General features: G+C 65.9%; 50 protein-coding genes and 3 pseudogenes (1 of these 53 only partly in view). 43 read left to right on the forward strand and 10 right to left on the reverse strand.

The genetic code is table 11. From position 1 onward, the window contains the following. Window positions 1-248: the start of a type I methionyl aminopeptidase gene (gene map / locus LIN44_RS08860; RefSeq protein WP_111517873.1), read on the reverse strand. 571 nt of this gene lie to the left of the window's left edge; only the first 248 of its 819 coding nucleotides appear in the window; it begins with the start codon at window positions 246-248; its stop codon lies beyond the left edge, outside the window. Between the two features lie 343 nt (window positions 249-591). On the opposite strand from map, the gene rpsB reads away from it, so the two are divergent. The 16 genes from rpsB (at window position 592) to LIN44_RS08940 (ending at window position 16,926) form a co-directional block, all read left to right on the forward strand. Beyond that, window positions 592-1,335 carry a 30S ribosomal protein S2 gene (gene rpsB, locus LIN44_RS08865; RefSeq protein WP_012352954.1) on the forward strand — a complete coding sequence of 248 codons (744 nt, stop codon included), beginning with the start codon at window positions 592-594 and terminating at the stop codon, window positions 1,333-1,335. A gap of 283 nt (window positions 1,336-1,618) precedes the next feature. After that, window positions 1,619-2,497: a translation elongation factor Ts gene (tsf, locus tag LIN44_RS08870; protein WP_227311848.1), complete on the forward strand. Its 879-nt coding sequence runs from the start codon at window positions 1,619-1,621 to the stop codon at window positions 2,495-2,497. A 297-nt stretch (window positions 2,498-2,794) separates the two neighbouring features. Then, window positions 2,795-3,505, forward strand: a complete 711-nt coding sequence (gene pyrH / locus LIN44_RS08875; RefSeq protein ID WP_012352952.1) for a UMP kinase — start codon at window positions 2,795-2,797, stop codon at window positions 3,503-3,505. A gap of 141 nt (window positions 3,506-3,646) precedes the next feature. Further along, complete coding sequence (gene frr, locus LIN44_RS08880) at window positions 3,647-4,207, forward strand: ribosome recycling factor (protein WP_227311849.1); 561 nt, start codon at window positions 3,647-3,649, stop codon at window positions 4,205-4,207. Window positions 4,208-4,253: 46 nt separating this feature from the next. Next, window positions 4,254-5,024, forward strand: coding sequence for an isoprenyl transferase (locus LIN44_RS08885; protein ID WP_227311850.1), 771 nt, complete (start codon window positions 4,254-4,256; stop codon window positions 5,022-5,024). A gap of 36 nt (window positions 5,025-5,060) precedes the next feature. Then, the gene (locus LIN44_RS08890; protein WP_227311851.1) at window positions 5,061-5,882 is read left to right on the forward strand and encodes a phosphatidate cytidylyltransferase; all 822 of its coding nucleotides are present in this window, start codon (window positions 5,061-5,063) and stop codon (window positions 5,880-5,882) included. 11 nt (window positions 5,883-5,893) lie between these two features. Then, window positions 5,894-7,075: a 1-deoxy-D-xylulose-5-phosphate reductoisomerase gene (gene ispC / locus LIN44_RS08895; RefSeq protein ID WP_227311852.1), complete on the forward strand. Its 1,182-nt coding sequence runs from the start codon at window positions 5,894-5,896 to the stop codon at window positions 7,073-7,075. A 104-nt stretch (window positions 7,076-7,179) separates the two neighbouring features. Next, entirely contained in the window at window positions 7,180-8,583 is a 1,404-nt protein-coding gene (rseP, locus tag LIN44_RS08900) for an RIP metalloprotease RseP (protein WP_227311853.1), read from the forward strand. A 99-nt stretch (window positions 8,584-8,682) separates the two neighbouring features. Beyond that, a complete protein-coding gene (gene bamA, locus LIN44_RS08905; RefSeq protein ID WP_227311854.1) occupies window positions 8,683-11,016 on the forward strand; it encodes an outer membrane protein assembly factor BamA in 2,334 nt (777 codons plus the stop codon). Window positions 11,017-11,038: 22 nt separating this feature from the next. Then, a complete protein-coding gene (locus LIN44_RS08910; protein WP_227311855.1) occupies window positions 11,039-11,566 on the forward strand; it encodes an OmpH family outer membrane protein in 528 nt (175 codons plus the stop codon). Window positions 11,567-11,619: 53 nt separating this feature from the next. Further along, window positions 11,620-12,711, forward strand: coding sequence for a UDP-3-O-(3-hydroxymyristoyl)glucosamine N-acyltransferase (gene lpxD, locus LIN44_RS08915; protein WP_227311856.1), 1,092 nt, complete (start codon window positions 11,620-11,622; stop codon window positions 12,709-12,711). 12 nt (window positions 12,712-12,723) lie between these two features. After that, window positions 12,724-13,173: a 3-hydroxyacyl-ACP dehydratase FabZ gene (gene fabZ / locus LIN44_RS08920; protein WP_010809590.1), complete on the forward strand. Its 450-nt coding sequence runs from the start codon at window positions 12,724-12,726 to the stop codon at window positions 13,171-13,173. Window positions 13,174-13,307: 134 nt separating this feature from the next. Continuing rightward, on the forward strand, window positions 13,308-14,111 hold the full coding sequence (gene lpxA, locus LIN44_RS08925) for an acyl-ACP--UDP-N-acetylglucosamine O-acyltransferase (protein WP_062800116.1): 804 nt from the start codon (window positions 13,308-13,310) through the stop codon (window positions 14,109-14,111). Window positions 14,112-14,198: 87 nt separating this feature from the next. Next, on the forward strand, window positions 14,199-15,341 hold the full coding sequence (gene lpxB / locus LIN44_RS08930) for a lipid-A-disaccharide synthase (RefSeq protein WP_370641643.1): 1,143 nt from the start codon (window positions 14,199-14,201) through the stop codon (window positions 15,339-15,341). After that, complete coding sequence (gene rnhB / locus LIN44_RS08935; protein WP_227311858.1) at window positions 15,341-16,147, forward strand: ribonuclease HII; 807 nt, start codon at window positions 15,341-15,343, stop codon at window positions 16,145-16,147. The genes lpxB and rnhB overlap by 1 nt, the downstream gene beginning before the upstream one ends. Beyond that, window positions 16,144-16,926: an RNA methyltransferase gene (locus LIN44_RS08940; protein ID WP_227311859.1), complete on the forward strand. Its 783-nt coding sequence runs from the start codon at window positions 16,144-16,146 to the stop codon at window positions 16,924-16,926. Before rnhB ends, LIN44_RS08940 begins: the two co-directional genes overlap by 4 nt. 58 nt (window positions 16,927-16,984) lie before the next feature. Here LIN44_RS08940 and LIN44_RS08945 read toward each other — a convergent pair whose 3' ends face one another. Further along, entirely contained in the window at window positions 16,985-17,788 is an 804-nt protein-coding gene (locus LIN44_RS08945) for a pyruvate, water dikinase regulatory protein (protein WP_172583147.1), read from the reverse strand. Between the two features lie 417 nt (window positions 17,789-18,205). Here LIN44_RS08945 and ppsA point away from each other — a divergent pair, with 417 nt between their 5' ends. From ppsA to LIN44_RS08960, 3 genes are all read left to right on the forward strand, one after another. Beyond that, window positions 18,206-20,590, forward strand: a complete 2,385-nt coding sequence (gene ppsA / locus LIN44_RS08950) for a phosphoenolpyruvate synthase (RefSeq protein WP_227311860.1) — start codon at window positions 18,206-18,208, stop codon at window positions 20,588-20,590. A 151-nt stretch (window positions 20,591-20,741) separates the two neighbouring features. Next, the gene (locus tag LIN44_RS08955; protein WP_227311861.1) at window positions 20,742-21,176 is read left to right on the forward strand and encodes an NfeD family protein; all 435 of its coding nucleotides are present in this window, start codon (window positions 20,742-20,744) and stop codon (window positions 21,174-21,176) included. Window positions 21,177-21,284: 108 nt separating this feature from the next. After that, on the forward strand, window positions 21,285-22,217 hold the full coding sequence (locus tag LIN44_RS08960; RefSeq protein WP_227311862.1) for an SPFH domain-containing protein: 933 nt from the start codon (window positions 21,285-21,287) through the stop codon (window positions 22,215-22,217). A gap of 164 nt (window positions 22,218-22,381) precedes the next feature. Here the strand turns inward: LIN44_RS08960 and smpB are convergent, their stop codons facing one another. Next, window positions 22,382-22,834, reverse strand: coding sequence for an SsrA-binding protein SmpB (gene smpB, locus LIN44_RS08965; protein WP_018005677.1), 453 nt, complete (start codon window positions 22,832-22,834; stop codon window positions 22,382-22,384). Window positions 22,835-23,013: 179 nt separating this feature from the next. On the opposite strand from smpB, the gene LIN44_RS08970 reads away from it, so the two are divergent. Together LIN44_RS08970 and LIN44_RS08975 are read left to right on the forward strand one after the other, a co-directional pair. Further along, complete coding sequence (locus LIN44_RS08970) at window positions 23,014-23,451, forward strand: type II toxin-antitoxin system RatA family toxin (RefSeq protein ID WP_227311863.1); 438 nt, start codon at window positions 23,014-23,016, stop codon at window positions 23,449-23,451. Further along, window positions 23,438-23,785 (forward strand): RnfH family protein, encoded by a 348-nt coding sequence (locus tag LIN44_RS08975; RefSeq protein ID WP_227311864.1) that lies wholly within the window; start codon window positions 23,438-23,440, stop codon window positions 23,783-23,785. Before LIN44_RS08970 ends, LIN44_RS08975 begins: the two co-directional genes overlap by 14 nt. Window positions 23,786-23,839: 54 nt before the next feature. On the opposite strand, the gene LIN44_RS08980 is transcribed toward LIN44_RS08975, so the two are convergent. After that, window positions 23,840-24,361 carry a DUF4124 domain-containing protein gene (locus LIN44_RS08980; protein ID WP_227311865.1) on the reverse strand — a complete coding sequence of 174 codons (522 nt, stop codon included), beginning with the start codon at window positions 24,359-24,361 and terminating at the stop codon, window positions 23,840-23,842. 190 nt (window positions 24,362-24,551) lie between these two features. Then, entirely contained in the window at window positions 24,552-25,511 is a 960-nt protein-coding gene (locus LIN44_RS08985) for a DMT family transporter (protein ID WP_227311866.1), read from the reverse strand. 123 nt (window positions 25,512-25,634) lie between these two features. On the opposite strand from LIN44_RS08985, the gene guaB reads away from it, so the two are divergent. The 7 genes and pseudogenes from guaB to LIN44_RS09015 all read left to right on the forward strand — a co-directional run. Beyond that, a complete protein-coding gene (gene guaB, locus LIN44_RS08990) occupies window positions 25,635-27,098 on the forward strand; it encodes an IMP dehydrogenase (RefSeq protein WP_116330858.1) in 1,464 nt (487 codons plus the stop codon). Between the two features lie 178 nt (window positions 27,099-27,276). Next, window positions 27,277-27,888 carry a hypothetical protein gene (locus tag LIN44_RS08995; RefSeq protein ID WP_115662005.1) on the forward strand — a complete coding sequence of 204 codons (612 nt, stop codon included), beginning with the start codon at window positions 27,277-27,279 and terminating at the stop codon, window positions 27,886-27,888. After that, window positions 27,863-29,482 (forward strand): glutamine-hydrolyzing GMP synthase, encoded by a 1,620-nt coding sequence (guaA, locus tag LIN44_RS09000; RefSeq protein WP_227311867.1) that lies wholly within the window; start codon window positions 27,863-27,865, stop codon window positions 29,480-29,482. The genes LIN44_RS08995 and guaA overlap by 26 nt, the downstream gene beginning before the upstream one ends. A 185-nt stretch (window positions 29,483-29,667) precedes the next feature. Further along, window positions 29,668-29,933: pseudogene (locus LIN44_RS09005) on the forward strand (ATPase); the annotation flags it as partial. Beyond that, window positions 29,933-30,171: pseudogene (locus LIN44_RS09010) on the forward strand (chromosome partitioning protein ParB). The pseudogenes LIN44_RS09005 and LIN44_RS09010, both read left to right, overlap by 1 nt. Before the next feature lie 7 nt (window positions 30,172-30,178). Next, window positions 30,179-30,382: a hypothetical protein gene (locus tag LIN44_RS27630; RefSeq protein WP_370641554.1), complete on the forward strand. Its 204-nt coding sequence runs from the start codon at window positions 30,179-30,181 to the stop codon at window positions 30,380-30,382. A gap of 18 nt (window positions 30,383-30,400) precedes the next feature. Beyond that, window positions 30,401-30,803: pseudogene (locus LIN44_RS09015) on the forward strand (DUF3363 domain-containing protein); the annotation flags it as partial. Window positions 30,804-30,830: 27 nt separating this feature from the next. Here LIN44_RS09015 and LIN44_RS09020 read toward each other — a convergent pair. Further along, entirely contained in the window at window positions 30,831-31,679 is an 849-nt protein-coding gene (locus LIN44_RS09020) for a helix-turn-helix transcriptional regulator (RefSeq protein WP_227314368.1), read from the reverse strand. A gap of 154 nt (window positions 31,680-31,833) precedes the next feature. Here LIN44_RS09020 and hemA point away from each other — a divergent pair, with 154 nt between their 5' ends. The 5 genes from hemA to LIN44_RS09045 all read left to right on the forward strand — a co-directional run bounded on the left by hemA (window position 31,834) and on the right by LIN44_RS09045 (window position 37,798). Then, window positions 31,834-33,075: a 5-aminolevulinate synthase gene (gene hemA, locus LIN44_RS09025; RefSeq protein ID WP_227311868.1), complete on the forward strand. Its 1,242-nt coding sequence runs from the start codon at window positions 31,834-31,836 to the stop codon at window positions 33,073-33,075. Between the two features lies 1 nt (window position 33,076). Beyond that, entirely contained in the window at window positions 33,077-33,577 is a 501-nt protein-coding gene (locus LIN44_RS09030; RefSeq protein WP_227311869.1) for a GNAT family N-acetyltransferase, read from the forward strand. Further along, complete coding sequence (locus LIN44_RS09035; RefSeq protein WP_227311870.1) at window positions 33,574-34,647, forward strand: Gfo/Idh/MocA family oxidoreductase; 1,074 nt, start codon at window positions 33,574-33,576, stop codon at window positions 34,645-34,647. The genes LIN44_RS09030 and LIN44_RS09035 overlap by 4 nt, the downstream gene beginning before the upstream one ends. A 28-nt stretch (window positions 34,648-34,675) precedes the next feature. Further along, window positions 34,676-36,529 carry an asparagine synthase (glutamine-hydrolyzing) gene (gene asnB / locus LIN44_RS09040; RefSeq protein ID WP_370641644.1) on the forward strand — a complete coding sequence of 618 codons (1,854 nt, stop codon included), beginning with the start codon at window positions 34,676-34,678 and terminating at the stop codon, window positions 36,527-36,529. Window positions 36,530-36,688: 159 nt separating this feature from the next. Continuing rightward, window positions 36,689-37,798: an MFS transporter gene (locus tag LIN44_RS09045; protein WP_255637876.1), complete on the forward strand. Its 1,110-nt coding sequence runs from the start codon at window positions 36,689-36,691 to the stop codon at window positions 37,796-37,798. Window positions 37,799-37,866: 68 nt separating this feature from the next. On the opposite strand, the gene LIN44_RS09050 is transcribed toward LIN44_RS09045, so the two are convergent. After that, window positions 37,867-38,682 (reverse strand): undecaprenyl-diphosphate phosphatase, encoded by an 816-nt coding sequence (locus LIN44_RS09050; protein ID WP_227311873.1) that lies wholly within the window; start codon window positions 38,680-38,682, stop codon window positions 37,867-37,869. A 57-nt stretch (window positions 38,683-38,739) separates the two neighbouring features. Further along, a complete protein-coding gene (gene galU / locus LIN44_RS09055; protein WP_227311874.1) occupies window positions 38,740-39,636 on the reverse strand; it encodes a UTP--glucose-1-phosphate uridylyltransferase GalU in 897 nt (298 codons plus the stop codon). A gap of 495 nt (window positions 39,637-40,131) precedes the next feature. Here galU and LIN44_RS09060 point away from each other — a divergent pair, with 495 nt between their 5' ends. From LIN44_RS09060 to LIN44_RS09090, 7 genes are read left to right on the forward strand one after another with little or no spacing between them, the layout of a single operon-like run. Beyond that, the gene (locus LIN44_RS09060) at window positions 40,132-41,271 is read left to right on the forward strand and encodes a polysaccharide biosynthesis/export family protein (protein ID WP_227311875.1); all 1,140 of its coding nucleotides are present in this window, start codon (window positions 40,132-40,134) and stop codon (window positions 41,269-41,271) included. Beyond that, window positions 41,268-41,705: a low molecular weight protein-tyrosine-phosphatase gene (locus LIN44_RS09065; RefSeq protein WP_227311876.1), complete on the forward strand. Its 438-nt coding sequence runs from the start codon at window positions 41,268-41,270 to the stop codon at window positions 41,703-41,705. The genes LIN44_RS09060 and LIN44_RS09065 overlap by 4 nt, the downstream gene beginning before the upstream one ends. A 21-nt stretch (window positions 41,706-41,726) precedes the next feature. Beyond that, window positions 41,727-43,961: a polysaccharide biosynthesis tyrosine autokinase gene (locus LIN44_RS09070; protein ID WP_227311877.1), complete on the forward strand. Its 2,235-nt coding sequence runs from the start codon at window positions 41,727-41,729 to the stop codon at window positions 43,959-43,961. A 3-nt stretch (window positions 43,962-43,964) separates the two neighbouring features. Continuing rightward, the gene (locus LIN44_RS09075) at window positions 43,965-45,044 is read left to right on the forward strand and encodes a hypothetical protein (RefSeq protein ID WP_227311878.1); all 1,080 of its coding nucleotides are present in this window, start codon (window positions 43,965-43,967) and stop codon (window positions 45,042-45,044) included. Then, on the forward strand, window positions 45,007-46,236 hold the full coding sequence (locus LIN44_RS09080; protein WP_227311879.1) for a polysaccharide pyruvyl transferase family protein: 1,230 nt from the start codon (window positions 45,007-45,009) through the stop codon (window positions 46,234-46,236). Before LIN44_RS09075 ends, LIN44_RS09080 begins: the two co-directional genes overlap by 38 nt. Then, on the forward strand, window positions 46,236-47,435 hold the full coding sequence (locus LIN44_RS09085; RefSeq protein WP_227311880.1) for a lipopolysaccharide biosynthesis protein: 1,200 nt from the start codon (window positions 46,236-46,238) through the stop codon (window positions 47,433-47,435). The genes LIN44_RS09080 and LIN44_RS09085 overlap by 1 nt, the downstream gene beginning before the upstream one ends. Next, window positions 47,422-48,741 (forward strand): hypothetical protein, encoded by a 1,320-nt coding sequence (locus LIN44_RS09090; RefSeq protein ID WP_227311881.1) that lies wholly within the window; start codon window positions 47,422-47,424, stop codon window positions 48,739-48,741. The genes LIN44_RS09085 and LIN44_RS09090 overlap by 14 nt, the downstream gene beginning before the upstream one ends. A gap of 20 nt (window positions 48,742-48,761) precedes the next feature. On the opposite strand, the gene LIN44_RS09095 is transcribed toward LIN44_RS09090, so the two are convergent. Together LIN44_RS09095 and LIN44_RS09100 are read right to left on the reverse strand one after the other, a co-directional pair. After that, window positions 48,762-49,874 (reverse strand): glycosyltransferase, encoded by a 1,113-nt coding sequence (locus LIN44_RS09095; protein WP_227311882.1) that lies wholly within the window; start codon window positions 49,872-49,874, stop codon window positions 48,762-48,764. 71 nt (window positions 49,875-49,945) lie between these two features. Next, window positions 49,946-51,325 (reverse strand): undecaprenyl-phosphate glucose phosphotransferase, encoded by a 1,380-nt coding sequence (locus LIN44_RS09100; protein WP_227314369.1) that lies wholly within the window; start codon window positions 51,323-51,325, stop codon window positions 49,946-49,948. 672 nt (window positions 51,326-51,997) lie between these two features. On the opposite strand from LIN44_RS09100, the gene LIN44_RS09105 reads away from it, so the two are divergent. From LIN44_RS09105 to LIN44_RS09115, 3 genes are all read left to right on the forward strand, one after another. Then, entirely contained in the window at window positions 51,998-52,819 is an 822-nt protein-coding gene (locus LIN44_RS09105) for a transcriptional regulator (RefSeq protein ID WP_227311883.1), read from the forward strand. Window positions 52,820-53,109: 290 nt separating this feature from the next. Then, window positions 53,110-54,822, forward strand: coding sequence for a hypothetical protein (locus LIN44_RS09110; RefSeq protein ID WP_227311884.1), 1,713 nt, complete (start codon window positions 53,110-53,112; stop codon window positions 54,820-54,822). A 176-nt stretch (window positions 54,823-54,998) separates the two neighbouring features. Continuing rightward, window positions 54,999-56,120: a hypothetical protein gene (locus LIN44_RS09115; protein ID WP_227311885.1), complete on the forward strand. Its 1,122-nt coding sequence runs from the start codon at window positions 54,999-55,001 to the stop codon at window positions 56,118-56,120. Window positions 56,121-56,617: the final 497 nt, after the last annotated feature.

The following is a 56,617-nucleotide window of genomic DNA, read 5'->3' on the forward strand; positions in this document are numbered from 1 at the left end:
CAGATCACGTCGTTGACCGAGGTGCAGATCGCGCCGGGGAAGGGCGGGTAGCCCGGCGGGGCATAATTCAGCGGCGCCGGCACCGTGCCCTGCACGTCGCGCATATAGGCGTGGCACAGGCGGTCCAGTTCGCCGGTGGTCACGCCGGGCTGCACGAAGGGCGTGATGTAGTCGAGGACTTCGGAGGCAAGGCGGCAAGCCACGCGCATGTGGGCGATGTCTTCGGCGGTGTTCAGGTAAATGCTCATGCTGCGTCGCCAGAAAAAAGTGATGGCGCGGCCACTGGCCACGCCGGAATCAGAGGATCAAAGTGGGATTATCGCACCATCGGGGCCGGATCGCAGCCTGTTCCGGGCCGCCCGGACCGGGGCGCCGCAGGCGGAACAGCGCAGGGCAGCTTGAGCGGGCGGCACTTTTGTTGCTAGAATAGCGGGCTGATCTGGTTGCGCCGCAGCAATTGCGCCGGCCAGGTCGGTTATTTGGGCAGGGACCTTCCCTGCTGCTTGAAAGAAATCGCTGGCCCGCCTATCCGGGGTGTTCCTTTTCAGGAATGTCGGGGCGGGCTTCAGACCTAACCCTTTGGAGATTTACATGTCCGTGACCATGCGCGAAATGCTGGAAGCCGGTTGCCACTTCGGCCACCAGACCCGCTTCTGGAACCCGAAGATGGCCCCCTTCATCTTCGGCCATCGCAACAAGATCCACATCATCAACCTCGAAAAGACGCTGCCGATGTTCCAGGACGCCATGAAGTACGTGCGTCAGCTGGCGGCCAATCGCGGCACCATCCTTTTCGTGGGCACCAAGCGCCAGTCGCGCGAAATCCTGGCCGAAGAAGCCGGCCGTGCCGGCATGCCCTACGTCGATGCCCGCTGGCTCGGCGGCATGCTGACCAACTTCAAGACGGTCAAGACCTCGATCAAGCGCCTGAAGGACATGGAAGCCGCCAAGGAAGCCGGCGCGCTGGAAACCATGAGCAAGAAGGAAGCGCTGATGTTCGAGCGCGAGATGATCAAGCTGGAAAAGTCGATCGGCGGCATCAAGGAAATGGGCGGCGTGCCTGACGCGATCTTCGTGGTCGACGTCGGCTACCACAAGATCGCCGTGACCGAAGCCAACAAGCTGGGCATCCCCGTGATCGGCGTGGTCGATACCAACCACTCGCCGGAAGGCATCGATTACGTGATCCCGGGCAACGACGACTCGAGCAAGGCCGTGGCCCTGTACGTGCGCGGCGTGGCCGACGCCATCCTGGAAGGCCGTGCCAACGCCGTGCAGGAAGTCGTTGAAGCCGCCCGCGGCGACGACGAATTCGTCGAAGTGCAGGAAGGCTGACAGCCTCCCGGCCCGCTGCTGAAAGGAACCCGATAGCGCGCACGTCAACACACGACAGGCAGGCATCGCTTGCCGCCCGGCACGCCGGGCAGCGCGCAGGGCGCAAGCCGGGGTACTTCGGCAGCAGGGCAAAAAAGGGGGCACATCTGGCGCCCCCTTTTTTCGAATTTGAATTGTTGTCATCCGCCGCAGGCAAGATCTGCCGCGGGTGCGCTGAAGACCCACCGACCGGGTGCCGCGGGCGACTGCCGGCAGCCGGCGCGAACCATTCAAGGAGTGACAAATGGCGGCAATTACCGCAAGCATGGTTGCAGAACTGCGCGCGAAGACCGACGCGCCGATGATGGAATGCAAGAAGGCCCTGACCGAGGCCGACGGCGACCTGAACAAGGCTGAAGAGCTGCTGCGCGTCAAGCTGGGCAACAAGGCCAGCAAGGCCGCCTCGCGCGTGACCGCCGAAGGCGTGGTCGCTGCGTTCATCGACGGCACCACCGGCGCGCTGGTCGAACTGAACTGCGAAACCGATTTCGTCTCCAAGAACGACGACTTCCTGGCCTTCTCGGCCAAGGTGGCCGAGCTGGTGGCCAAGCAGAACCCGGCCGACGTGGCTGCCCTGTCGGCGCTGGAAATCGACGGCGTGAGCGTGGAAGCCACCCGCACCGCCCTGATCGGCAAGATCGGCGAGAACATGACGATCCGCCGCTTCAGCCGCTACGCCAACGGCGGCAAGCTGGTGTCGTACCTGCACGGCACCCGCATCGGCGTGATGGTCGAGTTCGACGGCGACGAAGGCGCCGCCAAGGACGTCGCCATGCACGTGGCCGCGATGAAGCCGGTGTCGCTGTCGGCCGAGCAGGTCCCCGCCGACCTGATCGCCAAGGAGCGCAGCATCGCCGAGCAGAAGGCTGCCGAGTCGGGCAAGCCGGCCGAGATCGCCGCCAAGATGGTCGAGGGTTCGGTGCAGAAGTACCTGAAGGAAGTCTCGCTGTTCAACCAGCCGTTCGTGAAGAACGACAAGCAGACCGTCGAGCAGATGCTGAAGGCCGCCAACACGACCGTGAAGGGCTTCACCCTGTACGTCGTGGGCGAAGGCATCGAGAAGAAGCAGGACGACTTCGCCGCCGAAGTGGCCGCCCAGGTGGCCGCTGCCCAGAAGGGCTGATGTCCGGGGCGCCGGGCTGGCCGTCAGGGCCGGTCCGGGCGCCTATAATGCCGCAGGGGCGCCGCAAGGTGCCCCTCTGCATAAGTAGCGCAGCACGGCGCGGCCGGCGTTGCGCTGCAGCAGTCTGTTTCCGCGGTGGTCCGGTCCCGGCCGGGGCACCCCGAAAACCGGCTTTCTCCTGCCGGCGGCGCGATGACCCGCGCCGCCGGTGCCAAAACATACGTCCCAGTGTGTCTCAACCGAGTCGTCTCGACCGAGCCGGCTCAACCGAGCGAACTGCTCCTTCCGAGGGTGAACATGCCAGCCTACAAGCGCGTCCTTCTGAAACTGTCCGGTGAAGCCCTGATGGGCGACGATGCCTTCGGCATCAACCGCTCCACCATCGAGGCGATGGTGAACGACATTGCCGAGATCGTGAAGCTCGGCGTGCAGGTGGCGGTGGTGATCGGCGGCGGCAATATCTTCCGCGGCGTCGCCGGCGGCGCGGCCGGCATGGACCGTGCCACCGCCGACTACATGGGCATGCTGGCCACCATGATGAACGCGCTGGCGCTGCAGGACGCGATGCGCCACGCCAATATCGAAGGCCGCGTGCAGTCGGCGCTGCGCATGGACCAGGTGGTCGAGCCCTATATCCGCCCGCGCGCGATCCGCCAGCTGGAAGAGGGCAAGGTGGTGATCTTCGCCGCCGGCACCGGCAATCCCTTCTTCACCACCGACACCGCGGCCGCGCTGCGCGGCTCCGAGATCGGCGCCGAGATCGTGCTGAAGGCGACCAAGGTCGACGGCGTGTACACCGCCGACCCGAAGAAGGATCCCAGCGCCACGCGCTACACCACCATCAGCTTCGACGAGGCCATCTCGCGCAACCTGCAGGTGATGGACGCCACCGCCTTCGCGCTGTGCCGCGACCAGAAGCTGCCGATCAAGGTGTTCTCGATCGTGAAGCCCGGCGCGCTCAAGCGCGTCATCCTGGGCGAGGATGAGGGTACCCTGGTGCATGTGTGAGTCCCGCCTGTGATTCCCGTCTGTGAGTCCGATAGCGGATGCCGCGCTGCGGCGCTGGTATCCAGCTGGGCAAAGAGTAGAATGGTTCATTTTCGATCCCCACCAGAGGGGATCTTGGTTGGCTGATTTCCGGAGGTAAAAATGAGCGTCGCCGACACAAAGAAGAGCGTCGAGCAGAAAATGCAGAAGTCGATCGAAGCCTTCAAGGCCGATCTGGCCAAGATCCGCACCGGCCGTGCCCATACCGGCCTGCTCGACCACGTTCAGGTGGATTACTACGGCTCGATGGTGCCCATCAGCCAGGTGGCGGCGATCGGCCTCGCCGATGCCCGTACCATCACGGTGCAGCCGTGGGAAAAGAAAATGGTCAGCGCCGTCGAAAAGGCCATCCGCGATTGCGACCTGGGCCTGAACCCGGCCACCATGGGCGAAGTGATCCGTGTGCCGATGCCTGCACTGACCGAAGAGCGCCGCAAGGAGCTGACCAAGGTCGTGAAGGGCGAGGCCGAGGGTGCCAAGGTGGCGGTGCGCAACCTGCGCCGCGATGCCAACGAGCAGTTCAAGAAGCTGGTCAAGGACAAGACCATTTCCGAAGACGAAGAGCGCCGCGGCCAGGACGAGGTGCAGAAGCTGACCGACAAGTACGTGGCCGAGATCGACAAGATGGTCGCGGAAAAAGAGAAGGAGATCATGACGGTCTGACGCCCGTCCCGGCCCTGCCGGGACTGTCAGCGACCGTCTCACGCCCATGCAGCACATCAGCTCGACGCTTGCCGTACCCGATACTTCCTACGTGCCCAGGCACGTTGCCATCATCATGGACGGCAACGGCCGCTGGGCGACCCAGCGGCATCTGCCGCGCGTGGCGGGGCACAGCCGGGGGCTGGACGCTGTGCGCGCGGTGGTGGAGGCCTGCGCCGCGCGGGGCGTGCAGTACCTGACGCTGTTCGCGTTCAGCTCCGAGAACTGGCGCCGCCCGGCCGACGAGGTCTCGTTCCTGATGCGGCTGTTCATGATGTCGCTGCGGCGCGAAGTGGTGAAGATGCACGCCAACAACATCCGGCTGCGGGTGGTGGGCGACCTGAGCCGCTTCAGCCCGCGCATCCAGCGGCTGATCAAGGATGCCGAGGCGCGCACCGCCGGCAATACCGGGCTGACCGTCACCATCGCCGCCAACTACGGCGGGCGCTGGGACCTGCTGCAGGCGATGCGCAAGATGCTGGCGCGCTCGCCCGTGCTCGATCCCGAAACCATCGACGAATCGCTGCTGGCGCCGCACCTGGCCATGGCCTATGCGCCCGAGCCGGACCTGTTCATCCGCACCGGCGGCGAACAACGCATCAGCAATTTCCTGCTGTGGCAGCTCGCCTATTCCGAGCTGTACTTCACCGACGTCTACTGGCCGGATTTCGACGCCGCGGAACTCGACAAGGCCTTTGCCTCGTACCGCCAGCGCGAACGCCGCTTCGGCCGCACCAGCGCGCAGCTGGTCGCGCCGGGACTTTCGGGTACGGCCTGAGCCCGGCCACTCCAACTCTTCACGGGACTGCAGCGCATGCTCCTCACCCGCGTCATCACCGCCCTGTGCCTGTTGCTGCTGATCCTGCCGATCCTGTTCCTGGCGCCGCCGGCGGGCCTGGCGGGACTGCTCGGCGTGATCGTGCTGCTGGCCGGCTGGGAATTCGGCCGCCTGATCGGGCTGCGCGGGCCGTGGCCCTATGTCTATGCGCTGGCCTGCCTGATCGCCACCATCACCTGGCATGACCTGCCGCTGCGCCACGCCACCACCTGGCTGCTCGAGGCCGCGGTGGTGTGCTGGGTCGTGGCCGTGGTGCTGCTGGCGCGCGGCGTGCGCACCGCCACCCCGGCGTTCACGTTGCTGGGCGCGGTGCTGGGGCTGGTGATGCTGCCCGCGTTTGCCCATGCCACCATGCTCCTGCGCGGCGCCGGCATCGGCGTGCTGCTGACCGCCGCGGTGCTGGTATGGGCCGCCGATATCGGCGCGTATTTCACCGGCAAGGCGATCGGCCGGCGCAAGCTGGCGCCCGGCATCAGCCCGGGCAAGTCGTGGGAGGGCGCCATCGGCGGCTGGTTGCTGGCGCTGGCGATCGGCCTCGCGCTGGCCGCCACCCATGCCTTTGCCCCGACCTGGTTTTCCGTGCTGCGCGACCGTGGCGGCCTGGCCCTGGTCGCGGTGCTGACCACGCTGCTGGTTGCGGCGAGCGTGGTCGGCGACCTGTTCGAATCCCTGCTCAAGCGCCAGGTTGGCAAGAAGGACAGCAGCCGGCTGCTGCCCGGCCATGGCGGCGTGCTCGACCGCATCGACGCCTTGCTGCCGGTGTTCCCGCTGGCCGCCCTGATGCTGATTTTTCTCTGAAGCCGTCTGCTATGCATCGCATCACCATCCTGGGCGCCACCGGCTCCATCGGAGAAAGCACGCTCGACGTGATCCGCCGCCATCCCGGCCGTTACGCCGCGCATGCGCTCAGCGCCCACCGGCAGGTGCGCAAGCTGGCCGACCAGTGCATCGAGTTCCGCCCGGCGCGCGCCGTGGTCGGGACCGCCGAGGCTGCGCGTGAACTGGAAACGTTGCTGCGCGCTGCCGGCGTGGCCACCGAGGTCAGCTACGGCGAAGCCGCGCTGGAATCCATCGCGGCGGATGCGCAGGCCGATGCGGTAATGGCCGCGATCGTCGGCGCGGCCGGCCTGCGTCCGACGCTGGCGGCGGCGCGCGCGGGCAAGCGCGTGCTGCTGGCCAACAAGGAAGCCCTGGTGATGTCGGGGCGCATCTTCATGGACGCGGTGCGCGAGCACGGCGCCACGCTGCTGCCGATCGACAGCGAGCACAACGCCATCTTCCAGTGCCTGCCCGCCGACGACCCGCGCTACGGCCGCGGCGTGGCCAAGGTGCTGCTGACCGCTTCGGGCGGGCCGTTCCGCACGCGCGACCCTGCCACGCTGCACGATATCTCGCCCGACCAGGCCTGCGCCCACCCCAACTGGGTCATGGGCCGCAAGATCTCGGTCGATTCGGCCACCATGATGAACAAGGGCCTCGAAGTCATCGAGGCGCACTGGCTGTTCGGCGCCCCGGCCGAACGCATCGAGGTGCTGATCCACCCGCAGAGCATCGTGCATTCGATGGTGGCCTACGCCGATGGCTCGGTGCTGGCGCAACTGGGCAACCCGGACATGCGCACGCCGATCGCCTATGGCCTGGCCTACCCGGAACGGATCGACGCGGGCGTGAGCCCGCTCGACCTGACCCTCGCCGGCGGCCTGCATTTCGAAAAACCGGACCTGGCGCGGTTCCCGTGCCTGGGGCTGGCCTTCGACGCGCTGCGCGCGGCGGGGGTGGCGCCGGCGGTGCTCAACGCCGCCAATGAAGTGGCGGTGGAAGCATTCCTCGCCGGGCAGGTGCGCTTTACCGATATTGCCGGCATCGTGCGCCAGGTGCTGGAAGAAGCGCCGGGCGGACCCGCCGATACGCTCGAGGCCGTGCTCTCGGCCGACGCGCTGGCGCGCGAGGCGGCCCGGGCCGGCGTCACCGCACGGGCCACCGCCCGCTGATCCGGCGGGGCGGTCTGCCGCATCTGCGACAATAGCGGCTGCGCCGGCCAGCCCCCCTGGGGGCCGTGCATGCCGGCCCGCGATCTTACCGACGTCCCAGAACCATGCAAACCGTACTCGCTTTCATCGTTGCCCTGTGCGTGCTGATCTACGTGCACGAAATGGGTCACTACCTGGCCGCGCGCGCCTGCGGCGTGAAGGTGCTGCGTTTCTCCATCGGCTTCGGGCGGCCGCTGCTGCGCTGGATCTCGAAAAGCCGCGACCGCACCGAGTGGACGGTGGCGGCGATCCCGCTGGGCGGCTACGTCAAGATGCTCGACGAGCGCGAGATCGATCCCGCGCGCGACACGCCCATCGATCCGGCCGACCTGCCGCGTGCCTTCAACCGCCAGCCGGTGGGCAAGCGCTTCGCCATCGTCGCGGCCGGCCCGCTGGCCAATTTCGCGCTGGCGATCGTGCTGTATTTCGCGCTGTTCGCCGGCGGCATGCGTGAGCCCGTGCCGGTGGTGGCAGAGCCCGCGGCCGGCACCATGGCGGCGCAGGCCGGCGTGCGCGAGGGCGACCGGGTGCTGTCGCTGACCGCCAACGGCCACACCGAGCCGGTGCGTTCCTGGAACGACCTGCGCATGGCGGTATTCGCCGAAGGCTTCGGCGATGCGCGCGCGGTGCTGCGCGTGCGCGGCGCCGATGGCGCCGAGCGCGACGTCACGCTGCCGCGCCTGCCCAATACCGGCGGCAATCCCGAGCAGGACCCGCTGGCCACGCTCGGCCTGAACCTGAAGGGCGGGCCGGTGACGATCACCGAGGTGCTGCCCGATTCGGCCGCCGAACGCGCCGGGCTGCGCAACGGCGACCGCATCGTGGCCTGGCAGGGCAGCCCGCTGACGCAGGCCAGCGCGCTGATCAAGGCGGTGCGCAGCCAGCCGGGCCAGGCCGTGACGCTGGGCATCGAGCGCGACGGCCAGCGCCTGGACGTGCCGGTCACGCTCGACACCGCCGCGGCGCGCGATGGCGGCGCGGATGCCAGCGGCGCCGCGGCGGCCCCCGCGGGCAAGCTGGGCGCGGCGCTGAGCCAGGCGGTGCAGATGGAGACCGTGCGCTACCGGCCCGACCAGGCGCTGGCGCGCGCTGCAGGGCAGGTCTGGGATACCAGCGCGCTGTCGCTCAAGCTGCTGGGCAAGATGCTGGTGGGGCAGGCTTCGCTGCAGAACCTGAGCGGTCCGCTGACCGTGGCGGACTACGCCGGACGTGCCGCAAACCTCGGTATACAAGCCTTTGTCAGCTTCCTGGCGCTGGTAAGCGTTAGTCTTGGCGTACTCAATTTGTTACCCATTCCGGTTCTGGATGGGGGGCATTTGCTGTATTATTGCGTGGAATTTTTGACTGGCCGGCCCGTCCCAGACCACTGGCAGGCAATGCTGCAGAAGGTTGGCATCGCCTGCATCTTGCTCCTGACTTCGCTCGCTTTGTTCAATGACGTCAGCCGAATGTTTCTGGCGAACGGCTAGAAACGTGTGTCGGCAAGGGGTGGTGGTGTCGTCGGACACCGTCGCCGGGGACGCCATTTGCCAGGCGCAGTCCAATGAGGCATCGGAGCGCAATCCTGGATGGAATCAAAGAGGGGATCAACATTGATCAGACATAAGCGCATTTCGCTGGGTTTGCTGGCGAGTGCCGTTATTGCAGCCTGGAGCCCGGCGGGCTGGGCTGCCGATCCGTTCGTCGTCAGGGACATCCGCGTTGAGGGACTGCAACGCGTCGAACCGGGTACCGTGTTTGGCTACCTGCCGGTTCGCGTCGGGGAAACCTTCACCGATGACAAGGGCGCCGATGCCATCCGTGCCCTCTACAATACCGGCTTCTTCAAGGACGTGCAGATCCGCTCCGAAGACGGCGTGCTGGTGGTGCAGGTCGAAGAGCGCCCGGCGATCTCGCAGCTCGAGTTCGTCGGCATCAAGGAATTCGACAAGGACACGCTGCGCCGCTCGCTGCGCGCGGTCGGCGTGGCCGAGGCCCGTTACTACGACAAGGCGCTGATCGACAAGGCCGAGCAGGAGCTCAAGCGCCAGTACGTCGCGCGCGGCTACTATGCCGCCGACGTGCAGACCACGATCACGCCGGTGGACCGCAACCGCGTCTCGGTGGTGTTCAATGTCGACGAGGGCCCGGTCGCCAAGATCCGCCAGATCAATATCGTCGGCAACAAGGCCTTCAAGGAAAGCACGCTGCGCGACGAGATGCAGCTGTCGACGCCGAACTGGCTGTCGTGGTACACCAAGAACGACCTGTACTCGAAGCAGAAGCTGACCGCCGACCTGGAAGCGCTGCGCTCGTACTACCTGAACCGCGGCTACCTGGAATTCGCCATCGAATCGACCCAGGTCTCGATCACGCCCGACAAGAAAGACATCTTCCTGACGCTGAACATCAAGGAAGGCGAGCAGTACAAGGTGTCCGACGTGCGCCTGGCGGGCGAGCTGCTCGGCAAGCAGGACGAAATGGAAAAGCTGCTGCAGCTGAAGAAGGGCGATATTTTCTCGTCCGAGAAGCTGACGCAGAGCACCAAGGCCATTACCGACCTGCTCGGCACCTATGGCTACGCGTTCACCACCATCAACCCGCAACCGCAGATCGACAAGGAAAAGCGTGAAGTCGCGCTGACCCTGATGGTCGATCCGGGCCGCCGCGTCTACGTGCGCCGCGTCAACGTGGTCGGCAACAGCAAGACCCGCGACGAAGTGGTGCGGCGCGAGATGCGCCAGATGGAAAGCTCGTGGTTCGACAGCGAAAAGCTGCAGCAGTCGCAGGCACGTATCAACCGTACCGGCTACTTCACCGACACCAACATCACCACCGAAGACGTGCCCGGCGCGCCCGACCAGGTCGATGTGAACGTCAACGTGACCGAAAAGCCAACCGGCCAGATCAGCCTGGGCGTGGGCTTCTCGTCGACCGACAAGCTGGTGCTGCAGGCCGGCCTGCGCCAGGACAACGTGTTCGGCTCGGGCACCAGCCTGGGCCTGGACGTGAACACCGCCAAGTCGTTCCGCACCATTGCGCTGACGCAGTACGACCCGTACTTCACGGTGGACGGCATCAGCCGCTCGACCGATATCTACTACCGTACCTCGCGCCCGCTGTACTACACCGGCGACCAGGACTACAAGATCGTCTCGGCCGGCGGCGGCTTCAAGTTCGGCGTGCCGTTCTCGGAAGTCGATACCGTGTTCTTCGGCATCGGCTACGAACGCACCCAGGTGTACACCTCGGTCAACACGCCGACCCAGTACAAGAACTGGCTGAGCCAGATCGGCAAGAATTCCGGCGACGGCATCAACAACTTCCCGTTCACGATCGGCTGGGCGCGCGACCGCCGCGACAGCGCGCTGGTCCCGACCAAGGGCCCGTACACCCAGGCCAACCTGGAAGTCGGTCTGCCGGGCGGCGATACGCAGTACTACCGCGCCAGCGTGCAGCAGCAGTACTTCTACCCGATCTCGAAGGCGTTCACGCTGGCACTGAACGGCGAAGTCGCCTACGGCCACGGCTACGGCAACACGCCGTTCCCGGTGTTCAAGTACTTCTACGCCGGTGGTATCGGCTCAGTGCGCGGCTACCAGACCAGCACGCTGGGCCCGAAGGACCAGAACGGGAACCCGGTGGGCGGCGCCTCCAAGATGATCGGCAACATCGAGTTCATCTTCCCGCTGCCGGGCTCGGGCGTGGACCGCACGCTGCGCCTGTTCACCTTCTTTGACTTCGGTAACGTCTATCAGGAAGGCGAGCCGCTGCGCTTCAGCGAGCTGAAGTACTCGACCGGCTTCGGCATGTCGTGGCTGTCGCCGATCGGGCCGCTCAAGATCAGCATGGGCTTCCCGCTCAAGCGCGATACCAACGACAAGGTCCAGCGCTTCCAGTTCCAGATCGGCACGGCATTCTGATTCTGAAAAAGGATCTGTTTTCATGACTACAACATCCAAACTGGTCAAGTCCCTGGGCGCCGCCGCGCTCGCCACCGCGGCGATCTGTGCCGCGCTGCCGGCCTCGGCCCAGGAAGCGCGCATCGCCGCGGTCAATTCCGAGCGCATCCTGCGCGATTCGCAGCCGGCCAAGGCGGCCCAGGTCAAGCTGGAGCAGGAATTCTCCAAGCGCGACCGCGAGCTGCAGGACATGGCCCAGAAGATCAAGGGCATGGCCGACAAGCTGGACAAGGACACGGCCGTGCTGGCCGATTCCGACCGCCAGCGCCGCCAGCGCGAAGTGGCTGACCTCGACCGCGAGTTCCAGCGCAAGCAGCGCGAATTCCGCGAGGACCTGAACCAGCGCCGCAACGAAGAACTGGCCCAGGTGCTGGAGCGCGCCAACCGCGTGATCCGCCAGCTCGCCGAACAGCGCAAGTACGACCTGATCGTGCAGGAAGCGGTGTACGTCAATCCGCGCATCGATATCACCGACGATGTGATGAAGGTGCTGAACGCCGGCGGCAGGTAAGCCGCTGCCGCTGCTTCGTTCCTTCGTTCGTTTTTTCATCAGGAAGTACCGCCATGCAGACACCCACACTGGGTCAGCTCGCCACCGAGAACGGCGCGCAGGTTGTGGGTGACCCCGACCTGGCGATCACCGGCCTGGCCCCCCTGGACCAGGCCGGACCGGGCGAACTCTCGTTCCTGTCCAATCCGCTCTACCTGCAGCAGGCGCTGGATTCCAAAGCCGGCGCCGTGATCGTCTCGGCCGCCGACCTCGAGCGCGTGCGCGCCGAAGGCAAGGCCGACGGCCGCAACTGGCTGGTGGCGCGCAATCCCTACGTATGCTTTGCCCGCGTGGCGCAGCGTTTCGACCGCGCCGCCAATACCGATGCGCGCACCGGCATCGACGCGCGCGCCACCGTGGCGCCCGACGCGGTGGTGCCGGCCTCGTGCTACATTGGCCCCAATGTGGTCATCGAAGCCGGCGCGCGCCTGGGCGAGCGCGTGCGCATCCTGGCCAACGGCTATGTCGGCGCGCACGCGCAGATCGGTGACGATGCGCTGCTCTACGCCAACGTCTCGGTCTACCACCACTGCGTGGTCGGCGCCCGCGCCATCCTGCACAGCGGCGTGGTGATCGGTGCCGACGGCTTCGGCTTCGCGCCGGACATCAGCGCCACCGGCGTCGAATACGTGAAGATCCCGCAAACCGGACGCGCGGTGCTGGGCCAGGACGTCGAGGTCGGCGCCAATACCGCGATCGACCGCGGCGCCATGGCCGACACCGTGATCGAGGACGGCTGCAAGATCGACAACCAGGTCCAGATCGCGCACAACGTGCGGGTCGGCGCGCACACGGTCATCGCCGGCTGCGCCGCGGTGTCGGGCAGCACCCGCATCGGCCGCTTCTGCGTGATCGGCGGCGCGGCCAACTTTGCCGGCCACCTGACCATCGCCGACCGCACCACGGTGTCGGGCGGCACCTCGATCACCAAATCCATTACCAAGCCCGGCGGCCATTTCACCAGCGTCTTCCCGTTCCTGCCGCACGGCGAGTGGGAACGCAACGCAGCCATCGTGCGCGGCCTGAGCAAGCTGCGCGAACGGGTGGTGGCGCTGGAACGCCGCCTGCGCGGCCAGGCCGCCGGGTCCCAACCCTCACAAGACTAAAGAGAAATCATCATGAGCGCGGCCGAAATCGATATCCGCAAGATCCTCAAGCTGCTGCCGCACCGGTACCCGTTCCTGCTGGTCGACCGCGTGCTGGAGTTCGAGGCGCAGAAGCGGATCAAGACCCTGAAGAACGTCACCATCAACGAACCGTACTTCCAGGGCCATTTCCCCGAGCAGCCGGTAATGCCGGGCGTGATGATCCTGGAAGCGCTGGCGCAGTCGGCCGGCCTGCTGACCTTCGGCGCCGACATGGAGCGCAAGGAAGGCGCGCTGTACTACTTCGTCGGCATCGACGGCGCCCGCTTCAAGCAGGTGGTTTACCCCGGCGACCAGCTGCACATGAACGTGACGGTCGAGCGCTATATCCGCGGCATCTGGAAGTTCAAGGCGTTCGCCACGGTCGACGACAAGGTGGCTTGCGAGGCGGAGCTGATGTGCACCGTGAAGCAGGCCGAGTGAGGCCGCCCGCGGCCCGCGGCACTGCCGCGGGCTGACTGCCGCGCTCCCGCTTCGCGGGGGCGGACGGCCCGGACGGGAACCTTTGCCAGGCGCATCGGCCCATCCTTCACCAGACCCATCACAGGACAGTACGCATGACGCAAATCCACCCCACCGCACTGGTCGACCCGAAGGCGGAACTGGCCGCCGACGTGAGCGTCGGCCCGTTCTCCATCGTCGGCCCCAACGTGCGGATCGGCAGCGGCACCCGGATCGGCTCGCATACGACGGTCGAGGGCCATACCACCATCGGCGCGGGCAACAACATCGGCCCCTATGCGTCGGTCGGCGGCGTGCCGCAGGACATGAAATACCGCAACGAGCCGACCCGGCTCGAGATCGGCGACCGCAACACCATCCGCGAATTCACCACGATCCACACCGGCACGGTGCAGGACCGCGGCCTGACCAGCATCGGCAACGACAACTGGATCATGGCCTACGTCCATATCGCCCATGACTGCATGGTCGGCAACCACACCGTGTTCTCCAGCAATGCGCAGATCGCCGGCCACGTCGAGGTGGGCGACTGGGCCATCCTGGGCGGCATGAGCGGCGTGCACCAGTTCGTGCGCATCGGCGCCCATGCGATGCTGGGCGGCGCCTCGGCGCTGGTGCAGGACGTGCCCCCGTTCGTGATCGCGGCCAGCGACAAGAGCGGCAACAAGGCCACGCCGCACGGCATCAATGTCGAAGGGCTGCGCCGCCGCGGCTTCGACGCCGGCCAGATCGCCGCGCTGCGCCAGGCCTACAAGCTGCTGTACAAATCCGACCTCAGCTTCGACGAGGCGCGCAACGAGATTTCCGCATTGCTGGCCCAGGTGGACGCCGGCACCGCGGCGCCGCTGCAGGCCTTTGTCGACTTCCTTGCCGCCACCCAGCGCGGCATCGTGCGCTGAGACCGGACCCACATGGCAGACGCCGCGATTCGGAAGGACCTGCCCGCGGGCAACGTTAGCGCCGCGGGCAAGCGCGGCACCATCGCCATGGTGGCCGGCGAGGCCTCGGGCGACCTGCTGGCTTCGCTGATGATGGGCGGGCTCCAGGCCCGCCTGGCCGAGACCGGCGAGGCGGTCGACTACGCCGGCATCGGCGGCAAGCGCATGATGGCGCAGGGCTTCACCTCGCGCTGGCCGATGGAAACGCTGTCGGTCAACGGCTATGTCGAGGTGCTGGGCTCGCTGCGCGAGATCCTCGCCACGCGTCGCGCGGTGCGCGACTGGCTGCTGGCGGAGCCGCCGCTGTGCTTTATCGGCGTCGATGCCCCGGACTTCAATTTCGGCCTGGAAGTGCCGCTGCGCCGTGCCGGCATTCCGGTGGTGCATTTCGTCAGCCCGTCGATCTGGGCCTGGCGCGGCGGGCGCATCCGCACCATCGCGCGCGCGGTCGACCACATCCTGTGCCTGTTTCCGTTCGAGCCCGAGATCTACGCCAGGGCCGGCATTCCGGCCACCTACGTCGGCCATCCGCTGGCCGACGTGATCCCGATGGTGCCCGACGTGGCCGGCGCGCGCGCCGCGCTGGGGCTGCCGGCCGGGCACCGCGTGGTGGCGGTGCTGCCGGGCAGCCGCCAGTCCGAGGTGCGCAACCTCGGCGCCACCTTTTTCGCGGCGATGGCTCGCATGCAGCGCATGGACCCGAAGCTGGCGTTCGTGTTGCCGGCGGCCAGCGCGCCGCTGCGCGCCATCGTCGAAGACCTGCACCACCAGCATCCGGAACTGTGCCTCACCATTGTCGACGGCAAGTCGCACCAGGCCATGGAAGCCGCCGACGTGGTGCTGCTGGCAAGCGGCACCGCCACGCTCGAGGCGGCGCTGTACAAGAAGCCGATGGTGATCTCGTACAAGGTGCCCTGGCTGACCGCGCAGATCATGAAACGCCAGGGTTATCTGCCCTACGTGGGATTGCCTAATATCCTTTCAGGGCGCTTTGTCGTGCCCGAGCTGCTGCAGGACGACGCCACGCCCGAGGCGCTGGCGCGCGAGACCCTGCTGCAGCTCAACGACGAGGGCAATACCGCCTTCCTGTACGAGCATTTCACCCGCATGCACGAGACGCTCAAGTGCAACACCGCGCAACTGGCGGCCGATGTCGTGGTCGACCTGATGCGCAGCCGGGGGACCGTCTGATGGCACGCCGCAATGCTGCCCGCAGTGCAACCTCTGCGCAGCTGGGACTGGACCTGGCGCCGGCCGCCGGCGCCATCCAGCGCCTGTGCGGCGTCGACGAAGCGGGCCGCGGCCCGCTGGCGGGGCCGGTCTATGCCGCCGCGGTGGTGCTCGACCCGAAACGCCCGATCCGCGGCCTGGCCGATTCCAAGATCCTGACCGCCGCCAGGCGCGAGGCGCTGTACGAGAAGATCTGCGAACGCGCGCTGGGCTGGCATATCGCCTTCGCCACGGTCGAGGAGATCGATACCATCAACATCCTGCACGCCAGCATGCTGGCGATGCAGCGCGCGGTGCAGGGACTGGCCGCCAGCGGCGTGGTGCCGGACCTGGTGCAGGTCGACGGCAACCGCTGCCCGCAGGTGGCGTACCCGGTCGAAGCCATCGTCAAGGGCGATGCGCTGGTCAAGGCGATCTCGGCGGCGTCGATCCTGGCCAAGGTGGCGCGCGACCGCGCCCTGATGGAACTGCACGCGGCCTACCCGCAGTACGGCTTCGATTCGCACGTGGGCTACGGCACGCCGCAGCACATGGCCGCGCTGGCCGAATTCGGCGCGACCCCGCACCATCGCCGCTCGTTCGCGCCGGTGCGAGAGGCACTGGCGCAGCGGCCGCTGTTCACCGCCATGGGTGCCGTCCCGGCCATCCAAGCCATTGCCGAAGCCGACGCCGACGCCGACGCCGACGCCGACGCCGACGCCTTTGCCGGTGTCGCGACCGGGGCCGCCGTCCAGCGCGAAACCTTCCTGCCACCCGAAGCATCGTGAAGCACGTCACCTCGCGCGACAACGCGCTGTTCAAGCACCTGAAGGCGCTTGCCGGTTCCACGCACCAGCGCCGCAAGGCCGGCCAGTCGCTGCTCGACGGCGTGCACCTGGCGCAGGCCTACGTCGCCGCGCGCGGCCAGCCAATGACCTGCCTGGTGTCGGAGCGCCATTACGACCACGCCGAAGTGGCGCCGCTGCTGGCCCAGGTGGACAGCGAGCGCGTGGTGGTGCTGGCCGACGCGCTGTTCACGCAGATCAGCGGCGTGGTCAACGGCATCGACCTGATGCTGGTGATCGAGACGCCGGCGGGCCACCTGCCGGCGCGCATCGAGCAGGACTGCATCATCCTGGACGGGGTGCAGGACGCCGGCAATGTCGGCTCGATCCTGCGCAGCGCGGCCGCGGCGGGCATCCGCGACGCCTTCCTGGCCACCGGCTGCGCCTTCGCGTGGTCGGTCAAGACCCTGCGCGCCGGCATGGGCGCGAACTTCCACCTGAATATCGTGGAGCATTGCACGCTCGAGGCGCTGGCGCCGCGGCTGGCGATACCGCTGCTGGCAACGTCATCGCACGCCGACGCCGCGGTGTTCGATACCGACCTGCGCGGGCCGGTGGCATGGGTGGTGGGCAACGAGGGGGCAGGGGTCAGCGAGGGCTGGATGGCGCATGTCACGCGCCAGGTCGGCATTCCGCAACCGGGCGGCATGGAGTCGCTGAACGTGGCCGCGGCAACGGCGATCTGCCTGTTCGAGGCGGTGCGCCAGCGGCGCGCCGGCTGACCGCGGCGGCGCGGCCAATAAAAAAGCGGCGCGGACGGCCGCTTTCTTTTTTCTTGCTTCAGTAGTTGTCGCGGTCGACCTTGATCTCCTGCAGGATCGTGGTCGCGATCTCTTCGATCGACTTGTGCGTCGAAGACAGCCACTTGATGCCTTCGCGGCGCATCATCGCCTCGGCCTCGTTGACCTCGTAGCGGCAGTTTTCCAGCGCGGCGTACTTGCTGCCGGGGCGGCGCTCGTTGCGGATCTCGGTCAGGCGCTGCGGATCGATCGACAGGCCGAAGATCTTCGGCTTGAACGCATACAGTGCCGACGGCAGCTTGCCGCGCTCGAAGTCGTCGGGAATCAGCGGATAGTTGGCCGCTTTCAGCCCGTATTGCATCGCCAGGTAGAGGCTGGTCGGGGTCTTGCCGCTGCGCGACACGCCCACCAGGATCACATCGGCTTCTTCCAGGTTCTTGTGTGACTGGCCGTCATCATGCGCCAGCGAGAAGTTGATCGCCTCGATCCGGTTCTTGTACGCCTCGGTGTCCGCGTTCTGGTGGAAGCGGCCGATGGCGTGGGTGGACTTCAGGCCCAGTTCCTTCTCGAGCGGCTCGATGAAGGTCTGGAACATGTCCAGGATCATCGCCTTGGCGCGGCGCAGTGCCTTGTTCGCTTCCTGGTTGACCAGCGTGGTGAAGACGATCGGGGGCACGCCTTCGTTGTGGAACGCCTCGTTGATCTTGCCGACGGCGATATGTGCCTTTTCCGGGGTATCGACGAAGGGCATGCGCACCTTGCGGAAGCGCATCTCGAACTGGGCCAGGATGGAATGGCTGAAGGTCTCGGCGGTGATGCCGGTGCCGTCCGAGACGATGAACACGGTGCGCACCGCAGGGCGCTCGGCCGCCTGGGGTGCGGGCGCGGCAGCGGTTGCAGGCTGCGTTCCAGGCTGGGACCCGGGTGTCGCCGTTCCGGGCGCTTCTGGCTGGGACATGAGGATGGCGCAATCGATCGCGCAATAAATAGATTGAATCTTCCGCAGAAAAGTGCGGCGCAGCACGGTAGAATAGCGGCGATCTTTTCGCTAAGCAATTCCATAGGGTGGCCGGCTTCGCCACATGCCCGCGCCACAAACCGCGCCGGAATTGTCGACAATGCGCGCTACGCGATGAGAGCCGTAGCGCCAGGTCCGCAGCGCCAGTTCGGGGTTGCTTAGCCAAGCGATCCGCCCGGGAACAGAACATCAACAACATGCCGGGCATGCGCAACCAGTTTTCTACTTTGTTTTGAGGCTCTCATGACTAACCAGGCAGATAACGGCGCCTATGTGCTGCCGTTCGAGCAGTTGCGCATGGCTGACGTGGAAATCGTCGGCGGCAAGAATTCGTCGCTGGGCGAGATGATCTCCCAGCTGGCGGAAGCCGGCGTCCGGGTTCCGGGCGGCTTTGCCACCACCGCGCTCGCCTTCCGCGACTTCCTCGCCCACAACAACCTGACCGAGCGCATCTCGCAGCGCCTGAAGACGCTGAACGTCGACGACGTCAAGGCCCTGGCCGAGGCCGGCGCCGAGATCCGCGACTGGGTCGCGACCGCGCCGTTCCAGCCGCGCCTGGAACAGGAAATCCGTGACTTCTATGCCCGCGTGTCCGAGCGCGAAGGCGCCGAGGCCTCGTTCGCGGTGCGTTCGTCGGCCACCGCCGAAGACCTGCCCGACGCCTCCTTTGCCGGCCAGCAAGAGTCCTACCTGAACGTCAGCGGCATCGACGACGTGCTCGACAAGATCAAGCACGTGTTCGCCTCGCTGTACAACGACCGCGCTATCTCTTACCGCGTGCACAAGGGCTTTGCCCACGACGTGGTGGCGCTGTCCGCCGGCGTCCAGCGCATGGTCCGCTCGGACCTGGCCGCTTCCGGCGTGATGTTCACCATCGACACCGAGTCGGGCTTCCCCGACGTGGTCTTCATCACCTCCAGCTACGGCCTGGGCGAAACGGTGGTGCAGGGCGCGGTCAACCCGGACGAGTTCTACGTCTTCAAGCCGACGCTGCAGGCCGGCAAGTACCCGATCATCCGCCGCTCGATCGGCTCCAAGCTGATCAAGATGGAATTCACCAAGCCGGGCGAAGCCGGCCGCGTGAAGACCGTCGACGTGCCCGCCGAACTGCGCAACCGCTACTCGATCACCGACCAAGACGTGAGCGAGCTGGCGCGCTACGCGATGATCATCGAGAAGCACTATGGCCGCCCGATGGACATCGAGTGGGGCAAGGACGGCAAGGACGGCAAGATCTACATCCTGCAGGCTCGCCCGGAGACGGTGAAGAGCCAGTCGGCCGGCAAGGCCGAGCAGCGCTTCAAGCTCAAGGGCACGGCCCCCGTGCTGACCAGCGGCCGCGCCATCGGCCAGAAGATCGGCACCGGCCCGGTGCGCGTGATCAACGACCCGTCCGAGATGGAGCGCGTGCAGCCCGGCGACGTGCTGGTGGCCGACATGACCGACCCCAACTGGGAGCCGGTGATGAAGCGTGCCTCGGCCATCGTCACCAACCGCGGCGGCCGTACCTGCCACGCCGCCATCATCGCGCGTGAACTGGGCGTGCCGGCGGTGGTCGGCTGCGGCGATGCCACCAACGTGCTCAAGGACGGCACGCTGGTGACGGTGTCGTGCGCCGAGGGCGACGAAGGCCGCATCTATGACGGCCTGCTGGAAACCGAAGTGACCGAGGTCCAGCGCGGCGAGATGCCGGAAATCGACGTCAAGCTGATGATGAACGTCGGCAACCCGCAACTGGCGTTCGACTTCGCGCAGATCCCGAACAACGGCGTCGGCCTGGCCCGCCTGGAATTCATCATCAACAACAATATCGGCGTCCACCCCAAGGCCATCCTCGACTACCCGCAAGTCGACGCCGACCTGAAGAAGGCCGTCGAAAGCGTGGCCCGCGGCCATGCCAGCCCGCGCGCGTTCTATGTCGACAAGCTGGCCGAGGGCATCGCCACCATCGGCGCGGCGTTCTACCCGAAGCCCGTGATCGTGCGCCTGTCGGACTTCAAGTCCAACGAGTACAAGAAGCTGATCGGCGGTTCGCGCTACGAGCCGGATGAAGAAAACCCGATGCTGGGCTTCCGTGGCGCCTCGCGCTACATCGCCGAAGACTTCGCCGAAGCCTTCGAGATGGAATGCAAGGCCATGAAGCGCGTGCGCGACGAAATGGGCCTGACCAACGTCGAGATCATGGTGCCGTTCGTGCGCACGCTCGGCCAGGCCGAGAAGGTGATCGAACTGCTGGCCAAGCACGGCCTGAAGCGCGGCGAGAACGGCCTGCGCATCATCATGATGTGCGAAGTGCCGTCCAACGCGATCCTGGCCGAAGAGTTCCTGCAGTTCTTCGACGGCTTCTCGATCGGCTCGAACGACCTGACCCAGCTGACGCTGGGCCTGGACCGCGACTCGGGCATGGAGCTGCTGGCCAAGGACTTCGACGAACGCGATCCGGCGGTGTGCTTCATGCTGTCGCGCGCGATTTCGGCGTGCATCCGCCTGGACAAGTACGTCGGCATCTGCGGCCAGGGCCCTTCGGACCATCCGGACTTTGCCGCATGGCTGGCCAAGGAAGGCATCAAGTCGATCTCGCTGAACCCGGACTCGGTGGTCGAGACCTGGCAAAAGCTGGCTTCCTGAGGCATTTGACGTCACAATAACGATTGCCGGCGCCCTCGGGCAGCCGGCGGAAGCACCGGCCCTGCGTCAGGTGTTGCAAGCCCCGCAGACGCTGTATGGCGCTGCGGGGTTTTTACTTTTTCGGGAAATCCGTGGTCGAACGGGAGCTTGGATGGCGTACTACATCTGGTTCGTGGCAGCGGTGGTGCTGGTGATCGTCGAACTGAACACCGGCACGTTCTATCTGCTGATGGTGGCGGTGGGCCTCGCCGCCGCCGGTGTGGCGGCCTTGCTCGGCGCATCGCCGGCGGCGCAGGCGCTGATCGGGGCGCTGGTCGCGGCGGTGCTGATCGCCGGGCTGCGCCGCACCCGCTTCGGCAAGCTGCGGCGCGGCAATGCCGCGGCCGATCCCAACGTCAACCTCGATATCGGCCAGGAGCTCGACGTGCCCGCGTGGGACGCCAACCGGCGCGCCCGCGTGCCATACCGGGGCGCCGACTGGACGGTCGAGCTGGCACCCGATTGTCCCCCTGACCGCGCGCTGGCGCCGGGCCGCTACCGCATTGTCGCGGTGCGCGGCAGCACGCTGGTGGTGTCGCCCCGCTGAAGCCCTGTCTTCCGAGTCTTTTGCACATCGCGGCCGCGGCCGCGGTGTGTTCCGCCTGCCGCCGACCGGCGGCGCCGTACCGATGTGTTCTGCCTGGAGGGTCGTTACATGCTCGCTTTTCAGCTTGGTTTGCTGCCGCTGATCATCCTTATCGCCGTGATCGTGCTGATCGCCAAGGGCATCAAGATTGTGCCGCAGCAGCATGCCTGGGTGCTGGAGCGCCTGGGCCGCTACCACGCCACCCTGACGCCCGGCCTGTCGATCGTGGTGCCATTCGTCGACCGCGTCGCCTACAAGCACGTGCTCAAGGAAATCCCGCTGGACGTGCCCAGCCAGGTCTGCATCACCAAGGACAACACGCAGCTGCAGGTCGACGGCGTGCTGTACTTCCAGGTCACCGACCCGATGAAGGCGTCGTACGGCTCCAGCAACTTCGTGGTCGCGATCACGCAGCTGTCGCAGACCACGCTGCGCTCGGTGATCGGCAAGCTGGAGCTGGACAAGACCTTCGAGGAGCGCGAGTTCATCAACCACAGCGTGGTCAACGCGCTCGACGAAGCCGCCTCCAACTGGGGCGTGAAGGTGCTGCGCTACGAGATCAAGGACCTGACCCCGCCCAAGGAAATCCTGCATGCGATGCAGGCGCAGATCACCGCCGAGCGCGAGAAGCGCGCGCTGATCGCGGCCTCCGAAGGCAAGCGCCAGGAGCAGATCAACCTGGCCACCGGCGCGCGCGAGGCGGCGATCCAGAAGTCCGAGGGCGAACGCCAGGCGGCCATCAACAAGGCCCAGGGCGAGGCCAGCGCGATCCTGGCGGTGGCCGAGGCCAATGCGCAGGCGATCCAGAAGATCGGCAACGCGATCCGCACCGAGGGCGGCATTGATGCGGTCAACCTGAAGGTGGCCGAGGAGTATGTGGCCGCGTTCGGCAACCTCGCCAAGCAGGGCAATACGCTGATCGTGCCGGGCAATATGGGCGACATGAGCAGCATGATCGCCACGGCCTTGCAGATCGTGAAGGGGCAGCAGAAGGCTGCTTGAAGGGCAGCGCAGGGAAGGGCGGCCAGGCTCAGTAATGCCGTTCAGTTAACCACTGTCGTTCCCGCGCAGGCGGGAACCCAGTGACTTCAAAAGACGCTGGATTCCCGCCTACGCGGGAATGACGGTAGTGTTTGACACCTTAACTGAACGGCACAAGGCCAGGCTCAGTGCTTGGTGTCGCCCTTCATGATGCGGGCCTTCTCGCGCTGCCAGTCGCGCTGCTTTTCGGTCTCGCGCTTGTCGAACTGCTTCTTGCCCTTGGCCAGGCCGATCTCGCATTTCACGCGGCCGCGCGTGTAATGCAGGTTCAGCGGCACCAGGGTGTAGCCGCGCTGCTCGACCTTGCCGATCAGCTTCTTGATTTCATCGGCCTTGAGCAGCAGCTTGCGCGTGCGCACCGGATCGGGCTTGACGTGGGTGGAGGCGCTTTGCAGCGGGCTGATATGGGCGCCGATCAGGAACATCTCGGCGTCGCGCACGACCACGTAGCCTTCCTTGATCTGCACCCGCCCGGCGCGGATCGCCTTGACCTCCCAGCCTTCCAGCACGATCCCGGCCTCGTATCGTTCCTCGATGAAATAGTCGAAGAAGGCCTTCTTGTTATCTGCAATGGTCATGCGTGCGGGTAGGGTGCGGGTGGGTGGATTCTGGCCGGTTCGCTGCGGCGCCGCATGGCGGGATGCCGCGGGGCGCGCGTGTCGGCTAAAATCGGGATTCTAGCAAACCAGCCCCCGGCACAGGCGCATGCCTGCCGCGCAGCGCGCGCGGCATGGCCGCAAGCCAGATTTCCCCTTACATGGCAGACGTCCATAAATCCGTCCTGCTCGGTTACTCCGCCGCGCAGATGTACGACCTGGTCACCCGCGTGGAGGACTATCCCAAGTTCCTGCCATGGTGCGGCGGCGTGGAGGTGTTCGAGCAGACCGAGACCATGCTCGACGCCAAGATCCATATCCACTTCAAGGGCATCCAGCAGTTCTTCCATACGCGCAATACCCAGGAGCGTCCCACGCGTATCGACATGACCTTTGCCGACGGGCCGTTCAAGACGTTCAACGGGTCATGGCGCTTCACGCCGCTGCGCGAAGACGCCTGCAAGATCGAGTTCCACCTGCACTACGAGTTTTCCAGCCTGCTGCTGGAGAAGATCATCGGCCCGGTCTTCAGCATGATCGCCAATACCTTTGTCGATGCCTTCGTCAAGCGCGCCGAGGTGGTGTATGGCACCAGCTGAGCGCAGCGCCGGCACGGTGCATATCGCGGTCTGCTACGCGCGTCCGGACGCCGTGTTTATGAAGGACATCGACGTGCCGGCCGGCACCACGATTGCCGCGGCCATCGCCGGTTCCGGGCTGCAGCAGGCCTGCCCGGAGGTCGACCCGGCCACCATGCGCGTGGGTATTTTCGGCAAGCTCAAGACCCCGGAGACGGTGGTGCGCGACGGCGATCGCGTCGAGGTGTACCGGCCGCTGACGGCGGATCCGAAGCAGGCCCGCCGCAAGCGGGTCCAGAAACAGCGCGCCAGCGGCACGCGCGAGGGCCAGAAATGGCTGCGCGGCAATAGCTGAGCCGCGCCTCGCCGTCAACAAAAACGGGGCCTGGGCGGCCCCGTTTTTGTTGCCTCAGTTGCAGTGCTTCTCCAGGTTGGCGCTGGTCTTGAGGATTTCCGCCTGGCGCTGCTCGCCGCTCAGGTGCTGGAGCGAACCATCCGGGCCGGCGACCGCGGCGCGCATGCCTTGTTGCAGTCCGGTGGCGTAGTTGCGCAGCTGCGCGCAGCGCACCGCGCGCTCGGCCGCCTCGGTTTCCTTGCGGGCTTCTTCGGCGGCGGCTTTCAGGCTGGCTTCGCGGCGCTTCTGGAACGCTTCTTCGGGCGTTGGCGCGGAGACGGCGGGCTTGGCCGATGCCTTGGGCGGTGCCGGCGTGGCGGCGTCCGCGGCCTGGGCGGCCTGCACCGGCTGGAATTCGCCGGCATGGCGTCCGGGCGCGCGCAGGACTCTGGCCGCTGCCGTGGACGGCGGCACGTCGCTGTAGACCATGTGTCCGTTGGCATCGCGCCACTGCCAATAGGCACGGGCCGGCGCAGGCAGGGCCAAGAGGGCGGCAAGGGCAGCGGCAAGCAGGCACGGCGCGGACGATCGTGGCATGGCGGGACGTCTCAAAGTGGCTCTAGAGGCACGGGCCGCCGGCTGCATGCGTGGCGATGCCGCGGCAAGACCACCGCGGCGACAGCTCGGGCGCCCCGCCTGCAAGGCAATGCGTAGCGCCGGTTTGACCCTGGGAAATACGTTGTATTTTTAACTGGCGCGTGTGACCCCCACGCCATGGTTCGCTAGTCTACGCAGACTTGTCGGTGGCGTGCAAGCGCACCGACCAGGCCACGCCGACCATCAGCAACACGATCGCGGCGAGTTCGAGCGGGCGGGGCCAGCGCTGGTCGAAGACAAAGCCATAGGCGAGCGCGAACAGCGTTTCGAACACGATCATCTGGCCCGACAGCGTCAGCGGCAGGCGCCGGCTGGCGATATTCCACAGGTTGTTGCCGATCAGCGAAGCGCCCAGCGCCACCGCGGCATTGACCATCCAGAACCACTGCCAGTCGCGGCCGCTGTCGGCGGCGCTCAGGGTGTCGCCGGCGATGATCCAGCCGACCAGCGCCAGCACCGCGGACACCGCACCAGTCGACAGCCCGTACAGCGCCGACCATTCATTGCCGCTGTAATGCGGGTTGCGCTGCAGGTAGCGCGCGTTGTCTACCGCGTAGAGGGTCCAGCAGACCAGCGCGCCGGCAGCGCAGCCGACCCCGGCCAGCTTCTGCCACACCGGCCGCGCCACGGCGCCGGCCGCCGCCGCATGGGCGCTTTGGCCGCCGCCGAACAGGTCGATATTGATGCAGGCAATGCCCGCGGCCACCACCAGCAGCGGCCACAACAGCCGCGACAGCGGCACCGCGCCGTGGTCGCGCCGGCCCATGATGGTGACCGAGATCGGCAGGATGCCGATGATCAGCGAGGTCGGGCCGACCCCGGCCAGCTGCACGCCGAAGGCCAGCAGCACGTAGTAGAGCAGGTTGCCGGTAAAGGCCTGGCGCAGCAGCGCCACGCAGTCGGCGCGGGTCAGCTTGCGGGCGATGCGCCGCATCAGCGGCAGCGCGGCCACGCACGCCACCAGCCCGTAGGCCAGGTAGCGGCCAATGGCGAGTTCCCAAGGCGAAAACGCGGGCAGAAGCTTGGGGGCGATGAACACCATGCCCCAGAACGCGCCAGCCAGCAGCCCGCACAATACGCCGATTCCCATACTTCGCCGTGCCCGGATAAAAAGACATCGAGCATAGCAGACGGCACCCGGGAACGGCGCTTGCCGGGCATCAGCAAATCGCGCATTCCTGTATAATTCGGTTTTGCGCCTAGAGGAATTGCTATGCGTCTTGTCCAGAAAGCACTCACATTCGATGACGTGCTGCTCGTCCCGGCCTATTCGGCCGTCCTTCCCCGGGATGTTTCCCTCCGCACCAGCCTGACCCGCTCCATTGAACTGAACATCCCGCTGGTATCCGCGGCGATGGACACAGTGACCGAGGCGCGCCTGGCGATCTCCATGGCGCAGGCCGGCGGTATCGGCATCGTCCACAAGAACCTGAAGCCCGCCGACCAGGCCCGCGAAGTCGCGCGCGTCAAGCGCTACGAGTCGGGGGTGCTGCGTGATCCGATCACCATTTCGCCGGACATGAAAATCCGCGATGTGATTGCGCTGTCGCAGCAGCACGGCATTTCCGGCTTCCCGGTGGTCGAGGGCAAGGCCGTGGTCGGCATCATCACCAATCGCGACCTGCGCTTCGAGGAAGAGCTCGACGCCCCGGTGCGCGCCAAGATGACGCCGCGCGAGAAGCTGGTGACCGTGGCCGAGGGCGCGCCGCTGGAAGAAGCCAAGCGGCTGATGAACCGCCACCGCCTCGAGCGCGTGGTGGTGGTCAACCAGGCCTTCGAGCTGCGCGGCCTGATCACGGTGAAGGACATCCAGAAGGCGGTGGACAACCCGCTCGCCAGCAAGGACGACCACGGCCAGCTGCGCGTCGGCGCCGCGGTCGGCGTGGGCCCGGACAACGACGAGCGCGTCGAGCTGCTGGTCAAGGCCGGCGTCGATGTGATTGTGGTGGATACGGCGCACGGCCACAGCCAGGGCGTGCTGGACCGCGTGCGCTGGGTCAAGCAGAACTTTCCGCAAGTGCAGGTGGTTGGCGGCAATATCGCCACCGGCGACGCCGCGCGCGCGCTGGTCGAGCATGGCGCCGACGGCGTCAAGGTCGGCATCGGCCCGGGCTCGATCTGCACCACGCGTATCGTTGCCGGCGTCGGCGTGCCGCAGATCACCGCGGTCTCCAACGTGGCCGAAGCGCTCAAGGGCACCGGCGTGCCGCTGATCGCCGACGGCGGCGTGCGCTACTCCGGCGATGTGGCCAAGGCCCTCGCGGCCGGCGCCCACACCGTGATGATGGGCGGCATGTTCTCGGGCACCGAGGAAGCGCCGGGCGAGACCTTCCTGTTCCAGGGCCGCTCGTTCAAGAGCTACCGCGGCATGGGTTCGGTGGGCGCGATGAAGGACGGTGCGGCCGACCGCTACTTCCAGGAAGACAACACCGCCAACGTCGACAAGCTGGTGCCCGAAGGCATCGAAGGGCGCGTGCCGTACAAGGGCTCGGTGATGGCGATCATCCACCAGCTGACCGGCGGCGTGCGGGCCTCGATGGGCTATTGCGGCAGCAAGTCGATTGCCGACTGGCACGAGAGCGCTCAGTTCGTCCAGATCACGGCAGCCGGCATGCGTGAATCGCACGTGCACGACGTGCAGATCACCAAGGAAGCGCCGAACTACCATATCGACTGATGCCCCCAGGGCCGCGCCCCGTCCCTGCAGGCGGTGCGCGGCCGCGGCATCGGGGCGCAGGCACGCCGTCGCGTGCCCGCGCCCGACCCGCCATCCCATCCGAACCTGGCCGCGCGCCATGCAGGCGTTGTCCTGATGCCCGCCGCACCACCGGCCGGGGCCAAGACGAGGAGCGCCAATGAAGGTGTTGCTGCGAGCCGTGCTGTTTTTCGATGCCCTGGTGGACCTGCTGCTGGGCATCCTGCTGCTGATGTCCCCGTTCACCACGCTGTATGCGGCGCTGCAGTTGCCGCAGCCGCAGCCTGCGCTGTTCGGGCAGTTGCTGGGCGTGGCGCTGGTGGGACTGTCGGTGCTGCTGTGGCAGGCCGCCTTCAATGGCCAGCTGACGGTGCCGGTGGCGCGCACGGCCGGCTACGTGAACCTCGCCAGCGCGGTACTGATCATCGCCTGGATGGTGTTCCTGGAGCTGCCGCTGGAAGGCGCCGGCAAGCTCTGGCTGCCGACCATGGCGGTGGTGCTGCTGTTCTTTGCCGTGGTGCAGATCCCGGCGGCCAAGCGCGTGCGCGTGCGCGAACAGCAACGGAAAATGGAACGCGCGCTGCAGGAACAGGAAAGCAGGAAGGAACCCGGCGTTGCCCCCGCGGCGCGCCCCACGAATACCCCAGAATACCGGCGCGAGCCGGTCATCACGCCGCCGCCGGGCTATGGCCCCGGCACGGAAGTCGTGACCGAGCCCATCCCGGAAGACACGCCATCGGCCCATCATGCACGACAAAATCCTCATTCTTGATTTCGGCTCGCAGGTCACGCAGCTGATCGCCCGCCGCGTCCGCGAGGCGCACGTCTATTGCGAAATCCATCCGAACGACGTCAGCGACGCGTTCGTGCGCGAATTCGCCCCCAAGGCGATCATCCTGTCCGGCAGCCATGCCAGCACCTATGAAGACCACCAGCTGCGCGCGCCGCAGGCGGTGTGGGACCTGGGCGTGCCGGTGCTGGGCATCTGCTACGGCATGCAGACCATGGCGGTGCAGCTGGGCGGCAAGGTCGAGTGGAGCGACCATCGTGAATTCGGCTACGCCGAGATGCGCGCCCACGGCCATACCGAGCTGCTCAAGGACATCGAGGACTTCCGCACCCCGGAAGGCCACGGCATGCTCAAGGTGTGGATGAGCCACGGCGACAAGGTCACCGGCCTGCCGCCCGGCTTCAAGCTGATGGCATCGACGCCGAGCTGCCCGATCGCCGGCATGGCCGACGAGACGCGCCACTACTACGCCGTGCAGTTCCACCCCGAGGTCACGCACACGGTCAAGGGGCGCCAGATGCTGGAGCGCTTCGTGCTGCAGATCGCCGGCTGCAAGGCCGACTGGATCATGCGCGACCATATCGAGGAAGCGGTGGCCCGCATCCGCGAGCAGGTCGGCGATGAAGAAGTCATCCTGGGCCTGTCCGGCGGCGTCGATTCTTCCGTGGCCGCGGCGCTGATCCATCGCGCCATCGGCGACCAGCTGACCTGCGTGTTCGTCGACCACGGCCTGCTGCGCCAGGACGAAGGCAAGCTGGTGATGGAAATGTTCGTCGGCCGCCTGCACGCCAAGGTGGTCCATGTCGACGCCTCGGAACAGTTCCTGGGCCACCTCGCCGGCGTCACCGACCCCGAGCAGAAGCGCAAGATCATCGGCCGCGAGTTCGTCGAGGTATTCCAGGCCGAGGCCAAGAAGCTGACCAACGCCAAGTGGCTGGCGCAGGGCACCATCTACCCGGATGTGGTGGAGTCGGGCGGCACCAAGACCAAGAAGGCCACCACCATCAAGAGCCACCACAACGTCGGTGGCCTGCCCGAGACGCTGGGCCTGAAACTGCTGGAGCCGTTGCGCGACCTGTTCAAGGACGAAGTCCGCGAGCTCGGCGTGGCCCTGGGCCTGCCGCCTGAAATGGTCTACCGCCACCCGTTCCCGGGCCCGGGCCTGGGCGTGCGCATCCTCGGCGAAGTCAAGCGCGACTACGCCGACCTGCTGCGCCGCGCCGATGCCATCTTCATCGAAGAACTGCGCAAGACCATCGCCACCGAACAGGACGCCGCCGCGGGCCTGTGCGAGCCCGACCACGTCGGCAAGACCTGGTACGACCTGACCAGCCAGGCCTTCGCCGTGTTCCTGCCGGTCAAGTCCGTCGGCGTGATGGGCGACGGCCGCACCTACGACTACGTCGTCGCGCTGCGCGCGGTGCAGACCACCGACTTCATGACCGCGCACTGGGCGCACCTGCCGTATGCGCTGCTGGGCCGCTGCTCGAACCGGATCATCAACGAAGTGCGGGGGTTGAACCGGGTTGTGTATGACGTGTCGGGGAAGCCGCCGGCGACGATTGAGTGGGAGTGAAATCAGGTCCTTCGGGGACTATCGCGAGCTATCGAAAAGTCGTCGTGGCACTTTGATTTATAAAGAAATACGTCGCGACGACTATCGGTGGCTATCGCCAGCCCGCAGAACAGATTGGCGGTGTAACTGGCAGTAAGAACCGATGGCCGGATTGAGACCGTCCCGTTCACTACCCAGACCAAAGCCGTCCCAGCCCCTACGACTTGTGGGCGTCGGCCGAGAGGGTGGCGCTGATTCGCGAAGCACAGGTGTTTCGGCTGCGCTGCGCGCGGCCTTCGTCGTCAACCGGAGTGTCAGCACCACCGTAGTCGGCCGCGAGGCACGCAGCGCGCTCGCCGAGCAACCGCTACCGGCGCTGCGCTCGGAAGTACATCAACGCATCGTATTCGCCGACAGCGCCGCCGTGCGCGAGATCGCCGCGCTCACCGACGAGCTGCTGCCGTGGTTGACATGGGCCAACGCAACGGCAAGCGCGTGGGCATCGGCGCGCGTCCCCCGGCGAACCCGCACGCCGAGGAGTGGATTCGCCAGGGCGACGCCGACGGCATCCGGAAAGGCGGTTTCTACACCGCGCGACTGGCCCTCGACATTACGCCCGTCATGCGAGTGCGCATCAAGGTCGGCGCTTTAAGCGCGGCGTGACCGTGGCCGAACTGCTGCGCGCCCTGTTGGAACGAGAGTTCCCGTAGAACCGCCATGAACGCACAACCTTTGGCGGCTACAGTTATACCCGAGCGCGATGGCGCGGGCCGCGATGGCGAACCGGGCCGCACCTGCGGGCCGCAGACCGATGAAGCCGACCTCGACGCCTTCAACGAACTGGCCACCGACGACCGTCATCACTTCCGCTTCATCGTTTCCCCCGAAGACGGCACGGAGCTGGACGTCTTGCGCACCTAAAAGCGGCATCTAGTGAGCCGCGCCGATCATCACTTGGCAATCGAACAGGGCCAGGTCAAGCCCGGACGCGATCCGCAGGACGTCATCGCCGCGCATCTCGGCCGACTGGGAGCCCTGTGCCGGGCTGGCTTCGTGGAGCGTGTGGCCGACGGGCTATGGAAGGTGCCGGACGACCTCGCCGAGAGTGGCCACCAGTACGACGCGCAACGGCTGGGCGGGGTGGCGGTGGAGCTGAAATCGCATCTGTCGATAGAGCGGCCGCAGCGTCATGCTCGCGAGCAGGCACTACGTAATGCTCGATGACGGCATGGGCTTCTCGCTGGTGCCGTGGAAGCCGGTGATCGAGCAGCGGTTGGGGCAGCAGATTGCTGCGACTGTGCGTAATGGAAGCGTGTCCTGGGAGACTGGCTGGCAACGCGGCTTTCGATCGGATAAGACGGGTGAGAGGTCATGCCTGACGCTCACCCAGCCATTTCGAGAATCCCCGATTGTTTCCATCGTCCTCCATTGCGGCGTAGTACACCAGTCGCAAGTGCCGATCCTGGTCAATCGTCAGCTTCGTGTACTCAAAGGCCACCGGACCGAGTCCTTCAAGATTGAGTCGCCGCCACCCGTGGTCAGAACCATGAACATCCTGTTCTTGCCACCACTCTCGAAATTCCGGGGAGAGCCTCTCGAGTTCCTTGATCAATGCGCAGATGTCTGGTTCCTGCGTCGCCTTGACGAAATCTCGGCGGAAGTGGGAGAGCATCTGTAGTGCTTGGTCAGTCCATGGATCGAACAGTGTCCGAGTCGGTCCATCGGCGAACAACATCCAAATCAGGTTTCGACGCTCTGGTGGGTACGTCGAGAAATGGAAGACGTGATCAGCTACAGAGTTCCAAGCCAATACGTCCCAGCGAAGGTTGATCACGTAAGCAGGGCGCGACTCGAGATCGGCCATCAATCTATGGATCACCTGTGGAACGACGCACCAAGTCTTGCCAGGTTCGGCCGGCGGACGTTGCTGAGTAAGCAAGTACAGGTAACGTCGCTCGGCTGCGTCTAGCTTGAGGACGCGTGACAGGTTGTCCAGGAAGGTGGCAGACACGCTGATGTCGCGACCCTGTTCCAACCACGTGTACCAGGTCAGCCCCACCCCAGCCAACGCTGCCACTTCCTCCCGCCGCAAGCCTGGAATGCGCCGGCGCTGGCCCGATGGCAGCCCGACGTCTGACGGCAATACGCGTTCACGACGACTTCGCAGGAACTCGGACAGCTCCTTCCGAGTGCGTTCCATATTGCGAATGATATTCATCCAATTACTATAAGTAATAGTATAAACAGTTAAATTGTAATAGGGAAAAATCGCGCCCACAATTCTTTCGGGATGCTGTTCTGGTTCGTAGACAGCCTGCGGAGGCGTCCGCCGGATCGCCTTGGAGATGTATCGGACGGAGGGAGGGACAGGCATGTACCAGCACCTGTTGAATGAGAAGCTCAGTGGATTGAAGGCGGCCGGGCAATACCGAACCTTCGTGACGCTTAACCGGATTTGCGGCCGGTATCCGCTGGCGCGTCTTGAAGGAAACGAAGAGCGATTGGTCGTCGTTTGGTGCAGCAATGACTACCTCGGGATGTCACAACACCCTGCCGTGCGAAAGGCCATGCACGAAGCGATCGACGCCTACGGTGCGGGTTCGGGTGGCTCCCGCAACATCGGCGGCACCCATGGCCTCTATGCCCAGTTGGAACGGAGCTTGGCTGAATGGCATGCCAAGGAGGCAGCGCTGGTCTTTCCAACCGGTTTCAGCTCTAACGAAGCGACGCTGCGATGCCTACTGCGGGAGATCCCAGACTGTGTGGTGATCAGCGATGAAAAGAACCACGCATCCATCATTGATGGCATCCGCGCGAGTTCCGCGAACCGCAAAGTGTTTCGCCATAACGATCTGGGCCATTTGGAAGCGCTGCTCGCCGAGTACCCGCGCGAGACGCCGAAGATCGTAGTGTTTGAATCGGTGTACTCCATGGATGGCGACGTTGCCCCTATCAGCGAAATCGTAGAACTGGCCCGACGGTACAACGCACTGACCTATCTGGATGAAGTGCATGCCGTGGGGATGTACGGCCCGCGCGGGGCCGGCTTGGCTGCTCACAACGGCGTCGCCGGTCAGGTGGATGTCATCCAAGGGACGATGGCAAAGGCGATAGGTGTGATAGGTGGATACATCGCTGGCGCGCGGTGGCTGGTCGATGCAATCCGTTCGTTTGCAACGGGCTTCATCTTCACGACGTCTCTGCCGCCGGTCATTGTGGCAGGCTGCTTGGCCAGCATCGAGCACTTGAAAGCGCAGTCATACGAGCGCGAGAGGTTGCACACCCAAACCCGGCGCCTGCGAAAAACGCTGGATGCGCTGAACATACCAGTAATGCCGTGCTCCACCACGCATGTGCTGCCGGTGCTGATCGGGAACGCCGATAAATGCAGGGCTGCGGCTGAGCGGCTGTTGCATGTTCATGGGATCTACCTTCAACCGATCAATTTCCCTTCGGTACCCATAGGCACTGAACGCTTCCGGGTCAACGCCACGCCGAACCACAGCGATGCGCAGATCGACCAGCTTGCCGAGGCACTGCGCGAGGTGTTCGCGCATTTCGAAATCCCCTTGAAGACGCCCGGAACTGCTGCCGCTATGCAGGAGGTGTCGTGACATGCCGAAGACCTCCTGGACGATTCGCACGGCTGCGCTTCCGGATATCGACGCATTGGTATCGCTGCGCGCCCATTTGCTTGATGGCGCATCCGCGGAGAGCTATGCGAGCCGCACGCCTGAAGAAAGCCGACGCTGGAAGGCCGCCTATCGACAGTGGCTGATCCAGGTTCTGGTGGGCGACGAACGGACCCGGGTCGTCGTCGGTGAACAAGGGGGTGAAGTTTTGGCCTGCGCCACCGGCCTCATCGACCTGCGCCCACCCGCACCGGATTGCCTAAACGGCTGGTGCGGCTGGGTCCAGTCGGTGGTGGTGGCGCCAGTGTGCAGGCGCCAGGGTATCGCCGAACGGTTGATGCGCGAGTTGATGCAGTGGTTCGCCGGGCGCGGCGTCGCCAAGGTGCTGCTGGAGACGACCCCGGCAGCTCAGGCGCTGTACCGCAGACTGGGTTTCGTGCTTAGCCAGGAAGACCTGCTGATCTTTGCGGGAGATCGGTCATGAAGCTACTGATCGTTGGCCTGGGCTACGCCGGCCAACGCTACCGGCGTGCTTTTCGCTATCTCGCCGGCAAACTGAACCTACCGCTCGATATGGCCTATGTGGGGCGACATGAACGGAACAGCGAAACACTGCCGTACTATCCTGACGTTTCCCGGGCGCTGGCTGAGTTCCATCCCGATGTGGTGGTGGTCAGCGTCAACGACCACGGGCACGTGGGCATCCTGCGAGACCTGGCCGGGTTCGAGGGCTTCGTGCTCTGCGAGAAGCCTCTAGCGACGCCGTACGACGATTGGCCGAGTGCCTGCGCCGGCCTGGCTCACGCCCAAGGGTTTGCGCTGGATCTCGTGGAACGCTATTCGGAAGCCACGCAGCGCCTGAAGGATCAGGTGGTCCAGCAGGAGTGGTCGCTGATCCGTGCCAGTTTTCATTGGGGCAAGAACAGACTGAACGACTACCGACCCACCTGCGGCGTAAGCAGTGAGGTCATTCATGCCCTGGACCTGGTGCGGTGGATCGGCGCACCGGATGAAACGTTGCGCGTACGCCAGGCGATCGGCATTGGCTCGGATTTTTCCCTCTCTGGCCCGGACGTGCCGGACACGGTGATGCTCACCGCCACTCTGGGCGAGGCGGTGGTGGCCGGCTACAGCAGTTTCGTCAACATCCAGCGGCAACGCACGCTGGACTTCTCTTTTGCCGACGCAGCAGGCCAGATTTTTCATGCGCGGCTGGTCTACGACACCCCGGCTTGGGATCGCGACGAATTGCGCGTCTGGACGCGCGACGGCGACGGGCGGGAGGTGCTAATGGATGAGTACCACACATCTCCGGGAGAAGCCGGTCTGGAGACACTGCTCAAGTTGTCGCGACTGTGCGAAGACGTCCTGCACGTGACAGCGCTGGATTCGCCGCCACGACAGCCCTTTGCCGGCCTCGATGACTCGATTGGCTTGCAGCGCCTGCTCGACGGCATCGGCCAGCAGCTGGGTACGCCGCCGTTGGGCCGCTACGTGCGCGGCGCAGCGCGCCAGCTCATCCCCGCGAGCGCGGATCTCGAAAGTCTCGGCTGAGGCCGATCAATGATTGGAAGGACTGACCATGTGTGGAATGACTGGCTGGCTTTCATTCAGCCGTGACGTGCGGGCACACACCAACAGCCTGCAGCGCATGACCGATACCCTGGCCCCGCGAGGCCCCGATGCGCAGGGCCAGTGGGTCGACGGCCCGATCGGTTTGGGCCACCGGCGCTTGTCGATCATCGACCTGGAAGGCGGCCGTCAGCCGATGGTGGTCGATCATGACGGCCAGCGCGCCGCTGCGGTCATCAGCTACACAGGTGAGGTCTATAACTTCCGGGAACTGCGCCGCGACCTGCAGACATGTGGCCACGGTTTCGAGACGCAAAGCGACACAGAGGTGGTGCTGCGTGCCTACCTGCAATGGGGAGCGGCTTTCGTCGAGCGGCTCAATGGCATGTATGCCTTCGGCATCTGGGATCGTGCGAAGCAACAACTTCTGCTGGTGCGCGACCGTATGGGCGTGAAGCCGCTCTACTACTTCCAGACCGATGACGGCGTGTTGTTTGGCTCCGAACCCAAGGCGTTGCTCGCCCATCCGCTGGTACGTCCCAAGGTGACGGTCGATGGATTGCGCGAGATTCTGGAAATGGTCAAGACGCCGGGCCAGGCCATCTTCGCCGGCATGCGCGAGGTATTGCCGGGCGAGATGATCACGGTAGATCGTGCGGGCCTGTCGTGCCACCGCTATTGGACGCTGGAGGCCCGAGAGCACAGTGACATGCTGGAGCAGACCATCCGCCACACCCGCGATCTGCTGGAGGACATCGTCGAGCGGCAGGTCGTCGCCGACGTGCCACTGTGCAGCCTGCTGTCCGGAGGGCTGGATTCTTCGATTATCACGGCCCTGGCGTCCAGGAAGCTGCTGGCCATGGGCAAGGGCAACATCCGGTCGTTCTCGGTGGACTTCGCGGATCATGGCGGCGGCTTCACCGGTGACGCGGTACGCGGCACCCCCGATGCGCCATTCGTGCGCGACCTGGTGCAGCGCATCGGCTCAACCCATGGCGAGATCGTGCTGGACAGCCACGAACTGGCCGATCCGGCGCTACGCGCCAAGGTCGTCCGGGCGCTGGACTTACCACCGGCGTTCTGGGGCGACATGTGGCCTTCGCTATACCGGCTGTTCCAGGAAATCCGTCGACATTCGACCGTGGCCCTGTCCGGTGAATCGGCCGACGAGGTGTTCGGCGGCTACCGCTGGTTCCATGACCCTGCCGCAATCGCCGCCGAAACCTATCCGTGGCTCACCTCGGTTACCGGCAAGTATTTCGACGGCAAGACCTTGTTCGCCCAAGACCTGCTCGATCGGCTGCAGATGGACGACTTCCTGCGCGATAGCTACCGTCAGGCATTGGCTGAAACTCCGGTGCTGCCCGGAGACGATGAAACCAATCGGCGCATGCGGCAGATGAGCTACCTGAATCTGACGCGCTTCTTGCAGACCCTGCTTGACCGCAAGGATCGCATGAGCATGGCGGTCGGCCTGGAGGTACGTGTGCCGTTCTGCGATCACCGCCTGGTCGAGTACGCCTTCAACATCCCCTGGGAGATGAAGGTCTTCGATGGTCGAGAGAAGAGCATCCTGCGTGCCGCCACGCGCGATCTGCTGCCCGACAGCATCGCCGAGCGGGTCAAGAGCCCGTATCCCTCGACTCAGGACCCCGCCTACGAGCGCGGCTTGCGTGAATCTCTGGCAGCCATCTTGGCAGACCCCGGTGCGCCCGTGCGGCCGCTGCTCGATCCGCAACGTGTCGCCCACACCCTGGCTAAGCCACTCGGCGACCTGTCGCCAATGTACGACCGCATGGGCATGGAGTTGGCAATTGGCCTGAATACCTGGCTTGCCGACTATCAGGTTGAACTTGCCGTCTGACACCGCCGTAGACGGCGCACAGCTGTGTGCGCCGTCCACGCTTTTTATCCCCTTGGGAGCCCCGCCGTGTCCCGTCACACGCAATCTCCGGTCTATCTCGTTGCTCTCGGTGCTTTCGCTCTGGGCATGGCGTCCTACGTAACCGCAGGCCTGATCCCCATGATCGAAAAGGCCTTCGTCGTGCCGGTCGCGCTCGCGGCGCAACTGGTGACCGCCTTCACCCTGGCCTATGGCCTGGGCTCGCCCTTGTTCGTCGCGATACTGCCTGCCCATCGACAACGCGGCGGCCTGCTGTTTGCGCTCGGCTTGTTCGTGCTCGCCAATGCTGCCAGCGCCTTGGCGACCGACTTCACCGCGCTGCTGGTTTTCCGCGCAATGGCAGGCATCGGTGCCGGTGTCTATTTGGCCACGGGCATTGCTGCTTCGGCGGCGTTGTCGCCGCCACAACAGCGCGGCAAAGCGATCGCGGTGATCATGGGTGGCATGGCCAGTGGCACCGTCCTGGGGGTGCCGCTGAGTCTGCTGCTGGCTCAGCGTCTTGGCTGGGCGTCTGCGCTGTGGCTGGTGTCCGCGCTGGGGAGCCTTGCTCTGGTCGGCCTGGCGCTCCGACTGCCAGCCCTTCCGGCGGCGACGGTGACCCCGCTGAAGGCCAAGCTGGCCTTGCTGGGCGACGGTCGGGTAGTCGTCATTCTGCTGGTGTCGTTGTTGGCGGCTATTGCCAGCCTGGGCATGTACACCTTCATCGCGCCGTTGCTGTCGGCTACAGATCAGGGCTTAACCCGAACGGTGACGCCCTACCTATGGGTGTGGGGCGTCGGTGGTGTGCTTGGAAGCTTCCTGATCGGCCCTCTGGTAGATCGATTCAAGGGCCCGGTGCTGACTCTTTGGATTATGGCGATCCTGGCGGTATCTCTGTTCCTGCTGCCCGTCACTGCATCCCTGGGCGCTTGGTTGGTGATGCTGCCGATTGCTGCATGGGGGGCCGTAGGGTGGGCGTTACAGGTTCCACAAAACAATGAGCTGATCAAAGCCCGCGAACACCAAGGGGATGGAAATCTCGCCGTGGCTCTCAATGAATCAGCGTTGTACCTGGGTAGTGCAATCGGCGCGGCGCTGGGTGGCGTACTTCTGCTCCAACAATGGTCGGCGGTGGCGTTATCAAGCAGCGCAGGTGTGGTGGCTGTGCTTGGCGTCCTGGTGCAATGGTTGAACCTGCGTCGGATTCCAGGGCGATGCCCCGTCCCTTTATCTCGCCCCGATAACGGGTGACCATGACGAGTGCGCGCTTGATGGACCAGTAGCCAACGGTGCCGCCATTCGTCGCGAGTGCCCCCAACTCAACCCGACCACCCCAGACTCCCTACCCCAATCACCACCCCCAGCGCAATCCGATACCACGCAAACACCCGCAACGAATGCCGCGCCACCAGCCGCACCAGCGCGTTGACGACAACGAGCGCGGAGAGGAAGGCGGCGGTGAAGCCGGCGAGGATCGACCAGACATCCTGCAGGCTGAGCAGATGGTAGTGCCGCATGGCGTCGTAGGTGGCGGCGCTGAGCATGGTGGGGATGGCGAGGAAGAAGGAGAACTCGGTCGCGGCCTGGCGCGATACGCCTGACAGCATGCCGCCGACGATGGTGGCGCCGGAGCGGGACGTGCCGGGGATCATCGCCACGCACTGCGCGAAGCCGATGCCGATGGCCTGTTTCCAGCCGAAGTCTTCGATGGCGTGGATGCGCGGCACGGCGCTGCGGCGCTCGACCCAGAGGATGACCAGCCCGCCCGCGATCAGTGCGGCGGCAACCACGGCCGGATCGAAGAGGTGGTGCTTGATGGGGCCGATCAGCAGTGCGCCGATGACCGCGGCGGGCAGGAAGGCGACCAGCACCGCGGTGGCGAAGCGCAGCGCGTCGGGGTCGCGCCGCGCCACGCCTTCGCACAGGTCCGTGATCTTGGCACGGTACAGCCAGCACACGGCGAGGATCGCACCCAGCTGGATCACCACGTCGAACACGCGCGCCTCGTGGGACGTAAAGTCGATCCAGTCGCCGACCAGGATCAGGTGCCCGGTGCTCGAAATGGGCAGGAATTCGGTCAGGCCCTCGAGCAGGCCGAGGAAGAATGCCTTGCCCAGGTGGATCCAGTCGATCATGAGGCGGTTGCCTTGTGGTTGCTGTGCGATGCGTAGGGGGTGTGGAGCAGCAGGCCGTCAGGCCGCCAGGCTGTGCAGCAGCTGCGGCTCGCGCTGCTCCAGGTAGCTGCGGAACTGCGCGCCGGTTTCCTGGTGCTTGAGCGCGTACTCGACGGTCGCCTTCAGGTAGCCCAGCTTGCTGCCGCAGTCATAGCGCGTGCCGTGGTAGCGATAGGCCAGCACCTGTTCCTGGCTCAGCAGCGACTGGATCGCATCGGTCAGCTGGAACTCGCCGCCGGCGCCGGGCTTCAGTGCGCGCAGGTGGTCGAAGATGCGCGGCGTCAGGATGTAGCGGCCGACCACCCCCAGGTTGGACGGGGCCTCTTCCGGCGCGGGCTTCTCGACGATGCCCGAGACCTTGATCACGCCTTCGCCCCACTCGCGGCCCTCGACCACGCCGTATGAGCGGCTCTGCTCCGGCGAGATCTCTTCGACGCCCAGCACCGAGCAGTTGTAGTGGTCGTAGGCATCGACCATCTGCTTCATCACCGGCGGCTGGCCGTCGATCAGGTCGTCGGCCAGCATCACCGCGAAGGGCGCGTCGCCCACCAGCTTGGCCGCGCACAGCACCGCGTGACCGAGGCCCAGCGCTTCGGACTGGCGCACGTAGAAGCATTCGACATTGGCCGGCTTGATCGAGCGCACCACGTCCAGCAGCGCGCGCTTGTTCTTGGCTTCGAGCTCGACTTCCAGTTCGAAGGCCTTGTCGAAATGGTCCTCGATGGCTCGCTTGGAGCGGCCGGTGACGAAGATCATCTCAGTGATGCCGGCGGCCATGGCTTCTTCGACGGCGTACTGGATCAGCGGCTTGTCGACCACCGGCAGCATTTCCTTGGGGCTGGCCTTGGTGGCCGGCAGGAAGCGGGTGCCCAGGCCTGCGACCGGGAAGACGGCCTTGCTAACGCGACTTGTCATTTCAGTGGTTCCCTTCAAAGGTTCGGCAACGCGCGGGGCGATTGCTGCGGCGACGTCGGCTGCGTCCGCCGGCAAAGAAAGAGGGTGTAGGCGCAACAGGGAATCAATCGCCTACACCCTTAAGTCGGCACGGGGTGCCACCCGCGATTGTGCTGCGTCGCACCACCCGCGGTACCCCTCACGCGTTGGGACGGAATTCGCTTCCACTCCGATGGGGGGATCGGAAACTTGGTAAAAACGCTGGCCGCGCCTTGAAGATGTAGTCCCGCGAGCCATAAACTTCGCCGGTCATTTACGGATGACGCAGTGCAGAAAAGAGCGCGCTCAGCGCGCCGGGCACGACCAGTCAACACCGCCAGGTTCAGTTCCGCAGCCGTGCCAACAAGCGGACAGGCGCCCCCGGCGCCATGCCGGACCAGCGGAGTCACCGCTGTGCATGACGACAGGGTGGCGGCGGGCATGCGGGTCTTCTTGCAAACAAGGGAATCATCGAGAGTGCTAAAGCTTTCAAGCAGCTTGAGGTTTGGCAGGGCCGTCATGTGCCTGGGGATCGTTCCGTTGCTGGCATCGTGCGCGCTGGCGCCGGGCATGCGCTTCGACCCGCAGCGCCCGCTGGATCCTGAGGACCCGCAGTCGGTGCCTAAAGTCACGCAGATCACGCCGGCGCTGGTGCGTACGCTGAAGGCCGCCACGCCGCCCGCGAACGCCGGCGTGGAAGCGTTGTTCGGCGAGCCCGGGCCCTATACCGTGGGGGTTGGCGACATTCTCTCGATCGTGGTGTGGGATCACCCGGAGCTGGTGTTCCCGACGCAGACCTACTCGATCGGCGCTGCCTACGAAATCCCCAGCTACAGCGGCGCGGCCAACATTCCGGGCTACGTGGTCAGTCCGGCGGGGACCATCCAGTTTCCGTACGCCGGCGTGCTCAAGGTGCTCGGCCAGACGCCGGACCAGATCCGCGGGCAGCTCAGCACGCAGCTCAAGCCGGTGGTCACGATGCCGCAGGTCACGGTGCGCGTGCTGGCCTTTCGCAGCAAGCGGGTCTACCTCGACGGCGAAGTGAAGACGCCAGGCCCGCAGAATATCGACGACGTGCCGATGACGCTGGTCGAGGCGCTCAACCGTGCCGGCGGCATCAACGTGCTGACCGGCGACAACAGCCGCATCCGCATCTCGCGCGAGGGCAAGACCTATTACGTCAGCCTGCCGGCGCTGCTGCAGCAAGGCATCGACCCGGCGCGCATCCTGCTGCGCAACGGCGACATCGTGCGCGTGGAGCAGCGCGAGGACAGCAAGGTCTTCGTGACCGGCGAAGTCGTCAAGCCGACGCCGGTGATGCCGCGCAACGGCCGGCTCACGCTCAGCGAAGCGATCGGTGAAGCCGGCGGCCTGAATCCCAATTCGGCCAACGCCAAGGAGCTCTACGTGATCCGCAAGGCCGCCGACGGGCAGGCCGAGGTGTTCCACCTCGACGGCAAGTCGCCGGTCGCCTTTGCCCTGGCCGAGGCCTTCGAGCTGAAGCCGCGCGACGTGGTCTATGTCGATGCCGCGGGCGTGGTGCGCTGGAGCCGCGTGATCAACCAGCTGGTGCCCAGCGGCAACTTCTTCACGTCCACGGCGAACGCAGTCAAATGATCAAGACCGTACTCGTGGTCTGCATCGGCAATATCTGCCGCAGCCCGATGGCACAGGGCCTGCTCAGGCAGGCGCTGCCCGAGGGCGAGGTGGTCTCCGCCGGCCTGGGCGCGCTGTCCGGGCACGCCGCGGATCCGCATGCGGTGGACCTGATGAGCCGCCAGGGCGTGGATATTTCCGGGCACCGGGCGCAGCAACTCAATCACGTGCTGGTACGGCGCGCCGACCTGATACTGGTGATGGACGGCGCGCAGCGGCAGGAGATCCAGCGCCTGCACCCGGCGACCACCGGAAGGGTATTCCGCCTGGGCGAGCTGGAAAAGTTCGATGTGCCCGATCCCTACCGCCAGCCCCGAGCGGCATTCGAGAGCGCGCTGCAGCTGATCCAGCGCGGCGTGCAGTCCTGGGTGCCCCGCATCCGGGCCCTGGGTTAAACCGATACTGTCCTGCCTGCCATGAACCAGTCCACTTATCTTCCCGTCGCGGCGCCGGCCCAGTCGGACGAGATTGCCGCCGTCCGCTACCTCGACGTGCTGGTGGCAAACCGCTGGCTGATCGCGGCGATTGCGTTTGCCATCCTGGCGCTCGGCGTTGCCTACGCGTTCCTGTCGCGCCCGGTCTACGAGGCCAACATCCTGGTGCAGGTCGAGGACAGCCAGAACAGCCCGAACGGGCTGCTGGGCGATGTCTCGTCGCTGTTCGACGTCAAGACCCAGGCGACCGCGGAAATCGAGATCCTGCGCTCGCGCATGGTGGTCGGCAAGGCGGTCGACAACCTGCGGCTCTATATCGATGCCAAGCCCAAGTATTTCCCGCTGGTCGGGCCCTGGATCGCCAGCCAGTCGAAGGGCTTGTCCGACCCCGGCCTGTTCGGCATGGGCGGATATGCTTGGGGCGCGGAGTCGATCGAGGTGCCGACCTTCGACGTGCCCGAGGCGCTGCAAGGCGAGAGCTTCCTGCTGGTGAGCCTGGGCGATGGCCGCTACCGGCTCGAGCAGGGCAGCCTGGACCAGCCCATCGTCGGCCGCGTCGGCGAAGCGGTCCAGGTTCACCATGCGGTCGGCGAGGTCCGGCTGTTGGTGACGGCACTGAAGGCCAAGCCCGGCATTGCCTTCAACCTGGTGCGCCAGTCGCGCCTGAAGACGCTGGAGCAGCTGCAGCAGCAGTTGAACATTGCCGAGAAGGGCAAGCAGAGCGGGGTGATCGGGGCCTCGCTGGAAGGCAATGACGCCAGGCTGACGGCGGCGATCCTGAACGAGATCGGCGACGAGTACGTGGCGCAGAACATCAACCGCAAGGCCGCGGAAGCGGAAAAATCGCTGCTGTTCCTCAACAACCTGCTGCCGCAACTGAAGGGCGAGCTCGAACGCGCGGAAGTGAAGTACAACGCGATGCGCAACGAGCGCGGCACCTTCAACCTGAGCGAAGAGGGCAAGGCCTTCCTGCAGGAGAGCGTGACCGCCGAAACCTCGCTGCTGGAACTCAAGCAGAAGCGCGCCGAGCTGGTGACGCGCTTTGCGCCGGGCCATCCGTCGATGCAGGCGATCGACAAGCAGATTGCCGCGCTGGCGGCCAAGGTGGGAGCGGTCGCTGGCCGGGTCAAGACCCTGCCGACGCTGGAGCAGGATACCGTGCGCCTGATGCGCGACGTGCAGGTCAACAACGACCTCTATGTCGGCATGCTGAACAATATGCAGCAGCTCAAGCTGGTGAAGGCCGGCAAGGTCGGCAGCGTGCGCCTGGTCGACAGCTCGCCGGTTCCCGAGGAGCCGGTCAAGCCGAAGAAGGCGCTGGTGATCGTGCTGGCGGCGGTGCTTGGCGTGCTCGCCGGGGCGGTGGTGGCCTTTGTCCGCAATGCCCTGTATGGCGGCATCACCGACCCCAAGGACATCGAGGAACACACCGGGCTCAACGTGTATGCGACGGTGCCTCAGTCCGAACACCAGCTCACGTTCAGCAAGGACATCCAGGCGCGCAAGCGCGGCCACTACCTGCTGGCCGACCGCTTCCCCAACGAGCCCTCGGTGGAAAGCCTGCGCAGCCTGCGCACGTCGCTGCAGTTTGCCATGCTGGATGCGCCCAACAACCGCGTGCTGCTGACCGGTGCCACCGCCGGCGTGGGCAAGTCGTTCGTCTCGGTCAACCTGGCCGCGTTGATGGCCGCGGGCGGCAAGCGCGTGCTGCTGGTCGACGCCGATATGCGCAAGGGCTACCTGAACCAGTATTTCGGCAAGGACCGCGAGCCGGGTTTGTCCGACGTGCTGGCCGGCAAGCTGGCGCTCGAAGACGTGATCCATCGCGACGTGGTGCCGGGACTCGACTTCATCGGCACCGGAACGATTCCGCCGAATCCCGCCGAGCTGATGCTGAAGGAGCGCATGGTCAGGCTGCTGGAAGAGCTCAGCGCGCGCTATGACATGCTGATGATCGACACCCCGCCGGTGCTGGCCGTCGCCGATGCCGCGATCCTGGCCGAACGTTGCGGCACGGTGTTCCTGGTGACGCGCTTCGGCAAGAGCTCGATCGGCGAGATCTCGGAATGCGCCAAGCAATTGGGGCAGGTCAACGTGAGCGTGAAGGGGGTGATTTTCAACGGCCTCGACCCCAATGCCTTCCGCTATGGCTATGGCTCCAAGTACGGGCGCTATCGCTATGCCTACTACGGCTACTCGCAGAGCGAGAAGGCGTAAGCCATGCAAGCCGCGCGACTGGACCGCGACTGGGTCCTGGCAGAGCGCGGGCTGGCCACGGTGGCAAGCCTGGTGCTGAGCCTGCTCTACCTGACCATCTATTTCTTCGGGCGCGACGCGCTGCCGGAAAAATGGGTCACCGATTCCAACAAGATGCTGGAATTCCTGGTCAGCGGCTCGACCGACCTTGACGATTCGTTCGCCGCCACCGCCAAAGTGTTCTCGGTGTTCGGCGCGGAGTATGTCAATGTCGTCACCGCCACGGTCGGCGTGGCCTATCTCGCGCTGGCGTCGAGCCGGGTGGCGAGCCTGCGCGACCTGGCCACGCGCTGGCTGTTCGTGCTGCCCTGCATGCTGCTGAACCTGCTTTCGCCCGGCAAGGAGACCGTGGTGATCGCGATGTCGATCGTGCTGGTCATGGGCGGGATGTCGCGCGGCGTGTCGTTCCGCGGGCTGGTCGTGATGACCATGGTGCTGTATGGCTGCTACGCGCTGTTTATCCGCAACTACTACGCGATGATCCTGGTGCTGGCGCTGGGGATCCGCGCGACGGCGCGGCTGACGCCGGCATGGAAGGCCATCGTGCTGGCCTGCGTGCTGGGCGCGATCCTGGTGGCGCCGTCCGAGATCCTGTACATCCTGCAGTCGCCGCGGGATATCTCGAACAACTATGCACTGAGCATCGGCAGCGACAACCGCACCATGATCTGGAACCTGTATCCACCCACGTCTGGTGTGAATTTCATCGTCAACTACCTGTACGCGGCGGTCATGTTCGTGCTGCCGGTGATCAGTTTCCGCGCGCCGGTCGACCTGGCCATGATGCTGATGCATGCGGCAATCCTGCGCGTGGCGCTGCGCGGCTTGTCCGGCACGCCGGCGGTGACCGAAGCCGACCGCAAGCGCCGCTGGTTCGCCACGCTGGTGGTGGCGCATATCCTGGTGCAGTTTATCTTCGAGCCGGACCTGGGCAGCTATGTTCGCCATCTCACCTCGGTCAGCTTGTTCCTTATCCCTTTGCTAACGGCCTTGCCGGCCAAACAAGATGAAGCACATCGTCATATGCGCGGTGCCGTACAGTGACAACCTCGGCGATGCGGTGATCGCCGAAACGCTGGGCCACCTGATCCGCCAGGCCGTGCCGGATTGCCGGGTCAGTTTCCTCGACATCGCCGGGCGCACCCGGCTGGGGGAACACTCGCTGAAGAAGGGGCGCCTGATGCGGCTGTTCTCGCGGCTGCCTGGCTGGGCCCGGGTGCCGGTGCTGACCGCTGCCATCTGGCTGAAATACCGGCGGCAATGGCGCACCCGCTGGCAGCAGCAGCTGGCCGATGCGGATATGGTGGTGGTCGGCGGCGGCCAGCTGCTGTGCGACGTGGACCTGAATTTCCCGCTGAAGCTGTACTTGTTGGCGCGCTGCCTTGGCACCAACGCAAAGGTCGCGCTGGTATCGGTGGGCGTGGCGGCCGGCTGGTCGCGGCTGGGGCGCTACCTGGTGTCCCGCTTCTTCGGGCTGGCTGCACCGCAATATGTCTCGGTGCGGGATGAAAGCTCGCGGCGCAATATCGTCGGCCTCGGCGCGGGCGAGGCTTGCGACGTCGCCATCATTCCCGATCCTGCCATCCTGAGCTCGGCGCTGTACGCGCAGCCCGGGCTGGAAAAGCGCTGGGACGTGGGGATCTGTGTCTCGGACGTCGAAGCGCTGCACTACAACGCGGACCTCGTCAGCGTATCGGAGCAGGGCGGGGGACTGGGCATGTTCGTGGAACTGGTGCACAAGCTGCGGCAGGGCGGACAGCGCGTGGTGCTGTTCACCAACGGCGCCGAGGAAGACAACCTTGCCGCGGCAGCGGTCAGGAGCAGGCTGGAGGCGCAGGCCTTGGAGGGCGTGGACTACATGCTGCCCACATCCCCGGCGGAGCTGGCGTCGGTCATCGCCGGATGCCACAGCATGGTCGGGCACCGGATGCACGCCAACATCATCGCCTTCAGCTTCGGCGTGCCTTCCGTCGGCATCGTCTGGGACACCAAGGTCGCGTCGTTCTTCAAGCTGAGCGGGCGCGGCGATTTCGCGGTGCGGCAGAACGCCTGCGCCGACGACGTGATCGAACGGCTGGCGTACGCGCGCTCGCTGGGCGGGGCGCAGTTCAAGCGTTCGGCGCGGCTGGGCCGCGACATTACCGAGAATTTGGCGCTGCTGTTCCGGCAGCAGCTGGCCGTGCCGGCCGCGCCGGTGCCGCGCCAGGCGGCGGCGTCGCTCGAGGGGGCGCCATAATGCGCCGCATGCTGTCGGCGCTGGGCGCGGTATGCGAGCAGGCCGCGTATACAGCGGTGCAGTTCGGCATCAACGTGGCACTGGCCCGCTCGATGGACGTGGCGGGCTATGGGCTGGTCGCGGTGGTGCTGTCGCTGGTGGTGTTTATCAACATCTTCTATGTCTCGTTCCTGCACGAGCCGGCGCTGATCGAGGGGATCAAGCTGCGCGTGCGCTTCTCGCTCGAGGTCGCGGTGCTGACGGTGTTTCCGGTCGTGGCCGGGTCCATCCTCTACCTGTACGGGCATGGCCTGAGCACGTCGGCCTGCGCGGCGGCGGCAGTGCTGTTTGCCAGCTACACCGCCTACTGGGTGCTCAGGACCGTGGGCGCGAAGACGCGGGGTTATGCCGGGCTGCTGCTCTGCCACACGCTGATCGGCGGCGGCGTGGCCATGATCGGCCTCGCCTCCGGCACGCAGCCTGCGCCCGCGGCGATGCTGATGCTTGCCGCCGCAATCCTGCTGCCGACCCTGGTCGCCGCCGCCACGCTGCGCCGCCGCGGGCGCATCGAATTCATCCCGGGCCGGCCGGAGTCGCCGCGCCAGTGGCTGGGATTCGGCGCCAGCTCGGCCAGCGCGCAGCTGATGAGCTGGCTGGTCGGGCCGGGACTGGTGGTGCTGCTCGGCTCGCTCGGGCACTTTGCCGATTCGGCCAAGTTCCGCATCCTGCTTACGGTGCTGCTGCCGGCCCAATATGTCCTGATGGCGCTGGGCTACCACCTGATGCCGAAATTTGCCGCGTCGTTCAGGCAGGACGACACGCCCACGCTGGCCCGCAACGCGGCCGGGTTCGTGCTGGGCGGCGTGGTGTTGTCCGGCGCGCTGAGCGTGCTGCTGCTGTGGTTTGGCGACCAGCTTGTCGTCATGCTGTTCGGCGCGGCGTATGGAGATCTCGACGTGCGCTTCTTTTCGCTGTTTCCGATCGTGTTTGCGGTGGTGATGTGCCTGCGCACCTTGCTGAAATCCTTCGGCATGGCGCGCGCGATCTTCGTTGCAGCGGGCATCGGCCTGCTGGCCGGCATCGCGCTGGGGGCATGGCGCTATCCGCGGCTCGACTATCTCGTGGCGGCGCAGATCATGCTGGTGTCGTTCCTCGTCATCGCGCTGTTCCAGACCGGTGCGCTCGCCATGGGCGTACTGCGCAGGCATGTCGCCGCATAGCGCCGTATCGTCGCGCCAAGGCCCGCGGACGCGCGCGCTGGCGTTGGCGGCGCTGATCGCGCTCTCCGGCTGGTGGTCCGCGCGGGCAGCGCATGCGGAGAACTGGCAGGCCTCCGGCCGCATTGCATCGATGCCTGCCTTTGCCGTGCAGGTCGATCCGGCCACGGTGTCGGCCCGCGACCTTGCCGAGATCCGGCGCCTGGGTTTTTCGCATGTGCGTTTCGGCGTGCGGCCCGAGGTGGTGCGCGGGCACCTGGCGCCGCAGCGCTACGCGCAGGTCATTGCGCAGGCCCGCCAGGCCGGCCTGCAGATGCTGGTCACGTTGTATGGCGGGCGGTATATCTGGGGGGATGACGGCGAGGACGGCGGCAGCGATGCCAGCGAGGCGAAGTTCGCCGCGTTCGCCAGCCAGTTCATGCAGCGCAACGCGGGGCCGGACCTGTCGTACGAGATCTGGAACGAGCCCGACAACAAGACCTTCCTGCATCCGTCGGTACCCGTTTCACGGCTGCTCTCGACCGCCGGCAGGATCTGCGACGCGCTGGCGCAGGCTGGCACGGCGCCGCCGCCGTCCGTTTACCTGTTCGGCCTGGCGCGGCTGCCCGGGCCGGCAAACCCCGTAGCGGAGCAGTCCTTGTCGCGCCTGCTGACCGATCCGCGCCTGGGCTGCATCAAGGGACTCAGCATCCATCCGTACCGCGCCACGCCCGAGACGCTGCTGCGCGACTATCGGCAGCTGAGCGGCCGCATCCGCAATTCGCCGCGTCCGGGCGCGCAACTGATCGTCAGCGAATGGGGCTATGCCTCGTACCTGCCGGTGCGCAGCGAAGCCACGCAGGCGACGCTGGTCGCCCGGCAGGTACTCGCCGGCGTCATGGCGCAGGCGCCCATGCTGGGCATCTATGCATGGCGCGACCGCGGCCAGGCAAGATGGGACCGCGAGGCGAACTTCGGCTTGCTCAGGAACGATGGCTCGGAGAAGCCGGTCATCGCCATGCTGCGCGACCTGCTGGGCGTGCTGGCCGGGGCGCAGGACGCCCACTGGCGCCAGCGCCAGGACAGCTTCGTGCTGTCGCTGCGCCAGGGCGGCGCGGTCCATCGCATCTATTGGGGGCCGCAGGGCCGGACGCTGTTGCGCGAAGCGCTGGCGCAGGCGGGGCCAGGCGCGGCGGAGGGCTGCAAGGTCCGGGCCTTGGGCAGTGCAGAGGCGGCGCGTCCGTGCACGGCGCTGCTGCACGACAGCGCCGCGCTCGCCGACGCCGAAATGCTGCTGGCCAGCTGGCCCGGCGGCAACGCGCCGCCCTGACCGGCACGGCCGATGCCGGGCTAGGCGAGCACGGCGCGCGAGTAGAAGGACTCGAACTTCCTGGCCTGGGTCACGATATTGAATTCGGACTTGGCGCGCGTCACGGCGTGTTCCGACATGGTTTGCCACAGCGTGGCATCGCCGACGATGGCTTCGATCGAACTGGCCATGGAAGCGGCGTCGTCCACCGGCACGATAAAGCCGTTGCTGCCGTCGACGATGATGTCCTTGATGCCGTCGACGTCGGTGCCGACCACCGGGATCGCCAGCGCATTGGCTTCCGCCAGCACGTAGCCGAAGCTCTCGTAGTGCGAGGTCAGCACCACCACCGCGGCATGCGCCAGCAGTTCCAGCAGCTCGGTCCGTCCCATCCACGCGATCGCGGTGATGTCCTTGCCCTCGACCAGCCCGCGCTCCTGCAGCATGGCATCGAGCGTGGCGCGGTCATTCTCGTAGTGGCCGTAGCCGACCAGCATGAACTCGATGTCGGCACGGCCCTGGAACAGCCTGGCCACGTCCAGGAACATGGGGATGTTCTTCTGCGGGCTGATGCGCGCCACCATGATCACGCGCTTGACGCCGGCGCCCAGCCGCCTTTCCACCGGCACGGCGCGCGGCTCGACGGCATTCAGGATGGCATGCGCGCGCTCGTGCGGCAGGCCCACCTCATGGATGGCGCGGTCGCGCTCCGACGGCGAGGTGGCCAGCACCGCATCGGTAAGCCGGTGCAGGAAGCGCTCCGCCATCAGGAACACGCGCCGCTTGATGCCGCGCAGGCCCAGGTAATAGTAGGCATGCGGGGTGTAGACCACGCGCACGTTCAGGCCGATGCAGGCCAGCCGGCCCACCAGGCCCGCCTTGGAGCTGTGCAGGTGGACGATCTGCGGCGCCACGCGCTTGACCAGCGCGCGCAGGCTGAGCGCAGCCTTCAGGTCGTTGAGCGGATCGAGCTTGCGCGGAATCGGCAGGTAGCTGACGCCGAAATTGCGCGCATCGGCAATCGCCGAGACCGAGCATTGCCTGGGCAGGGCGAAGTGGAAGCTGATGCGCTCGTCGTTGATATGGGAGGCCAGCAGGTGCAGGTAGGTCTCGACACCTCCCAGGCACTCGGTCACGTGCAGGACTTTGATCATTGGCGTGCGGGTTCGATGGCTAAACAGGCGCGGAATGGACGCGGAATGGATGCGGAACGAACTGTGCTGGCTCAGTAGGCGTTGCTGCCCATCCAGCCGCGGAAGGCAGTCCAGAAGATGATGCGCAGGTCGAGCCAGAACGACCAGTTGCGGATGTAGAAGATGTCGTGCTCGACCCGCTTGGCCATCTTGTCCAGGGTGTCGGTCTCGCCGCGATAGCCGTTGATCTGCGCCCACCCGGTGATGCCCGGCTTGACGCGGTGGCGCAGCATGTAGAAGTCGAGCTGCTCCTTGTACATGTTGTTGTGCGCCATGGCGTGCGGACGCGGACCCACCACGCTCATCTCGCCCTTCAGCACGTTGATGAACTGCGGCAGCTCGTCCAGGCTGGTGCGGCGCAGGAAGGCGCCGATCGGCGTGACCCGGCTGTCGCCCTTGGTGGCTTGCGTGACGACGCCGTGTTCGGCATGCACCTTCATGCTGCGGAACTTGTAGACGTGGATGACGCGTCCGTCCAGCCCGAGCCGCTCCTGCTTGAAGAACACCGGGCCGGGCGAGTCGCGCTTGATCAGCACGGCGATCAGCAGGAACAGCGGCGACAGCGCGATCAGCACGAGCGCGGCGAAGGTGCGGTCGAAGATCGCCTTGATGGTGCCGCGCACGCCGAGCGAAGGCGGCTTGTTCATCTCCACCGCGGGCATGCCGAGGAAGTTGCCGACGTTGTGGTTGAGCAGGTCGAAGTCGAGCACGCTCGGCATCCACTTGATGTCGATGAAGTCATTGCGCAGCGAGAAGGCAATCTCCTGCATCAGGCGATGCTCGCTCATCGGCAGCGTCAGCCAGATCTCGGCAATGCCGTGCTCGCGTGCGAACGCGGCAATGTCGGCGCTGTCGTTGATGCGGCGGCGTCCTTCGGGCGTGGGCTCGCCTGCGGCGGCATAGATGCCGCTGATCTTGTAGCCGGTGGTGTGGCTTGCGGTGGCGCGGCGGTACATCTCCTGGCCGGTGCGGCCGAAGCCGACGATGATGACGCGCTTGTTGTTGGCACCGGCCACGCGCAGCACGTTGAGCACGAACCGGCTGACCACGCGCAACGCCACCAGCCCCGCCAGCGCGAACAGGTACCAGTACACCATCCACAAGCGCGACAGCGAGTCGGTCTGGTGCAGCAGGTAGGTCAGCAGCAGGCTGACCAGCCAGACCAGGCTCCACGCGGACAACAGCCGCCAAGCCAGCGACAACAGGCTGCGCCCGCGCCACGAGGTGTACACGTCGAACCCGGGCAGCACGATAAAGGCGATGGCGCAGCCAAAGTACTGGATGAACTGGTGGATTGGCGCCTGCGCGGTGTCGAAGCGCGCTTCACTGGCCAGGATTGCCGCCACCCAGATGGCGCCGGCGTCGAACAGGCGAGCCATCAGCGCGAGCTGATCGTGGTGCCTGGCAAACATATCGCGATAGATACCCAATTGCTTCTCCCAGAAGCGTTGAGTAATGGGCGCTCAAGCGAGTGCCCACGCCCTTGTTGTCTCCTCCGAATTCCCGGTCCGCGCGAACTGGCGGCCAGGCTCGTCGCATGGCATGCATCTGACCGTGCCTGCTCATGGCGTGATCAAGCAGAGTCGTGCGGGGCCGCCTTGCGGCAGCGTTCCATGGTGTGGCGGCGGTCAGCGCGTGACCTGCCACGGGCCGCATCGGTGAGGGGCCGTCCATGGAACTGCAACGCTCTCTTTCTGCCGGTGCGCTGAAGGCGCCGGCGTGCTCCGTGTTTTCAGGAGCGAATAGTGCGATGCGGCCAAAAGCGTCGGTACCCTTCATCGGAAGGGAAACTCCGGACGCGTGTGGACCGGTCTCGCGCCGGTGCCTGCAGCGCAAATCGTGGGGGACGTGAGCGGCTTTCGCGCGTTTTTTCGCGCGCGAAAATGCCGCCGTTTGCGCTTGCGCGTTACCCCGCGCAAGGGGGGAAACGACAGGGCAGCGCACCCCTCGCCGCGGGGGTGAGAATAAAAAGCGATGACGAGCAGGTCCGCGAGCAGGTCCGGCAGCGCCGGATCGGTGCGGGGCACCGGCAAGGCCGATGCGGCGCAGCGTCCGGGCATTCTTCACTCCACCGCGGTAGAGGCATGAGAAAGAACACAGAGCCACTTACGGTCTTCACGCGCGAACAGCTGGATTCGTATTTCGCGTCGTACGTAGGGATGGAAGGCGGCAATCCGGGCGCTGCGGTCTGGTTCTGCGACAGCGCTCCGCATCCCGGCCTGGCGCCGCTCTCGGGCCCGCTGGTTCCGCATGCGCGGCCCACCGCCTGGGATGCCGCCTACCGCTACAAGTACCGGCATCACATGGAGCGCTGGCAATCGCACCAGAGGATCGCGCGCATCATGTCGGCGGCGCGCGCCAGGGTGTTCAAGACCACCATGGGCGAGCAGGACTGGAAGCATTACTTCGACCATCACCTGTACGGTCCGCAGGGCGCCGAGTTCAAGCTCAGCCTGTTTCCGCTGCCGGCGCGCCTGACCGACGAGATCCCGTGGTCGAAGGCCTTTCGCGGCCAGCCGGAACTGTTTCCGCGGCAGCGCTATCTCGACCTGTGCCGCGCCGGCCGCCGCTTTGCCTTTATCGACGGCATTCGCCGGCTGTGGAAACCCAAGGTGGTGATATGCCTGGGCGAGCGGCACGCCGACGACTTCGTGCAGGCCTTCGGCCTGGCGCAGGCGCATGCCACCGAACATGTGCTGCAGCCCGCCGACCAGCCCAAGACGCTGCGCGTGCTGGAGCGCGACGGCACCACGTGGCTGATCTGTCCGCCGCTGGCCGGGGCCGGGGGAATGATGTCCGATGTGCTGCTGGACGCGATGGGGCAGTACCTGTCGCGCTGGCTGCACCCTGACGATTTCTCCGGTCACGTCGTCGGCATGGCGCAGGAGCCGGTGAGCCAGCCATGAACCAGCGCCAGCGAGCGTCATCGACGCCCCCGGCCGGCCCGCGGCATGCGCCGCGGCGACGCTTTGCGTTTCCCCCGCCATGTAGGGATGACACCGGTTGGTGGATGCGTTTACCTGCGGGCTGCCGCGATGGGCAGGCTGCTGCCGCGGCATCCGCCTGCGGCGTCGCACGTGGCAGCAGAGGCAGCAGAGGCAGCGCATGGCGTCGCAGACTGCGCAAGGCAGGTTCACCGTCGCAGGCTTCCCCACCATGTTTCGTCGTAGCGAAGTATTGATCTCAGGAGAGCAGCGTGCAAAGCAAAACCCGGAACATCTTCATCCTTGGCATCATGGCAGGCGCGGCGGCAACGCTCGTCGCTTGCGGCGGCGGTGGCGACGACTCGCCAGCGCCTGGCCAGCCGTCCCAGCCCTCGGCCACGGTCAGCGGCAAGGCGGTGGACTTCTACCTGTCGGGCTCGACCGTCACCTTCCTCGACTGCGAAAACAAGACCGCGGTCACCAATGCCACGGGCGACTTCACTTTCCCGGCCGGCTGCACCAAGAGCGCGCTGAAGCTGACCGGCGGCACCGATGTCGGCACCAACCTGCCGTTCGCCGGGGTGCTGCAGGCGCCGGCGATCGATTACCGCGAGGGCGTGACCCAGGTGGTGTCGCCGCTGACCACGCTGGCGGTGCAGCTCGGGGCAGGCCCGGTCGCGCCGCTGGCAACGGGCCTGGGCCTTGCCGGCAAGGACCTGGCCACGCTTGACCCGATGCAGGATGCGGCCGCGCTGCGCGCGGCGGTGGTGGTGCAGCAACTGGTCGACCATGTCTCCAAGACGCTGACCGGCCTGGGCGCGGGCGGCACGCTGACGCCGGCGGATTCGGCCGCGGCGGCGTCGAAGGCGGTCGCCACCGCGGTGGCGAGCGCGCCGGGCACGGCGGACCTGACCAGCGGAGCGCTGGTGGCGGGTGTCGTCTCCAGCGCCGTGCAGAATGCGCAATCCGGGCTGCCCGCCAGCCTGCAGTCGAACATCGGCGCCGTGGCCACCAATGTGGCCGCGCTGGCCGCGCCGGTGATCGCCAGCGAAGTGGATAGCGTCAGCACCGCGCTGGAAGCGATCGACGTCAGCAGCAGCCCGACCGAAACGCTTTCGGCCCTGATCGAGGGCGGGTCGATCAACATCGTTACGCAGAGCGCCCAGGCGACCACGACCGCGGCGCTGGTGCAGGCGGTCACGGATAGCGCGCTGACCAATGCCGCGAACGCGGCGGGGCTGGCCCAGCTCGGCGGCGCCGTATCGAGCGGCAGTGCCGCCCAGATCCAGCAGGTCGCCGCGAACCTCGGCGGCGTGGTCGACGCGGGCGCCATCAACAGCGTGGCCGACGCGGTCCGGCTGAAGAACTCGCTGGTGCTGTCGAACCTGACCATCAACGGCGTGACGCAGCCGATCACCGACACCATCACCGCCACCGGCGGCTCGCTCGATGCCATCCAGGTGGGCGTAGCACAGAACGGCGATGCCTTCAACGGCGGGCCGACGCAGGTGCGCGCGGGCCTGAGCTACACCTATAACGGCAACCAGGTCGATGTCATCATCGAGAACGTGACGCTGACCTTCAACGGCTCGCAACTGGTCGATGCGGTGGTGCCGGCCAACACCGCGTATTCGTTCCGTGTCAGCGGCAACCTGTCGGTCGCGGCAAGCCTGACCAACGCCGCCGCGGACAGCCTGTTCTCCAGCGCCAACGGCGGCTCGCTCAACCTGCCGTTCACCACCTTCCTGGGCAAGCTGCGCTCCTCCGGCGCACTCAGCCAGGCGCAGGTCGACGCGCTCACGCCGAAGGCGACCAGCACCTTCCCGGTGACCTTCGCCACCACCACCGGCCGCCCGGGCAGGGATGTGCGCGTAGGCATGCTGGTCAACAACGACATCGCGTTCGCCAAGACGGCACTGGTCAAGACCGATGCCGAGATGGTGGTCGGCGACGGCCTCAAGACCACGGTCACGCTCAACCCGTGACCGGCGCGTAGTGCCGTAGTGAGGCCTTCCGCCCGGACGGGGAAGGCCAGGTCCCCGGTCATCCGAGCGCGTGCCGCATGCCGTGCGCCGAGGGTGGCCGGGTCATGTTCTGTCCGCGTCGGGCGTTTCCGCGGAACGCCCCGCATGAGGCTCGCCCAGCGGCCTCGGAGTTTCCTATGCAGCTGCTTCGAAAGCGCCGGCTCGACCAGGCCTGCGCCCTGATGCTGGGGCTGTGTGCCGTCGGTACGGCCAGGGCCGCCCCGGACGATGTGTTCATGCAAGCCGAGCCCGCCACCGGCGAGTTCACCTCGGTGCGGGTGGAGGCCAGCTACGACATGGTCAACCGCAGCGTCGATGTGTTCAACTTGCGCGGGCGCCAGGGCCCGGTGTCGGACAACGCGGGCGACTACAGCGGCGGCAAGCTCATGTTGGGCTACAAGTTCTCGCCGCACTGGTCGGGATCGGCCACTTACTGGCGCCGCGGCATCGAGTACGGGCACGACCGCAACCACATCGATACCTGGATGCTGGCGATGCACTACGACCCGCTCGCCGAGGCCGGCGCGCGCGACCGCATCATGCTGCGTTTCTCGCTGTGGGGAGACCACGCCGGCAGCCTCAACCGCTCGTCGCTGGTGATGGTGCGCAATACGACATTCAACAGCCTCACCGTGAACAACGCGAATGATGTCCAGGCCCAGGCCGACGTGATCTTTTCGGGCGAGCTGAGCGAGCGCAACCAGCTTACCGGCTTTGTCGGGCTCGGCATCAGCCGCGTCACGGTCGCCAGCCTCAATACCCGGCTGCAGCGCGGCAACTGCAATTTCAATGTTGCCATCGGCTCCGACAATCTCGCCAATGGCCAGCTGGCGGCGCCCTGCAACGTGGGCAACGTCACGCTGCAGTCGGCCTCGTTTTCCGTCAATGCCGGCCAGTTCGGGCTGGATTTCAACGACGATTTCAACTACACCGCCGGCTACCTGAACCTGGGCGGGTCGTGGCGCTGGAAATACGAGCGCTTCGCCGCGCGCCTGGGCTACCAGTTCCAGTACCTGCTGCGCAGCAATGTCGACAGCCGCGCCAAGACCTACGGCAACGCGCCGATCCGGTCCAACCATACGCTGGGGCTGGAGCTGTCGTATGGGGTGGCGAAGAACGTCGAGGTGTTCCTGCGCGGCCAAGCCTCGCTGTACAACTTCGTCGGCACCATCCCGTTCCTCTACAACGCGACCACCGCCGGCAAGCTGGATCGCTACTACGGCTACGGCTCGATCGGCATCCGGTTTTCCGGATTCTGAGCCGCGCCGGGGCGGCGCGAGCCAATTAGAGGTAATCCGTCAGTTAATTTTTTATCCCCTCCGCCGAGGGGATGGAAAATCGCACCCTAAATATATTGCAGCGCAGCAGGCCGCTTATTTCAGACCTTAGAAGATTGAAATTCCTATATCCGGATGCATTGGATAAAATCAGCCCGATCAAGAAAGGGATATTGAGCCCTATATCAGTCGAACCGGCACCGGCATGGTGCGTCTTTTGAGAAGCGTCCTTGCATATCTGGCACGCAGCTCATTTTTACAGGTTCGAAATAAATGTAATTTTTTGTTTCTCTGGGGGAAGTAAAATAATGAGCCAGATTCGACCTGTTTAGATAAGCACAGACCCAAGGCGTCTTTATCGGGGCCAGCAATGGCTTCGACATCCTCATTACCGGATGGCCTGGCAGGCGGCGCTGCACGCCCGGGCACGCCTGTTCCATTCATTCACGCAGGCAGTTCAGGACATTATAAGAACCGAT

Source organism: Cupriavidus sp. MP-37, from assembly GCF_020618415.1.
Lineage (GTDB): Bacteria > Pseudomonadota > Gammaproteobacteria > Burkholderiales > Burkholderiaceae > Cupriavidus.

Excerpts from the sequence above, each read along its gene's own strand:
- rpsB (WP_012352954.1), top strand. The coding sequence starts at position 592 with ATGTCCGTGACCATGCGCGAAATGCTGGAAGCCGGTTGCCACTTCGGC.
- tsf (WP_227311848.1), top strand. The coding sequence starts at position 1,619 with ATGGCGGCAATTACCGCAAGCATGGTTGCAGAACTGCGCGCGAAGACC.
- pyrH (WP_012352952.1), top strand. The coding sequence starts at position 2,795 with ATGCCAGCCTACAAGCGCGTCCTTCTGAAACTGTCCGGTGAAGCCCTG.
- frr (WP_227311849.1), top strand. The coding sequence starts at position 3,647 with ATGAGCGTCGCCGACACAAAGAAGAGCGTCGAGCAGAAAATGCAGAAG.
- LIN44_RS08885 (WP_227311850.1), top strand. The coding sequence starts at position 4,254 with ATGCAGCACATCAGCTCGACGCTTGCCGTACCCGATACTTCCTACGTG.
- LIN44_RS08890 (WP_227311851.1), top strand. The coding sequence starts at position 5,061 with ATGCTCCTCACCCGCGTCATCACCGCCCTGTGCCTGTTGCTGCTGATC.
- ispC (WP_227311852.1), top strand. The coding sequence starts at position 5,894 with ATGCATCGCATCACCATCCTGGGCGCCACCGGCTCCATCGGAGAAAGC.
- rseP (WP_227311853.1), top strand. The coding sequence starts at position 7,180 with ATGCAAACCGTACTCGCTTTCATCGTTGCCCTGTGCGTGCTGATCTAC.
- bamA (WP_227311854.1), top strand. The coding sequence starts at position 8,683 with ATGGAATCAAAGAGGGGATCAACATTGATCAGACATAAGCGCATTTCG.
- LIN44_RS08910 (WP_227311855.1), top strand. The coding sequence starts at position 11,039 with ATGACTACAACATCCAAACTGGTCAAGTCCCTGGGCGCCGCCGCGCTC.
- lpxD (WP_227311856.1), top strand. The coding sequence starts at position 11,620 with ATGCAGACACCCACACTGGGTCAGCTCGCCACCGAGAACGGCGCGCAG.
- fabZ (WP_010809590.1), top strand. The coding sequence starts at position 12,724 with ATGAGCGCGGCCGAAATCGATATCCGCAAGATCCTCAAGCTGCTGCCG.
- lpxA (WP_062800116.1), top strand. The coding sequence starts at position 13,308 with ATGACGCAAATCCACCCCACCGCACTGGTCGACCCGAAGGCGGAACTG.
- lpxB (WP_370641643.1), top strand. The coding sequence starts at position 14,199 with ATGGTGGCCGGCGAGGCCTCGGGCGACCTGCTGGCTTCGCTGATGATG.
- rnhB (WP_227311858.1), top strand. The coding sequence starts at position 15,341 with ATGGCACGCCGCAATGCTGCCCGCAGTGCAACCTCTGCGCAGCTGGGA.
- ppsA (WP_227311860.1), top strand. The coding sequence starts at position 18,206 with ATGACTAACCAGGCAGATAACGGCGCCTATGTGCTGCCGTTCGAGCAG.
- LIN44_RS08955 (WP_227311861.1), top strand. The coding sequence starts at position 20,742 with ATGGCGTACTACATCTGGTTCGTGGCAGCGGTGGTGCTGGTGATCGTC.
- LIN44_RS08960 (WP_227311862.1), top strand. The coding sequence starts at position 21,285 with ATGCTCGCTTTTCAGCTTGGTTTGCTGCCGCTGATCATCCTTATCGCC.
- smpB (WP_018005677.1), bottom strand. The coding sequence starts at position 22,834 with ATGACCATTGCAGATAACAAGAAGGCCTTCTTCGACTATTTCATCGAG.
- LIN44_RS08970 (WP_227311863.1), top strand. The coding sequence starts at position 23,014 with ATGGCAGACGTCCATAAATCCGTCCTGCTCGGTTACTCCGCCGCGCAG.
- LIN44_RS08975 (WP_227311864.1), top strand. The coding sequence starts at position 23,438 with ATGGCACCAGCTGAGCGCAGCGCCGGCACGGTGCATATCGCGGTCTGC.
- LIN44_RS08980 (WP_227311865.1), bottom strand. The coding sequence starts at position 24,361 with ATGCCACGATCGTCCGCGCCGTGCCTGCTTGCCGCTGCCCTTGCCGCC.
- LIN44_RS08985 (WP_227311866.1), bottom strand. The coding sequence starts at position 25,511 with ATGGGAATCGGCGTATTGTGCGGGCTGCTGGCTGGCGCGTTCTGGGGC.
- guaB (WP_116330858.1), top strand. The coding sequence starts at position 25,635 with ATGCGTCTTGTCCAGAAAGCACTCACATTCGATGACGTGCTGCTCGTC.
- LIN44_RS08995 (WP_115662005.1), top strand. The coding sequence starts at position 27,277 with ATGAAGGTGTTGCTGCGAGCCGTGCTGTTTTTCGATGCCCTGGTGGAC.
- guaA (WP_227311867.1), top strand. The coding sequence starts at position 27,863 with ATGCACGACAAAATCCTCATTCTTGATTTCGGCTCGCAGGTCACGCAG.
- LIN44_RS27630 (WP_370641554.1), top strand. The coding sequence starts at position 30,179 with ATGAACGCACAACCTTTGGCGGCTACAGTTATACCCGAGCGCGATGGC.
- LIN44_RS09020 (WP_227314368.1), bottom strand. The coding sequence starts at position 31,679 with ATGAATATCATTCGCAATATGGAACGCACTCGGAAGGAGCTGTCCGAG.
- hemA (WP_227311868.1), top strand. The coding sequence starts at position 31,834 with ATGTACCAGCACCTGTTGAATGAGAAGCTCAGTGGATTGAAGGCGGCC.
- LIN44_RS09030 (WP_227311869.1), top strand. The coding sequence starts at position 33,077 with ATGCCGAAGACCTCCTGGACGATTCGCACGGCTGCGCTTCCGGATATC.
- LIN44_RS09035 (WP_227311870.1), top strand. The coding sequence starts at position 33,574 with ATGAAGCTACTGATCGTTGGCCTGGGCTACGCCGGCCAACGCTACCGG.
- asnB (WP_370641644.1), top strand. The coding sequence starts at position 34,676 with ATGTGTGGAATGACTGGCTGGCTTTCATTCAGCCGTGACGTGCGGGCA.
- LIN44_RS09045 (WP_255637876.1), top strand. The coding sequence starts at position 36,689 with ATGATCGAAAAGGCCTTCGTCGTGCCGGTCGCGCTCGCGGCGCAACTG.
- LIN44_RS09050 (WP_227311873.1), bottom strand. The coding sequence starts at position 38,682 with ATGATCGACTGGATCCACCTGGGCAAGGCATTCTTCCTCGGCCTGCTC.
- galU (WP_227311874.1), bottom strand. The coding sequence starts at position 39,636 with ATGACAAGTCGCGTTAGCAAGGCCGTCTTCCCGGTCGCAGGCCTGGGC.
- LIN44_RS09065 (WP_227311876.1), top strand. The coding sequence starts at position 41,268 with ATGATCAAGACCGTACTCGTGGTCTGCATCGGCAATATCTGCCGCAGC.
- LIN44_RS09070 (WP_227311877.1), top strand. The coding sequence starts at position 41,727 with ATGAACCAGTCCACTTATCTTCCCGTCGCGGCGCCGGCCCAGTCGGAC.
- LIN44_RS09075 (WP_227311878.1), top strand. The coding sequence starts at position 43,965 with ATGCAAGCCGCGCGACTGGACCGCGACTGGGTCCTGGCAGAGCGCGGG.
- LIN44_RS09080 (WP_227311879.1), top strand. The coding sequence starts at position 45,007 with ATGAAGCACATCGTCATATGCGCGGTGCCGTACAGTGACAACCTCGGC.
- LIN44_RS09085 (WP_227311880.1), top strand. The coding sequence starts at position 46,236 with ATGCGCCGCATGCTGTCGGCGCTGGGCGCGGTATGCGAGCAGGCCGCG.
- LIN44_RS09090 (WP_227311881.1), top strand. The coding sequence starts at position 47,422 with ATGTCGCCGCATAGCGCCGTATCGTCGCGCCAAGGCCCGCGGACGCGC.
- LIN44_RS09095 (WP_227311882.1), bottom strand. The coding sequence starts at position 49,874 with ATGATCAAAGTCCTGCACGTGACCGAGTGCCTGGGAGGTGTCGAGACC.
- LIN44_RS09100 (WP_227314369.1), bottom strand. The coding sequence starts at position 51,325 with ATGTTTGCCAGGCACCACGATCAGCTCGCGCTGATGGCTCGCCTGTTC.
- LIN44_RS09105 (WP_227311883.1), top strand. The coding sequence starts at position 51,998 with ATGAGAAAGAACACAGAGCCACTTACGGTCTTCACGCGCGAACAGCTG.
- LIN44_RS09115 (WP_227311885.1), top strand. The coding sequence starts at position 54,999 with ATGCAGCTGCTTCGAAAGCGCCGGCTCGACCAGGCCTGCGCCCTGATG.